This window comes from Streptomyces sp. NPDC057424 (assembly GCF_042803315.1).
Classification (GTDB): domain Bacteria; phylum Actinomycetota; class Actinomycetes; order Streptomycetales; family Streptomycetaceae; genus Streptomyces.
On sequence record NZ_JBHVCP010000024.1, the window covers coordinates 1 to 55,669 of the forward strand.

Sequence of the window (55,669 nt, forward strand, 5' to 3'; positions counted from 1 at the left end):
TAGGAGCTGTCCCGCCCCCTGGGGGCCGCTCGCGAAAGACCGGTGGTGCTGCCCGCCGAACGGGGCCGCCCTTTCCGGTGTCCGGTGCTCGCTCAGACGCCGCCTCGCCGTCCCGGCGGCAGCGCGGCCGGGACGTAGTGCATCCCCGTGCTGTGCGAGCCGATGGTCCCGACACGCTGCCACTGGGGCTGCTGCCCGGCGGCATGGCGGGCGCTCTGGGCGCCCGCGCTGTAGGCACTGTACGAGCTGCCGTACGCCCCTCCGTACGAGGCGGAACCGTGCGGGGTGTTCCCGAAGGCGGTGAAGCCCAGCTTCTCCTCGCCGCTGCGGTCGCCGGGCAGTGCGCGGAAGGACCTGACGTACTCGGCGTAGAGCGCGTCGTAGATCGGCGTGGCCGATGGGCCGCCCTGGGCGTCCTGAGCCGATCGCGCGGACGGGATCGGCGAGAAGGACTGGCGGCGGGGAACGTCGTATGCGTGCACGTATGTCCAAACGACCCCGCGGGTCAAGGGATGCGGCCCGGGTACGGCTTTCGCAGGTGTACGGCGCGCGCGGGTGACGCGCGGCTCAGGTGCCGGCCAGCGGCAGCGCCGAGGCGACCAGCTTTCCGTTCGCCGCCGCCTTGTCCAGCGCGTCGCGCAGCAGGTCCTCGCGCGGCTGGCGGCCGATCGAGCCGACGGGTGCGGCGAACATCAGCACCTGCTGGTGCTTGTTGGCGGCCGCGCGCCAGCTCTCGGTCACCTGGAGCGGCTGGTGCGCCTGCCACCAGGCCACCGGCTGGCCGCCGTTGCTGCCCGGCTGGAGCACCGCGTGCAGCTGGCCCACGGCGAGCAGCACCGACCAGCCGTGCAGCACCGGCGGTACGGCGGACAGCTCCGTCAGCGGCATGAAGCCCTGCTCGATGAGGAGCGGCAGGAAGTCGTCGCCGCCGCCGGTCGTGCCGGGCCGGGCGATGGGGCCGGTCGGCTCCACCACCAGGGCCGGGTGCAGCTCCCCGCCGATCAGGACGAGCCCGCTGGTGACGCCGAGCACGGCCTGCTCGGGCACCACCTTGTCGGGCTCCAGGTCGACGGTGTCGCCGGTGATGGACTTCACGGCACCCCGCAGCTGCTCCTCGGTGACCTGCACGACCTGCGAGGGCAGACAGCCGGCGTGGGCGAAGGCGAGGACGGCGGTCTCGTCACCGATGAACAGGACGGTGCTGGTGCGTTCCTGCTCGGAGTCGCCCGGAGTGCGGCAGGACGTGCAGTCGTAACTGCCCGGGGCGGTCTCTCCGGCGAGCAGGCGGTCGGCTTCTTCGTCGCCGATCTCGGCGCGTACCTCGTCGCTGACGTCGAGCATGCGCGGCACGGGTGACTCCCTCGGGGATGCGGTGCGTGGCAAAGCCGGGTGGCTCCCGGCCCGTGGTCCGGGTAGGTCCCGGCTCATGAAGATGACAACGGGTGATCTGTGGCGGGAGTCACGCCCCAGGGCGAACGGAATCGAACCATCCAGCGCACAGGGTCACGCTCAGCGCGGAATCGCGCACTCACCGTCAACTCGCCGATGAATAAAGGGCGTTGAAGGGGTGAAGTGGGTCACAGATCGCTGACGGGGTAGGTCGACAAATCCGGAAATCCGCGAATGAAGTGGGTGTCCGGAAATTGCCGTTACCCGGGGTATCGGCGAACTGGCCTGCCCGGACGGGCAACTGGTTGATGCCGGCCCGTCGGCCTCCTTAGATTCCTCCGCCGTGTGCAACGAGCACCGCTCGGGTACGTCCGCCGGCCGCCGGGTTCCCAGGAACCGGGCGCGGCACCACTCCGGTGGACGGGGCGAGCGCGGCCTCGCGCCCCATGGCGCGGGAGTGGCGTTCCGCCTTGGGGGATCCCGGGTGTTTCGAGAGGGACCTACATGTCCGAATGTGCCGATACCACTCGCCCCAACGCCCGGAAGAACCAGGTTCGTACGACGGCGGTCCTCGCCGGGGCGGCACTGCTCGCGCCCCTCGGACTGCTGGCCGCGACCGGAAACGCCGCGGCGGCCGACAGCGGAGTGTGGGACCGCATCGCCCAGTGCGAGAGCGGCGGCAACTGGCACATCAACACCGGCAACGGCTACTACGGCGGACTCCAGTTCGCCGCCTCCACCTGGAACGCCTACGGCGGCACGGCCTACGCGCCCACCGCCGACCGGGCGACCAGGTCCCAGCAGATCGCCGTCGCCACCAAGGTCCAGCGCGCCCAGGGCTGGGGCGCCTGGCCGACCTGCTCGGCACGCGCCGGGGCGAGCGGCGGCGCACCCGCCGCCGGCTCGGTCACCTCCACCGAGCCGGCCCCGGCGAAGCCGTCGAAGGCGCCTGTGCGTTCCACGGAACACGCCGACCGAGACGCCTCCCGCGGTGACTACACCGTCAGCCCGGGCGACACGCTGAGCGGCGTCGCCGCCCGATACGGGACCACCTGGCAGCGCCTCTACGCCGCCAACAAGGCCGCCATCGGTGCGGATCCCGACGTGATCGTGCCCGGCCTGCGCCTCGAGTTCTGAGCCGCTGCTCCCCCTCGCCGGGACACGGCCCCCGTCCGGCCGACCGGCCGGACGGGGACCCGGCGTCGGGGGTCAGCCGGAGAGCTCGCCCGCCTCTCCGGCGAACACGACGGCCCCGCGGCGCAGTTCGTAGACGAGCACGGGCCTGCGCCGCAGGGCGGGCGGCAGCCGCTGCTCGGCGACCACCACGCACGCGTCGAGCGCGCCCAGCAGCTCGTACGTCCGGGCCGCGACCGCCCGCGACATGCCCTGGGCGGGCTCGTCGGCGAGCACCACGCGCGCGTGTGCGAGCAGGGCCCGGGACAGGGCGAGCATGCGCTGCTCCCCGCCGGAGAGGGTGCCGGCCCGCCGCTCCAGGAGGGGCCGCAGCTGCGGGTAGGCGTCGAGGGCCACGGCGTGGTCGCGCGCGGCGAGTTCCAGGTTCTCGCGCACGGTGAGCGAGCCGAACACGGCCTGCCGCTCGGGCACCAGGCACATCCCGCGCCGGGCGCGTTCGTAGGCGGGTACGCGGGTCACATCGGCGCCGTCCCACACCACCGCGCCGCCCGACAGGGGCACGGTGCCGGCCAGGGCCCGCAGGGCGGTGGTGCGACCGGAGCCGTTGCGGCCCAGCAGCACGGTGAGGCCCGGGCCCGGGGCGGCGAGGGTGATGCCGTGCAGGGCCTCCAGGGGGCCGTAGCGCACGTGTGCGTGGCGCAGGGAGACGGTCGTCACGGGCCGGCCCCCGGCTCCAGGGCGTCGAGCACGCTCCCGGGCGGGCCGGAGGCGACGATCCGGCCCGCGGTCATCACCTGCACGACATCGGCGAGACCGGCCACCAGGTCCAGATCGTGCTCGACGACGAGGAGGGCCGTGCCGTCGGCGGCCAGCGCCTTCAGGACCCGGGCCAGGGCGGTCACCTCGGCGGTGTCGAGACCGGCGGCGGGCTCGTCGAGGAGGAGGACGCGAGGGCCGCCCGCGAGGACCCGGGCCAGTTCGACCCTGCGCAGCGTCCCGGTGGGCAGGCCGGCGGCGGGCAGGGCACGCACGGGTCCGTCGAGCCCGAGCAGCCTGAGGGCGCGCTCCACCGCGGCCGGGTCGGTCACCCGGCCCTGTTCGGCGCCCACCCGGACGTTCTCGGCCACGGTCAGCGAGGGGAAGACGGCCAGTTGCTGGAAGGTCCGGGCGACCCCGAGCCGGGCGCGGGCGTGGGCGGGCAGCGTGGTGATGTCCCGCCCGCCGAGCCGCACGGTCCCGCGCGCGGGCCGCAGTGTCCCGGCCAGACAGTGGAAAAGGGTGCTCTTCCCGGCCCCGTTGGGCCCGACGACCGCGGTGATCCGGCCGGGGGAGAGGTCCAGGTCCGCACCGTCGAGGGCGGTGAAGCCGCCGTAACGGGCGTGGAGGTGGCGGGCGGTGAGGAGGGGAGCGGCGGGGGCCGCGGCGGTCGGGCCCGGGGGCGGTGGGGCGAACCCGACGGACGCCGCCGCGCGCGGCCGGGGGCCCGAGAGGGGCTTGTGGGCCGCTTCGGGGGGCACCTCGGGCCGGGCGGCCGTAGTGGGTTCGGGAGGTGTCCCCTCGGGCCGTGCGGCCGACGGGAGGCCGCCGTCGATCCGCAGGCGGGAGGCGGCCCGGCCCCACGGGCCGCGTCGCGTACGGCTCTCGCCGCTCGGGGGCTCGCGCCGACCGGCCGCTCCCGTGCCCGGCCCTCTGCGTGTCACGCGCGTCGCCCCGGCCGGCACCGGCACCCTCCGCGCCGTCTGCGGCTCCGCCGGACGCAACCTCGTGCGGGCCCGCGCGCCCACCACCGTCAGGGCCGGGGTGCGGCGCGGCCGCAGGCGCTCCGCCGCTGTGCGCAGGGCCTCGTACGGGCCGCCGGGGAAGCGGCCCACCAGGACCGCCAGTACGCCGATGAGGGCCGCCGCGACGCCGCCGCGGGTGCCCGCGTCCAGCCCGACCAGGAGGGCCGCGGCGGCGAGAGCGCCGAGCGTGCTGTCGGCGCCCAGCACCACCACGGCCGCGAACCAGAGCAGGCCGCGTACGGGATCGTAGGCGGCGGCGTCGAAGGCGCGCAGGCCCATGCCGAGCATGCCGCCGCCCAGCGCGGCCAGCGCGGCGCCCGCCACGAAGGCCAGCAGCTTCAGGGACGGCACCGGCACGCCCGCCGCCTGCGCGCCCCGCTCGTGATCCCGCAGGGCGGCGAGGGCCCGGCCCGTCCGCCCCCGGCGCAGCGCGTGCGCCGCCAGCAGCGCGACCGCCAGCAGGAGCAGCTCCAGGACGTAGTAGGCCCGGTCCCCGTCGAAGCCCGCAGGGCGGCCCAGCGACAGACCCGCGGTGGCGTACGGCTGGGCGAAGACGAAGCGGCTCACCCCCACGCCGACCGCGAACGTCGCCAGTGCCAGCGCCAGGCCCCGGCGGCCGATCGCCGGCCAGCCCGTCAGCAGCCCGAGGGGCGCCACCAGGACCACGGCCACCGCGAGGGCCGCCAGTTCCGGCAGACGGGGCAGACCGGGGAGGCGGCCCGCCGCCAGCAGCGCCGTGAACAGGGCGCCCAGGCCCGCGTACGCCGCCTGCCCCAGCGAGATCTGGCCGCCGCGTCCGGTGACCACCACCAGGGACAGCAGGATCACGGCCAGCGCGGGCACCTGGACCGCGGTGTGCAGGTCCCGGCCGGCGAGGCCCAGCGGCAGCAGGAACAGCACGAGCACCACGATCCAGGCGCCCGGCGGGGTCGGCACGCGCGCGGTGGCCGTGCGCGGCAGCGCGTCGCCCTCCCCGACGCCGGGCAGGACCAGTGCCGCGACGAGCAGCGCGACGACGAACAGGTTCGTGCCCGCCGCCTGGAGCAGCGGCTCGGCCCAGCCCGACGGGTGCAGCCGCGTCAGCTGGCTCTGCGCCACCCCGATGCCCAGCGCCACCGCCACCGCCACCGGCAGGCTCCGCATCCGCGCGGCCACCGCGACCGCCACGACCTCCACCACGAGCAGTGACAGACCGTACGGGTCGAGGCGCACGTACGGCGCCAGCAGCACACCCGTCAGACCCGCCGTGAACGATCCGAACGCCCAGCCCGTGGCCGCGACCCGGTCCGCGTCGATTCCGCCCAGCACGGCGAGGCGCCGGTCGTCGACCACGGCCCGCAGCTCCCGCCCGAACCGCGTCCAGCGCACCACCGCGCCGACCCCGGCGGCCAGTACCAGCACCACCGAGAGCTGCCCCCAGGGCTCGTCCGGTACCAGCACCGGCGCGTCGTCCCGCGCCCCCTGCCCCCACAACAGCGCCGCCCCGCCCACCAGCAGCACGAACACCCCGATGGACGCGACCAGCGTCTGCGCCGGGTCGCCGCCCAGCACCGCCAGGGGCCGGAAGACGAACCGCTCCAGAACGACCCCCAGTCCCGGAGCCAGCACCAGCAGCGTCACCGTCGCCCCGAGCCACAGCGGCCAGCCCCACTCGACCACGCATTGCCGCAGCACGTACGCGCACACCATCGCGATCGCCCCGTGCGCGAAGTTCAGCACTCCCGTGGCGCGGTACGTCACGATCAGGCCGATCCCGGTCAGCGCCGCCGCGCTGCCGACCGAGAGCCCGGCGAGGGTGAGGTCGTACGTCAGCGAGGACATCAGCCGGCTTCTTCGGCCGGCTCGCAGATGGGGCAGGGGTCCAGCTCACCGCTCGCCACCAGCCTGGCGTCGACCGGGACCGCCTCCGCCTTCCCCGCGACCAGCGGGCAGTCCGCGCGGTGCCACAGCGTGCCGCCCGGCACCATCAGCAGGTCGCCGCTGACCGCGAGCGGCGCGAGCGCGGCCCGGCCGGTCTCCTCGGCCTCGGCCGGCTCCGCCGCCACCAGCAGGCCGTACAGCTCCTCCACGCGCGCGGCGGCGACCGAACCCCGGCCCAGGGCCAGCAGCACCGCCCCGGCGACGATCAGCGCGGCGCCGGGAATGCTGCAGGAGGCGAGGTAGGGCAGCTGCCGTTCGGCGTAGCGCTCGCCGGAGACTCCGTACCAGCCGACGACGCACAGCACCGCGCCGGCGGCCAGGGCCGCCCAGCCGGCCCACAGGACGGGATGCACGGTCCGCAGTCGGCTGGTCCGCATCGCTGCCTCCCACACGTCGGATTCGGCTGTGCGCGCGTCCGGCTGCCTGTTCAAGTCCGCCGATCGCTTGCACTATGCCCTGTGGAAGCTGACCCTGAAAGCACCGGGCGCACATGGCCCGGACCGACACCCGGTGGTGAGCCAGATGGTTCTCGGCAGCGACCTCAGGCGGGGGAACGCGACGGGGGATTCACGAGCCGCGGGACGGGGCACGGCGATCGCGGCCGCCCTGGTCCTGGCCCTCGCCCCGGCCCTGGCGGCCTGCAGCGACGACAGCGGCGGCGGCAGCGAGTCCACCCCTCCCACTCCGACCGCGGAGCGCACCACGAGCGCGCCGGCCACCGCACCGGCCGACCGGTCCGCCGCGGAGGCGGAGATCAGGCAGAACTGGCAGAAGTTCTTCGACCCGAAGACCTCGGCCGAGGACAAGCAGGCCGTCCTGGAGAACGGCGACCGGATGGGCCCGGTCCTGGAGGCCTTCAGCGGGGACGAGCGCGGCGGACAGGTGCAGGCGAAGGTCACCAAGGTCGAGTTCACCTCGGCCACCGGGGCGGACGTGACCTACACGCTCACCCTGAAGGGCGCCACCGCCCTGCCCGACGCCTCCGGAAGCGCCGTCGAGCAGGACGGCACCTGGAAGGTGTCCGCCAAGACGCTGTGCGCGCTGGTGCAACTGAGCGGCAATGCGTCGCCCGTCCCGGGCTGCTGAGGCCGTAGCCGCGGTGCTGCTGCTCGTCCTGAGCGCGGCCTGCGGAAGCCGGCTCCCGGAGAGCGACTTCGAGCACGGCGACCGCACCTCCGCACCCCGCGACGCCGCGCCCCTGCGGGTCGGCATCATCACCAGCGCCACCAGCCCGGTCGGCGGCAGCGCCTTCACCGGCCCGCGCGACGGCGCCCGGGCCTTCTTCGACCGGCTCAACGCACGCGGGGGCATCGACGGGCGCCGGGTCGAGGTGCGCAGCTGCGACGACGGCGGCAGCGGCGTCGGCAACAACGAGTGCGTGCACAAGCTCGTCGAGGAGGACGAGGTCGTCGCCCTGGTCGCCACCACCGCCCTCGACTACGCGGGCGCCTCCCGCGTCTCCCGCGCACGCGTGCCCGACATCGGCGGCCAGCCCATCGGCACCGCCTACGACACCTACCCCCACCTCTACGGCATCTACGGCAGCCTCGCGCCCCGCGACGGCACCCCCGGCTGGGACGGCATGCTGTACGGCGGTACCGAGGTCTACCGCTACTTCAAACGCGAGCACGGCGCCCGCACCGCCGCCGTCGTCTCCTACAACCAGTCCGCCTCGGCCGCCTACGCCCGGCTCATCGAGCGCGGCCTGCGCGCCGAGGGCTACAAGGTCGTCACCGAACAGGTCGACTTCGCCCTGCCCAACTTCCGGGCCGTCGCCGCCGACCTCAAGCAGCAGGGCGCGGACCTGGTCTTCGACGCCATCGACGGGCACGGCAACGCCCGGCTCTGCCAGGCCATGGACGAGGCCGGCGCCGACGTCACCGCGAAGGTGACCAACGTGCAGAACTGGTCCTCCACCGTCGCCGAGGCCTACAAGGACGCCCCGCGCTGCCGCAACGCCCTGTGGGCGACCGGCGCCAGCCGCAACTTCGACGACACCGGCCACCCGGCGGTACGGGACTTCCGCGAGGCGACCAAGGACCTGAAGGCGCACTCCCAGTGGCAGCTGGAGGGGTGGGCGGCCGCGCGCTGGTTCACCGACGCCGCCCGCTCCTGCGCGAAGACGGCCATCACGCGCGCGTGCATCGACGCCTTCATGGACCGCAGCCAGGGCTACACGGCCGGGGGGCTGCTGCTCCCCGTCCGGTTCGAACGCCTGCGTGAGCCGCCGAAGAGCAGCACGAACTGCCTGTCGGTGGCCCGCTGGCAGGACGGGAAGGGCTGGGTCGGCCAGGGGGACATGAACCGCACCTGCTTCACCGTCCCGCAACTGGCGTACGCGCCTTGAGGACAGTGGCTGTCCGCAAGGCCTGGCAGACTCGCCCCATGTTGGAGACCTCGGCCCGCCTGCTGCGTCTGCTGTCCCTGCTCCAGGCCCACCGCGAATGGTCCGGCGCCGACCTGGCCGGCCGGCTCGGCGTCAGCGCCCGCACCCTGCGCCGGGACGTCGACCGGCTGCGCGAACTCGGCTATCCCGTCAACGCCAGCCCCGGCACCGGCGGCGGCTACCAGCTGGGCGCCGGCGCCGAACTGCCGCCGCTGCTCCTGGACGACGACGAGGCCGTCGCCGTGGCGGTCGGACTGCGCACGGCCGCCGGCCAGGGCATCGACGGCATCGGCGAGACCTCGGTCCGGGCCCTCGCCAAGCTGGAGCAGGTGCTGCCGAACCGGCTGCGCCGCCGCGTGAGCGCCCTGAACGCCGTCACCGTGCCGATGCTGCGCAGCACGCTGCCCTCCTCGGTCGACCCCGCCGTCCTCACCGAACTCGCCCACCTGTGCCGGGACGCCGAACTGCTGCGCTTCGAATACCGCGGCCACGACGGCACCCCCACCCGCCGCACCGTCGAACCGCACCGCCTGGTGTGCACCGAGCGCCGCTGGTACCTGGTCGCCTGGGACCTCGACCGGGAGGACTGGCGCACGTTCCGCGTGGACCGGGTCACCCCCAGGCCGCCGCACGGCCCGCGCTTCACCCCGCGCAAGCCCCCTTCCGAAGACCTCGCCGCCTACGTCTCCCAGGGCGTGTCCACACGCGCGTACGCCACCCATGCCGTCGTCCGGCTCCTGGTGCCCCTGGAGGAGGCGGCCGAACGCATCTCGCCCTCCGCCGGGGTGCTGGAGGCCGAGAGCCCGGACAGCTGCCTGCTGCGCTGCGGCGCCGGCAGCCTCGACGTGATGGTCATCCACGTGGTGATGCTGGGCTTCGAGTTCGAGGTGCTGGAGCCCGACGGGCTGACCGAGGCGATCAGGAGGACTCGGGACCGGCTTGATGGCGCTCTGGCTCGGACTGCGCAGTCACCGCCGCGTACTGAGGATGGTGCAGGTCGAACGCCGGCGACTCGGAGCGGATCCGGGGCAGCGTCGTGAAGTTGTGCCTCGGCGGCGGGCACGAGGTCGCCCACTCCAGGGAACGGCCGTAGCCCCAGGGATCGTCGACCTCGACCTTCTCGCCGTACTTGGCGGTCTTCCACACGTTGTAGAGGAACGGCAGCGTCGACATGCCGAGCAGGAACGCGCCGATCGTCGACACGGTGTTGAGCGCGGTGAACCCGTCAGCGGCGAGGTAGTCCGCGTACCGGCGGGGCATCCCCTCGGCACCCAGCCAGTGCTGGACCAGGAACGTGGTGTGAAAGCCGACGAACAGCGTCCAGAACTGGATCTTGCCGAGCCGTTCGTCCAGCATCTTCCCGGTGAACTTCGGCCACCAGAAGAAGAAGCCCGCGAAGATCGCGAAGACGACGGTGCCGAAGACCACGTAGTGGAAGTGCGCGACCACGAAGTACGAGTCCGTCACGTGGAAGTCCAGCGGCGGCGACGCCAGGATCACCCCGGTCAGCCCACCGAACAGGAACGTCACCAGGAAGCCCGCCGCCCACAGCATCGGCGTCTCGAAGGACAGCGAGCCCTTGAGCATGGTGCCGGCCCAGTTGAAGAACTTCACGCCCGTCGGCACCGCGATCAGGAAGCTCATGAACGAGAAGAACGGCAGCAGCACCGCGCCCGTGGCGAACATGTGGTGCGCCCACACGACCATCGACAGGCCGGTGATCGCCATCGTCGCGCCGACCAGCGTCAGGTAGCCGAACAGCGGCTTGCGGCTGAAGACCGGGATGATCTCCGTGATGATGCCGAAGAACGGCAGCGCGATGATGTACACCTCGGGGTGGCCGAAGAACCAGAACAGGTGCTGCCACAGGATCGCGCCGCCGTTGGCCGCGTCGAAGACCTGCGAGCCGAACCGCCGGTCCGCCTCCAGCACCAGCAGCGCCGCCGCGAGCACCGGGAACGCCATCAGGATCAGGATCGACGTGAACAGCGTGTTCCACACGAAGATCGGCATCCGGAACATGGTCATGCCCGGGGCGCGCATCCCGATGATCGTGGTGATGAAGTTGACCGCGCCGAGGATCGTGCCGAAGCCCGCCAGCGCGAGCCCCATGATCCACAGATCGGCTCCGATACCCGGCGAGCGCTCCGCGCTGTTGAGCGGGGCGTAGGCGAACCAGCCGAAGTCGGCCGGCCCCGAGGGCACCAGCAGCGAGCCGAGCACGATCAGCCCGCCGAAGAGGAACAGCCAGTACGAGAACATGTTCAGCCGCGGGAAGGCGACGTCGGGCGCCCCGATCTGCAACGGCATCAGCTCGTTGGCGAAGCCCGCGAAGGTCGGCGTCGCGAACAGCAGCAGCATGATCGTGCCGTGCAGCGTGAACGCCTGGTTGAACTGCTCGTTGTCGATGATCTGCAGACCGGGGCGGGCCAGTTCGGCGCGCATCAGCAGCGCCATCACGCCGGCGGCCAGGAAGAACAGGAACGACGTGATGAGGTAGAGATGGCCGATCTGCTTGTGGTCCGTCGTCGTCAGCCAGCCGACCACCGCCCGTCCGTGCCGCGTCCGCGGCTCGGACGGCGCCACCGTCTGTACGGTCTGCGTCCCCATCGCTCGCTCGCCCCTTCGCTCATCGCGTGCCGGGCCCGCCGCAGCCCGCGCCTCACGTACCCGCGAGCTCACGCCATGGTGCTCGCGCCACCGCGCGCTCCGACAGGGGGCATACCGGCCGCTCTGCGCCGAAGCCATGCATTTCCTGTACCGCGCCGACTCCGCCGGAGCGGTGCGGCACCGGAAAGGAATGGAGTCCCGCAGGCACTTGTCCCGGCACTTTCCGCCGGGCCTTTCCATGAGCTCAGGTGACACGCGGGAATTGCGATCGAATACCTGCGGAAGGCGTACGGAACCGCTCATCCGTGTGACGGACAGCTCCCGAAACGCCTGTCGTGAGCTTGTGACAGAAGCGTGACCGGAGGCGGACCGTGACCGGGGCCGCGGGTCCGGACTTCCGCGGTCGGCGGGCAGCACATAGCGTGGCGGCATGGCACCGACTCCGACACCTTCCGCGGAACCCGACGACAGCCCGGACACCTATGTCGGCCTGGAGGCCGGCCGGGCCGAACGCCTCGCGCGTGAGCGCGGCTGGCCGACGGTGCGCTCGCTGCCGCCGGGGGCGATCATCACGATGGAGTACCGCGTGGGCCGGCTGAACTTCGAGGTCAAGGGCGGCCGGGTGGCGCGGGCCTGGAAGGGCTGAGACCCCGCGAAGGCCCCGGTCCCGCTCCGGGCCGGGGCCTTCGCGATGCCGGGCGGGGTGCGCACCGGCCCGTGGTCAGCCGCCCGTCAGGGGCCGTGCCGACGGGGTCGAGCCCCGTGGGTGGCGTTCCGGGTGCGGCGGGCGGCGGCTGCCGGCCGGGGTGATCGGCGAGCGCTCCGAGCGGGAGGTGTGGGGGCCCGGCGCCAGATAGACCGGTGCCCGGGACGGGCAGGCCGCGACGTCGTCCCGGTCGGCGGGCAGTGGCGTGACCACGGCGGGCGGCGCGCCGGCCGGGACGGCCGGGGTGTGGGGCCGGCGGACCCGCAACCGGTCGCGCACGTCGAAGATCGTGGCCTCGGCACGAGCGATGAGCGGCTCGAACCACGGCAGGCCGAGCAGGATCAGCAGTCCCGCGGCCCAGCCGAGCAGTACATCGCTCAGCCAGTGCGTACCGAGGTAGACCGTGGCCAGCCCGACGCCGAGCGAGGTCACCGCGGACACGGCGGACAGCCAGCGCTGCGCTCTCGCCGAGGAGGCCAGGTAGGCCAGGATTCCCCAGGTCACCACGGCATTGGCGGTGTGACCGCTCGGAAATATATCGCCGCCGAGCCACATCTCGTTCGAGCCGATCGAGGTCGCGTAGTGTGGCCCCAGGCGGCCCATGCCGTACTTGGCGGCGCCGACCGTGATGTTCAGCAGCAGCAGCGAGACGCCGAGCGCGAGCATCGGCCGCAGGGTGTGCTGCCGCCAGGAGCGCCAGCCCAGCCAGGCCGCGACCATCACGGCGGTCGGGCCGCGCTGGCCGAGGACCACGTAGTAGTCGACGAACCAGTGGATCTCCGACCACTGCTGGTACGGGCGGAAGAACATGACCTGCCAGTCGAGCCGGACCAGCCAGGACGTGATCACCACGGCCCACACGATCGCGCCGTAGAAGGCCAGGGTCGCCGCGAAGAGCACAATGCGGTGCCTGCTCATCTTCGGCACATCGATGTGGGCCGGTCGTTCCGGCTCACGGTCCAGCCGGGCGAACACCCGGTCCAGACGGGTGAGCTTCGGTTCGGTACGCACCCAATCGACGTTACAGCGAGTGAGCTCAGATCCCGGGCGAATCAACGGCTTTGTGATGACGATGTGATGTGGGATTCCTCTCAGGAGGAGGTTTATTTCCAGTGAATCTGCATTCTTCGGCCGCTGCGGCCTTCAATTCCTTTGATCATTCCGGTAGAGGGTTTTATTGCGCTTTTGAATTCGTTCACCGGGGCATGGCGCGGAATTCCCCCGGCGCTCACAGCGGGTCAGGGCGGACCGGAGCCGTTCAGCCAGAACGCCCCGTACACCGCAGAGGCCACCGCCAGGGATCCGAGAACCGCCGCTGACCTGCGGATACGCGCCCTGGTCAGGGCCAGGGCGAGGGGCAGCAGCAGCGGGAAGGCGGGCAGCAGCAGACGCGGCTTCGAGCCGAAGTAGCTCGACGCGCACAGGGCGAGCGCGGTCACGACCCCGGTGTAGACCAGCAGCGGCAGCGGCTGGCGCTGACGTGCTCCGGCCACGTACAGCCAGACGACTGACGCGACCCCGAGGATCAGCCCCACACCGACCGGAGCCGACGGGAACGACGTGAACTTTTCGGCGATGAACCGGGCGAAGGCGTAGCCGCCGTCGAAGCCGTTGCGCCATCCGGCCTGGACGTCCAGATAGCCCAGCGGGCCCTTGCCGGTGCGGTGCCCGACCCAGAGCACGTAGCCGGCGGTGCCGAGAGGGGCCAGGAGCATGCCGAGGACGCGCCGGGCCCGGGGCCCCGGGGCGATCGGGGTATCCGGCTCCCGTACGAAGGAGGCCACCGCCGCGACCCACACCGCCGCCACCACGGCCAGCCCCACCGGACGGGTCAGGCCCGCGAACAGGGCCAGCGCGCCCGCCGTCACCCACCGGCCGGTCAGCACCGCGTACAGCGACCACGCCGCGAGCGCCGTGAACAGTGACTCGCTGTACGCCATCGACTGCACGATGCCGACCGGCAGGACGGCCCACAGCAGCACCGCGCACACCCCGGCCCGGCGGTCGTACACATGGTCCGCCACCGCGAAGATCCCCCAGGCCGCGGCGAACGAGGCGAACAGACTGACGAGGAACCCGCCGTCCGCGTACGACAGCGGCGACCCCGCCGCCACCAGCCGCTCCAGCCAGGGCAGCAGCGGGAAGAACGCCAGGTTCGAGTGCACGTCCCCGTTCGACAGCCGCACCTCGTAGCCGTAGCCGAGCTCGGCCACCCTGACGTACCAGAGCGCGTCCCAGCGGGCGGTCAGCAGCGTGTACGCGCTCTTGTCCCGCGCCGCGCTCCACAGGAACAGGGCGAGCAGGCCGAGCGCGCGGACGACCGCGTACCCGGCGAGCGCCGGGGCGGCCCGGCGCAGCGCCCCGGCGCGGGGCGGGGCCGCGCGCGTCTCAAGATCAGTCACGCGCCCGATTATCGACCCGGACCGGAACCGCATGGCCGGCCGGAGCGTGGACAACCCAGGGGGAAGTGGCGTACACCACATCCTTCCGCCGCAGGTGTGAGAGGCCCGCCACTGGTCTCCGGCGGGGACTCGCGTACGCTGACGTGTCACTCGCTTGTCGTTTGCGCGGGCCGGAGACCTCCGCTCCTCTCCGGCCGAGTCGCGGGGGCGTCCCCCACCCCGTGAGCCCGCCGATCGCGAGGGAACATCTGGGAGGTACGTACATGTCCGGGACGACCACGGCCGCCGCTGTGCTGCGCCGTCGGGCGGCCGGGGCCGGTGCCAACCGCTGGGTGGTTCTCGTCGTCCTCTGCGTCAGCCTGCTGCTGGTCGCCGTCGACGCCACCGTGCTGCACGTGGCGGTCCCCGCCGTCACCGAGGACCTGAGGCCCGGCGGGATAGAGCTGCTCTGGATCGTCGACGTCTACCCACTGGTCTGCGCCTCACTGCTGATCCTGTTCGGCACGCTGGGCGACCGCATCGGCCGCCGGAGAGTCCTGCTTCTCGGGTACACGCTGTTCGGCGTCGCCTCCGGTCTCGCGGCCCTGGCCGACAGCGCGCAGGTACTGATCCTGGCGCGGGCGCTGCTCGGCGTGGGCGGCGCCATGATCATGCCCGCGACCCTGTCGATCCTGCGGCAGGTCTTCCCGGACCGGCGGGAGCGGGCGCTCGCCATCGGTGTCTGGAGCGCCGTGGCCGCGGTGGGCGCGGCGGTCGGCCCGCTGCTGGGCGGCTTCCTGCTGGAGCACTTCTGGTGGGGCTCGGTGTTCCTCGTCAACATTCCGTTGATGCTGGTCAGCCTCCCGGTGGGTCGGCTGCTGCTGCCCGAGTCGAAGGGTGACGGCAAGGGCCCCTGGGACGTGGTCGGTGCGCTGATGGCGGCGGCCGGGCTGTTCGGTGTCGTGCTGGGCGTGAAGCGGCTCGGCGGCGGGGAGTCGGTGGGCAGCCTGCTCACCGTGCTGCCGCTGGTGGTGGGCGCCGCGCTGCTGGCCGGCTTCGTACGACGGCAGCGGCGGCGGACGTATCCGCTGGTCGACCTCAGGATGTTCGCGCGGCCGGCGTTCAGCACGTCCGTCGGGTGCATCGTGCTGGCGATGCTCGCGCTGGTGGGTCTGGAGCTGATCGCGGCGCAGTACCTGCAGCTGGTGCTCGGGCTGTCGCCGTTGGAGACCGGTCTGCGGCTGCTGCCGCTGACGTTCGCGGCGATGGCGGCCGGGCTGGCCGGGGCGCGGATGCTGCGGCGGTTCGGGCCGCGGCGGATGGTGTGCGCCGGGTTCTGCCTCACGGCGGTCGCGGTGGTGCTGCTCACGGCGCTGGGCCGGACGGACGACTGTGCGCTGATGCTGAGCGGTTTCGTGCTGCTCGGCTTCGGGCTGGAGACGACGCTTTTCGGGGCGTACGAGTCGATGCTGAGCGAGGCGCCGCAGGAGCAGGCCGGTGGGGCGGCGGCGATCGGGGAGACGTCGTACCAGCTCGGGGCGGGGATCGGGATCGCGCTGCTCGGCACGGTGATGAACGCGGCGTACGCGCCCGGGCTGTCGGGCGTGCCCGGGGTTCCGGCGTCGGCGTCCTCCTCGGCGGAGCATTCGCTGGGGGAGGCGTACGAGGTCGCCGCGCAGCTGGGCGGGTCCGCCGGTGCCGCTCTGCGGCATGCCGCCCGGGATGCGTTTGTGCACGGGCTGCATGTGACGTTGCTGGTGAGTGCGGGGTTGTTGCTGCTCGGGGCGGTCATGGCGTTGCGGTTGCCGCGGGTCATGCAGTGCGAGCCGGGGCCGGTGGAGTTGCCCGCCCCCAGGGACGCGGCGGAGTCCCGCGTCTCGGTGTGACACCCTTTCGCCCCCACGCGCGGCCCGTAGCTGCCGGAGGAGGGGTGTGAGGGTCTCGGATCAGGAGGTCGCAGGGCCAGGGCTCGTGGAGTCCGGCGTGGTGGCGGCCAGGGGACGTTGCGGCTGCTCGGGCCGACCGGGTTAGGGTGCCGGCCATGGCTTTGGATCAAGACGGCGTGATGCTGCCGCGGCTGCGGCCGGCGGACGTTGCGCGGCGGGGCGTGACCTTCGGCCTGCTGGGTGTGGTGCCGCTCGTGGTGGCGGCTCTGAGCATCACCGGCCACAGCGACCGACAAGAGTTCCTGGCCGTCGTCGGTGTTCTTGCCGGCCTCTTCGGTGCGATCCTGCTGGTGGTCGGCGCCGGCTTCTGGTGGGCCAGTGCGGGGGACGTCCGACGAGTGCGGGACTGGCGCACCATCACGGGACAGGCCGCCTCAGTGACCCTCGTGGGTCCGGCGTTCCTGCGCTCCGGGCTGTTTCTGCTCGTCCTCGGAGCCGCCGCTCTCGGGCTGTGCCAACTCGTGGCCGATGCACCTTACGGCAGCTGGCTGCACGGCTAGAACTTGCCCTCGACCGGCCAGCCGGCATGAACGGTGCAGGACGAGAACACTGCCTCTGTACGGGTGGTGCGGGGTGGGTCGAAGCCGTAGCGTCTGGCTAGCGATGCTAGTTAAAGAGTTTCGGAGGGTGTCGATCATGTCCGGTTCGTCCAAGCTGCCTCCCTTCGATCCCGCCGATCCCCTCGGCCTGGACGACCTGCTGGAGCCTGAGGACCTCGGGATCCGGGACACCGTGCGAGCCTGGGCCGCGGACCGGGTGCTGCCCCATGTCGCCGAGTGGTACGAGAAGGGGGAGCTGCCGGGCATCCGGGAGCTGGCCAAGGAGCTCGGCGGCCTCGGCGCCCTCGGGATGTCCCTGGACGGGTACGGCTGCGCCGGCGCGTCCGCCGTGCAGTACGGGCTCGCCTGCCTGGAACTGGAGGCCGCCGACTCCGGCATCCGCTCCCTCGTCTCCGTCCAGGGCTCTCTCGCCATGTACGCGATCCACCGCTTCGGCAGCGAGGAGCAGAAGCGGCACTGGCTGCCGCGTATGGCCTCCGGCGAGGTGATCGGCTGCTTCGGGCTCACCGAGCCCGACCACGGCTCCGACCCGGCTTCCATGCGGACGTACGCCAAGCGCGACGGCTCCGACTGGATCCTCAACGGCCGCAAGATGTGGATCACCAACGGGTCGGTCGCCGGCGTCGCCGTCGTCTGGGCGCAGACCGACGACGGGATCCGCGGGTTCGCCGTGCCCACCGGCAGCCCTGGGTTCTCCGCGCCGGAGATCAAGCACAAGTGGTCCCTCAGGGCCTCGGTCACCAGCGAGCTCGTGCTCGACGACGTCAGGCTGCCCGCCGACGCCGTCCTCCCGGAGGTCACCGGCCTGCGCGGACCTCTCAGCTGTCTGTCCCACGCCCGGTACGGAATCGTCTGGGGCGCCATGGGCGCGGCCCGCAGCAGTTTCGAGGCCGCCGTCGAGTACGCGAAGTCGCGGGAGCAGTTCGGGCGGCCCATCGGCGGCTTCCAGCTCACCCAGGCCAAACTCGCCGACATGGCGGTCGAACTGCACAAGGGGATTCTGCTCGCCCATCATCTGGGGCGGCGTATGGACGCCGGCCGCCTGCGTCCCGAGCAGGTCAGCTTCGGCAAGCTCAACAACGTCCGGGAGGCGATCGAGATCTGCCGCACGGCCCGGACCGTTCTCGGCGCCAACGGGATCTCGCTCGAATATCCCGTGATGCGGCACGCGACCAACCTCGAGTCGGTGCTCACCTATGAGGGCACCGTCGAGATGCACCAGCTCGTGCTGGGCAAGGCGCTCACCGGACTCGATGCCTTCCGGTAGGCCGGTCCGGTAACCCCGCGCGGGGGCAGGGCCGGTGAGCGGCCCTGCCTCAGCTCTGGTTGAAGAAGCCGTCCGTGCGGTGCGCGGCCGGGTCGCCGTTGACGATCTCCGTGTTGGCGGGGGTCAGCAGGAACACGCGGGTCGACACTCTCTCGATCGAACCGCGCAGGCCGAAGATCAGCCCGGCCGCGAAGTCGACCACGCGCTTGGCGTCGGAGGCCTCCATGGCCGTGAGGTTCATGATGACCGGCACGCCCTCGCGGAACAGCTCGCCGATGGCGCGCGCGTCCCGGAAGCTGTCCGGGGTCACCGTGCCGATGCGGCGGCCCTTCTCCTCGGCGACATCCGAGGCCACCTTGACGCGCGGATCGGTGACCCAGGCCTCCCCGGGCTCGTTTCCGTCGGAGTAGTCGTCGTCGTAGTAACGCTCGTCTTCGTTGTCGTCGACGAGGCCAAGCCAGGCACTTGCCTTGCGTACCGATCCCATGGACGCCTCCTCTCACAGCGGTCTTTCTGCTTTCCGCATCCCTATGGTCGTCCATGATGCGGATGGCGCGCCAAGTGGATAGACGCCGCACGGGGGGTTTGTGACGGTACTGGTGCACAGCGAATCCGTCGAGAGTCCGTGTGTCCCAAGGGGCGTTTCCCAAACGGCTGCTGACTGTGAGTGAAATATGATTCTTCTCGGCGTACGGGTGACGGCCGGGGCGTACGGGTGAATGCGCGGGCCGATACGATGCCGCAGCTCGGCGTCGTCACGAACCTCGGGGGGAGCGTTGTGTTCGGAATCGTCAGGCCTTGCAGGCACCGGCTCGGGGAGAGGCTCACACGTCAGTGGACGGCGCATTTGTGCGGGCTCTGCCTCGCGCTGCGCGGCGACCACGGGCAGTTCGCGCGGATAGTGACGAACTATGACGGACTGCTCATATCGATTTTGACAGAGGCTCAGACGGGGAGTGACGGTGCCGGGCGGCGAACGGCCGGACCGTGCCCGCTGCGCGGTATGCGCACCGCGTCCGTCGCGCACGGCGAGGGAGCCCGGCTGGCGGCGGCCGTGTCCCTGGTGCTGGCCTCGGCGAAGGTGCGCGACCACGTCACCGACGGTGACGGGCTGTTGGCCCGCAGCCCGGTGGCGCGTGCCGCGCGCCGGGTCGCCGCGAGCTGGGACACGGCCGGCGCCCGGACCGGCACCGCTGTGGGATTCGACACCGCCCTCCTCGTCGACGCCGTGGACCGGCAGGCCGGGATCGAGGCGATGGCCGGACCCGGGACGCCGCTCCTGATGATCACCGAGCCGACCGAGACCGCGACCGCCGCGGCCTTCGCGCACACGGCTGTCCTCGCCGGCCGGCCGGACAACGCCGCCCCGCTCGCCGAGGCCGGACGGCTCTTCGGGCGCCTCGCGCACCTGCTCGACGCCGTGGAGGACCAGCACGCTGACGCCGCGTCAGGCGCCTGGAACCCGATCGCCGCGACCGGCACCTCCCTGGTGGAGGCCCGGCGGCTCGCCGACGACGCGGTGCACGGCGTGCGGCTGGCGTTGCGGGACGCCGAGTTCGCCGACGCGCAGCTCGTGCACCTGCTGCTTGTGCACGAACTGCGGCGCTCGGTGGACCGGGCGTTCGCGACGGTGCCGGTGTGCGCATCCCATCAGGGCGGCGGGCCCCACGGACAGCGGGGACGCCATGGACAGCAGTCGCCGGGGCCCTACGGCTCCCCGCAGCACCCGTATGTGGGCGGCAGCGGAGATCCGTACGCCGGTGGGGGAGGGGTGTACGGCGGAGACGGGTTCGGTGGCGGCGGTTTCGGCGGGGGCGGTTTCGGCGGGGGCGCGCCGGTGCCGCAGCCGCCCCGCCGGCGTGGGTTCTGGGCCGGCTGCGGGATGTTCTGGCTGCTGTGCTGCACCTGCAAGCTGTGCTGCGCCAAGGAGTACGAGGGGCCGTGGTCCCGTAAGAAGCGCGAGGGCGCGTGCCGGGACTGCGACTGCGACGGGTGCGACTGCTGCTGCCCCTGCGACGGCTGACCCGCCCCGTGTGACAGGGCCGCCCGAACGGCGACGGATCGGTCCGGGGACTGGCAGCGGCACCCTCCCCCGGCGCCTGAACGGCCTGGGGTACCCACGGGCTCGAGGACGATCCGGACGGTCGACTTCCGGACATCCCCGGGTCCTCGTGGGCCGACGGGGCGGCCCGGGTGGCGCACGGCGAGCGCGGCCGGCCGTGCCGGCCGGGAGCCGAGTCCTCAAGTGACATCTCAGGACGGCGGCTCGCTGTGGGCCGTGTTCGCCGACCACTTCGTCAGCCCCTTCCCACCGCCGGGGAGCACGCTGGACGCCGAGCCCGCGGCGGGGGAGCGCACCCTGAAGTGACGTGCGGGGCCGGGGGCCCGTAAGCCGGCCACGGGGCGGCTTCGTGACGAACTCTCAAAAGTTGAAGTCCGAAAGGCACTCTTGCGCCGACCGGCCGTTCGGCCGAATACTCCCCCTCAGCGCTTGTCAGGGGCACGGCGTGTTCGGAATTCGGACAGCCGGTCCCAGGCTGCGCCTCACGGGCCCGAAACCCCACGAGGGCCCCCTACTTCCTTTGTGGAGGAACGAAAAGTGAGGATCAAGCGCACCACCCCCCGCAGTGGCATTTCGAGACGGACCCGGCTGATCGCCGTTTCCACCGGCCTCGTTGCCGCCGCAGCGATCGCGATCCCCAGCGCGAACGCCTCCGAGACCCCCACCACCTTCAGCAGCGCCGAGCTCAAGAGCGCAAGCGGCTCGTTGCTGAAGGCCGACATCCCGGGCACCGCCTGGGCCGTCGACAGCAAGACCAACCGCGTGCTTCTGACCGTGGACAGCACGGTCACGCAGGCCGAGATAGCGAAGATCAAGCAGCAGGCCGGCGGCAACGCCGACGCGCTCACGATCAAGCGCGTCCCTGGCACGTTCAACAAGCTCATCCAGGGCGGCGACGCCATCTATGCGAGTAGCTGGCGCTGCTCCCTCGGCTTCAACGTCCGCGCCAGCAACGGCACCCAGTACTTCCTGACCGCCGGTCACTGCACCGACGGCGCGGGTACCTGGTACTCCAACTCCGGCCGCTCCACGGTCATCGGCTCGACCGCCGGCTCCAGCTTCCCGGGCAACGACTACGGCATCGTCCGGTACTCGGGGTCCGTCAGCCGGCCCGGCACCGCCAACGGCGTGGACATCACGCGCGCGGCCACCCCGAGCGTGGGCACCACCGTCATCCGCGACGGCTCCACGACCGGTACGCACAGCGGCCGTGTCACCGCCCTCAACGCCACCGTCAACTACGGCGGCGGTGACATCGTCTCCGGCCTGATCCAGACCACCGTCTGTGCCGAGCCCGGTGACTCCGGCGGTTCGCTGTACGGCAGCAACGGTGTCGCCTACGGCCTGACATCCGGCGGCAGCGGCAACTGCTCCTCCGGCGGCACGACGTTCTTCCAGCCCGTCACGGAGGCCCTGAGCGCCTACGGCGTCAGCGTCTACTAGGCCCCCGGCGGCAGTTCGCGGCACTTCACGGCCCCCGCACGCACCGCGTGCGGGGGCTTCGCGCTGTGCGCGGACGCCCCTCCGGGCCGGCTGTCGGACGGGCGAGATTCAGCCACGCGTGGACCCCGCAGAGTACCCGCATATTACTCGCGCGTAATGTTTGCAGTGTGAACGCGGGGGAGTTGGGTCCGATTTGATCGTGGACGGTCAAAATGAGGGGGCGTGTGAAGCGCTGTCTACGCGCGTCTCGAACTCACCCTTGTGTGCTCCCTGTTGTCCTCGGAATAGTGGCGCTCGTCAACGAAGCCTTCCGGCTCGTGAGGTCCCCACAACCTCTCGTGCCGACCCCCCACAGGAGGACAGAAGTTGAAGCACCGACGCATACCCAAGCGGCGTGCAGCCGTGGCAGGTGCGGGCATCGCCGCGCTGGTAGCCGCGGGAGTGACGTTCCAGACCGCGAACGCCAGTGAGACCCCTGCGGCGTCCGCCCCCCGGACCCTGTCGGTCTCGGCGGCCGGAAAGCTCGCCTCGACGCTGGCCGAGGACCTGGGCGGCGACGCGGCCGGGACGTACTACGACACCAAGACCAAGAGCCTCGTGGTGAACGTGCTCGACGAGGCCGCCGCGCAGGCCGTCGAGAAGGCCGGCGCCAAGGCGAGAGTCGTGGCGAACTCCCTCGCCGAGCTCAAGAGCGCCCGCAGCACGCTGAAGCGGGACGCGACGATCCCGGGCACCGCCTGGGTGACCGACCCGACGACGAACAAGGTCGTCGTGACCGCCGACCGCACGGTGTCCAAGGCCGAGTGGTCGACGCTGACGAAGGTCGTGGACGGGCTCGGGGCGAAGGCCGAACTCAAGCGGTCGAAGGGGGAGTACAAGCCCTTCATCGCCGGTGGCGACGCGATCACCGGTGGCAGCGGGCGCTGCTCGCTGGGCTTCAACGTGGTCAAGGGCGGCGAGCCGTTCTTCCTGACCGCCGGTCACTGCACCGAGGGCATCTCCACGTGGTCGGACTCCAGCGGCAAGGAGCTCGGCACCAACGCGGACTCCAGCTTCCCGGGCGACGACTACGGTCTGGTCAAGTACACCGCAGAGGTTGCCCACCCGAGTGAGGTGAACCTCTACAACGGCTCCACCCAGAAGATCTCGGGCGCCGCGGACGCGACCGTCGGCATGGCGGTCACCCGGAGCGGGTCGACCACGCAGGTGCACGAGGGCAAGGTCACGGGGCTGGACGCCACCGTGAACTACGGCAGCGGCGACATCGTGAACGGGCTGATCCAGACCGACGTGTGCGCGGAGCCGGGTGACAGCGGCGGGTCGCTGTTCTCGGGTGACAAGGCGGTCGGGCTCACGTCCGGTGGCAGCGGCGACTGCACCTCCGGCGGGGAGACGTTCTTCCAGCCGGTGACCGAGGCGCTGTCGGCGACCGGGACGCAGATCGGCTGACATGTGAGTGTGTGAAGTCCCGCCCCTTGTGCGAGGGGCGGGACTTTCGCGTCTGCCTCCGGTGGTGGGGCCGGTGCCTGCGCCCGACGCCGGGTCACGGCCCCTGCTCGCCGTGCGCGGGTACGGGGCGGCTGTGATCACGGCGTCTGTGTCGTGTTCGCGCGTCTGCGGAGCGCGGCTGCCGCCATGGTGATCGCGGTTCCTGCCACTGCCCATGCCGCCAGGACCAGGAGGGGGCCGGTCATCGCGTTGTTGTCGAAGTAGGCGATGGAGCGCGTCGACCAGGTGCCGGCGCCCGGGGGCAGGGCCGGGCCGATCGCCTTCCAGAAGGGCGGGAGGAGGGGTGGGGGCAGGGCGCCGCCGGCGCTGGGGTTGCCGAGGATGACCACCAGCAGGATGACCAGGCCGATGCCGATCGTGCCGAAGACGCCCTGGAGGGCGAGGGTGGCCGCGCCCACGGCGAAGATGATCAGGGTACCCAGGCCCCAGAGAGCCGCCGTGCTGCCCGGCAGGGCGTCCAGGATCGGGCCGGTGATGAGGGCTCCGCCGAGACCGCCGGTGAGGGCGACCAGGGCCATGACCGCCAGGCGGATCGCGGCGCGGGTGGGGTTGGAGGGTTTCGCCCCGGCGCTGATGGCCAGGGCGGCGGCGCCCAGGTAGCCGCCCACGCACCAGCCGATCACCAGGTAGAAGGACGAGAGTCCGTTGGGGTCGTGGGGCGCGGACGGGACCACGTCGATCGTCCGGATGGTGCGCCGCTCGGACTTCTCCAGGGTCGTGACGAGGTTCGTCAGTGTGGTGGAGAGGACCCTGCCGCCCCCGGAGGCGACCAGGAGGGTGTCGGTGCTGCCCCGGGGGTCGATGATCAGGGCCGCGTCGATGTCGCGGTGGGTGATCTTGGTCCGGGCCGTGGCCTCGTCGGGCAGGGCGCGGGGGTCGAGGGGGGAGCCGGGAAGACGTTCCAGCCGGGTGACCGCCTGGTCGGCCGCGGCCTGTGGGGCGACCACGCCGAAGGGCACGTCCTTGGGCTCGGGGTCGTGCAGTGCTCCCACGTACGAGGCGATGAACAGCAGCTGGAGCGCGATCACGCCGACGATGAGCAGGGTGGCCCGCGGGGTGACGGCGTCTCTCACCTCGGCGAGGAACGGGCTGTGCGGCATGCCTCCACGGTCGGGGGACGGAGGGTGTTTCCGCAGGTGGGGCGGGGCCGAACGGATGTCGCACATACATTCGAAGATGGAGGTATGGTGGGGGTGGGGTAGCTGGGAACAGATGTTCGAGAGCTGGTGTGGCTCACGAGTGCGGGAGGTGCGTGTGCCGGGGTTCACGCATCTGCACACCGCCTCCGGATTCTCGTTGCGCTATGGAGCCTCGCACCCGGAGCGGCTGGCCGAGCGTGCCTCCGAGCGGGGCATGGACGCCCTGGCGCTGACCGACCGCGACACCCTCGCCGGCGCGGTCCGGTTCTCGAAGGCCTGCGGGAAGGCGGGGGTCCGTCCGCTGTTCGGGGTCGATCTGGCGGTGACGGGCGCGGAGCCCGGGACCGGAACCGAGCGGCAGGGGCGGCGGCGCCGGACCCCGGTGCGGGGTGGTGCCTTTGTCGATGAGTCGGCTCCCCGTGTGGTCTTTCTCGCCCGGGACGGTGCCCGGGGATGGGGGGAGCTGTGCCGGCTCGTCTCGGCTGCCCATGAGGGGGAGGGGACACCCCTGCTGCCCTGGGAGCGCAATCACGCCCAGGGGCTGACCGTGCTGCTCGGGCCCGGATCGGACGTCGGGCGTGCCCTGGCCGCGGGGCGGCCCGACCGCGCGGCGCGGCTGCTCGTGCCCTGGCGCGACGTCTACGGCGACGACCTGCGGCTGGAGGCCGTCTGGCACGGCCGGGAAGGCACCGGGCCCGGCTCGCTGCGGCTGGCCGCCCGTACCGTCGGGTTCGCCGCCGAGCAGCGGATCCGGCCCGTGCTCACCAACGCGGTGCGGTACGCCGACCCGGGTCTTGGGCCGGTCGCCGACGTTCTGGACGCCGCCCGGCGGCTGGTGCCCATCGACCCGGCCAAAGGGCTGGACTCCGGTGCGGCCTGGCTCAAGGGGGCCGGGGACATGGCCGGTGTGGCGGAGCGGGTCGTGGCGGCCGCGGGGTTCCGGCGGGAGACCGCTCACCGGCTGGTGGAGCAGACGGAGGCCACGGCCGCCGAGTGCCTGGTCGACCCCGAGGACGATCTCGGGATCGGCACCGTCCACTTCCCCGAGCCGCACCTGGTCGGCGCCGGGCGCCGCACCGCCCAGCGGACGCTGGCCTCGCGGGCGGCGGCCGGGATGGTGCTGCGCGGATACGACCGGCGGCGGGAGTACTGGGAGCGGATGCACCACGAGCTGGACATCATCGCCCACCACGGATTCGCCTCCTACTTCCTGACCGTCTCCCAGGTGGTGGAGGACGTACGGACGATGGGCGTCCGGGTCGCCGCCCGGGGGTCCGGGGCCGGGTCGCTCGTCAACCACCTGCTCGGTATCGCGCACGCCGATCCGATCGAGCACCGGCTGCTGATGGAGCGGTTCCTGTCGAAGGAGCGGGTCGTGCTGCCCGACATCGACATCGACGTGGAGTCCGCGCGGCGGCTGGAGGTCTACCGCGCGATCATCGACCGGTTCGGCACCGAGCGGGTCGCGACGGTCGCGATGCCGGAGACGTATCGCGTGCGGCATGCGATCCGGGATGTGGGGGCGGCCCTGTCCATGGACCCGGCCGAGATCGACCGCATCGCCAAGTCCTTTCCCCATATTCGGGCGCGGGACGCCCGCGCCGCGCTGGAGGAGCTGCCCGAGCTGCGGGCCCTGGCGGGGGAGAAGGAGAAGTACGGGAGGCTGTGGGAGCTGGTCGAGGCACTGGACGCCCTGCCGCGCGGGATGGCCATGCACCCGTGCGGGGTGCTGCTGTCCGATGCCTCCCTGCCGGCGCGTACGCCGGTCATGCCGACCAGCGGCGAGGGCTTTCCGATGTCGCAGTTCGACAAGGACGACGTCGAGGACCTCGGGCTGCTCAAGCTGGACGTGCTGGGCGTGCGGATGCAGTCGGCCATGGCGCACGCGGTGGCGGAAGTGGAGCGGGCGACGGGGGGCGGGGTCGATCTGGACGGGCTGCCGCCGGGGGATCCGGAGACGTACCGGCTGATCCAGTCCACCGAGACCCTCGGGTGCTTCCAGATCGAGTCGCCCGGACAGCGGGACCTGGTCGGGCGGCTCCAGCCGGCCACCTTCCACGATCTCGTCGTCGACATCTCGCTGTTCCGGCCCGGGCCGGTCGCCGCCGACATGGTGCGGCCGTTCATCGAGGCACGGCACGGACGGGCGCCGATCCGGTATCCGCACCCGGATCTGGAGGAGCCGCTGAAGGAGACCTACGGGGTCGTCGTCTTCCACGAGCAGATCATCGACATCGTCGACATCATGACCGGCTGCGGGCGCGGCGAGGCCGACCGGGTGCGGCGCGGGCTGTCGGATCCGGAGTCGCAGGAGCGCATCAAGGTGTGGTTCGCGCAGCACGCGGCGGCGAACGGCTATGACGCGGAAACGGTTCAGCGGACCTGGGAGATCGTCGAGGCCTTCGGGTCGTACGGCTTCTGCAAGGCACACGCGGTCGCCTTCGCCGTGCCGACGTACCAGTCGGCGTGGCTGAAAACGCATCACCCGGCCGCCTTCTACGCGGGGCTGCTCACGCACGACCCCGGGATGTACCCGAAGCGGCTGCTGCTGGCGGACGCGCGGCGGCGGGGGGTGCCCGTGCTGCCGTTGGACGTGAACGTGTCAGGGGTCGCACATCGTATCGAACTGGTGTCCGGTAAGTGGGGGCTGCGGTTGGCCCTCTCCGATGTGCACGGCATCAGCGCGGCCGAGGCGGCGCGGATCGCCGAGGGGCAGCCGTACGCCTCGCTGGTCGATTTCTGGGAGCGGGGCCGGCCCAGCCGTCCGCTGGCCCAGCGGCTCGCGCAGGTGGGAGCGCTGGACGCGTTCGGCGCCAACCGCCGGGATCTGCAACTGCATCTGACCGAGCTGCACCGGGGCGCCCGGGGCGGAGGCGGTGGCCAGTTGCCGTTGGCCAGAGGGCGGAAGACCGCACCGGCCGGACTGCCCGACCTCACCTCCTCGGAGCGGCTCAGCGCCGAGCTGGGCGTCCTGTCCATGGACGCCTCACGCAACCTGATGGACGATCACCGGCAGTTCCTCGACGAACTGGGCGTGGTGCCGGCGAGGCGCCTGCGCGAGGCCCGGCACGGGGAGACGGTGCTGGTCGCGGGCGCCAAGGCGGCCACCCAGACGCCGCCGATCCGGTCCGGCAAGCGCGTCATCTTCTCCACCCTGGACGACGGCACGGGCCTGGTCGACCTCGCCTTCTTCGACGACTCCCACGACGCCTGCGCCCATACCGTCTTCCACTCCTGGCTGCTGCTGGTGCGCGGGGTGGTGCAGCGCCGCGGCCCGCGCAGCCTCAGCGTGGTGGGCGCCGCCGCCTGGAATCTCGCTGACCTGCTGGAAGTGCGCCGGGAGGAGGGGCTGGAAGGGGTCGCGGCCCGGCTGGCCCGCCCCGGGCCCGGCGACTCCGGCGACGGCGGCCCCGGCGATGAGGGTTCCGGCGACGAGGACTCCGGCGGCGACGGTTCCGGCGGCGACGGTGAGGGGGCCGCGCGGCGGCGGCTCGCCGGGTCGGACGGCGTGCCCGCGCCGACGGGTTCCGCGGCCGGGGACCCGATGGAGCAGCGGAAGATCCGCATGCCCACGGGGTACGAGATGCACCCCTGGGCCGATCTGCGCCCGGCGGGCGAAGGGCCCGCGAACACAAGGAAGTTGTGGCACCAGAGTCCGGGGAGTGCGGGATGACCATCCTCTGCGTACGTTTCCAGCTGCCTCCGACGAACGAGGCGGATCTGCCTCAGCTGCTCGGGATGCTCGAGGAGTTCACCCCCGTCGTCCAGGCCCTGCCACCGGACGGGGCGCTGGCCGATCTGCGCGGCGCCGAGCGGTACTTCCGGCGGGACGCCGTCGAACTGGCCTCGGTGATCCGGGTGCGGTCGCTCGCGCTCCACGGCGTCGACTGTGTGATCGGGGCCGGGCCCGGGCCGATGCTGGCCCGGATGGCGCTGCGCGACGCCGTGCCCGGGGTGACGTGTGCGGTGCCCGGCGAACCGGGCGCCATCGCGGAGTTCCTCGCGGGCAAGCCCGTCGCCGCGCTGCCCGGTGTGGGCAGCGCGACCGCCCGCACGCTGGGCGACTACGGCCTCGACACCCTCGGCCGGGTCGCCGCGGCGCCGCTGTCCACGCTGCAGCGGCTGATCGGCGCGAAGGCCGGCCGCGAACTGCGCGAGAAGGCGAACGGCGTCGACCGCGGCCGGGTCGTACCGAACACCGTCTCCCGGTCCCTCGCGACGGAACGCCCTTTCGGGCGCGACGAGCTGGACCCGGACCGGCACCGCCGGGCGCTGCTGTCGGCCGCCGAGGACATCGGCGCCCGGCTGCGCGCCCTGGAGAAGGTCTGCCGCACGCTCACCCTCACCGTGCGCTACGCCGACCGGTCCGCCACCACCCGTAGCCGCACCCTGACCGAGCCGACCGCACACTCCCCGGCGCTGACCAGGACCGCGTACGGCATGTACGAGGCACTCGGCCTGCAACGCGCCCGGGTCCGCGCGATCGCCCTGCGCGCCGAAGGGCTCGACCCCGCAGACCAGGCCTCCCATCAGCTGACCTTCGACCCGGTGGACGAGAAGGTCCGCCGTATCGAGGAGGTCGCGGACCGCGCGCGGGCGAAGTTCGGGCCGCGGGCGGTGATGCCCGGGGGGCTAGGGGGGTGGGCGGCGTAGAGCCTTCCGTGTGACGTCAGTTGGCCCACGGCGGCACGATGCGGGTGCCGTCCGCCAGTCGTGCCTCCAGGCCGATCGAGGTGGTGACCCAGGAGTACGCGGTCCGGTCGGTCGGGTTCTCGACGGTCAGGGTGGCGCCGGCGTTGACGATCACCGTGTCGCCCGCGGTGATCCGCTCGGTGCGGCCGTCGAGGGTGATCAGCAGCTCGCCGTCGAGCAGATGGAAGATCTCCTCCCGGCTGACCGTGTGCGCGGGTGCCTTGAGGCCGGCCGGGATCTCGCCGCGCCAGGCGCACAGCTCCTTGCTGCCGCTGCTAGGGGTGGCGTACGAGACGAAACGGGCGCCGTGGATCTCGTGGGTGACCGCTTCGGACGAGCGGACGATGGGCATGAGACCTCCAAGTAGTCAAGCTGCTTGACTATATAGTCAAGCAGCTTGACCATCGCGTCAAGGGTGTTTCAATGCAGGGGTGCAGAACTCCGAGGCCATGGCCCTGTCCGCCGCCCTGCTCGCCGTCGCCGGCGGGCTCACGCAACGCATCCACGAGGGCGTGATCGCTCGCGGCTTCGAGGGGCTGCGGCCCGCGCACGGGTTCGCCTTCGCCCGGCTCGCCCCGGACGGCGCGACGGTCACCGACCTCGCCGTCCATCTCGGGGTGACCAAGCAGGCCGCGAGCCAGCTCGTCGACGAGATGGTGCGCAAGGGGTATGCCGAGCGGCGGCCGCATCCCGGGGACGCGCGGGCGCGGCTGGTCGTGCTGACCGGGCGGGGCCGGGACTGTACGCGGGCGGCTGAGGAAGCGGCCGCGGAAGCCGTGCGGGAGTGGGGGGACCTGCTGGGGGAGCGGGAAGTGCGGGCGCTGGGGGAGCGGTTGCTGCGGATCGCTCCGCACGGGCCCGTTCGGCCTGCCTGGTGAGGGGGCGTCAGCCGGGACCCCCTGCGTCGGTTATCGCTGCAAGTTTTTACTGACGCGTAACTTCCCAGTTTGACTACTCGCTCGTAACTTGACGAGTGAACAGCATCCTCGTGATCCGGATCACAGGGCCTCGTGCCGTCGCACCTCCCTTGAGCCGCAAGGAGATCACCCGATGCTGCCCTGGAAACGAGTGCTCAGACCCCTGGCCGCGCTGCTGCTGACCGCCGCGGCCGTCACCGTCCCCGCTACCACCGCCCAGGCCGCCGGCGCCCCGAGCTCCGGCTGGAACAACTACTCCTGCAGGCCCTCCGCCGCCCACCCCCGCCCCGTCGTCCTCGTCCACGGCACCCTCGGGAACTCCGTCGACAACTGGCTGGGCCTCGCCCCCTACCTGAAGGTCCGCGGCTACTGCGTCTTCTCCCTCGACTACGGGCAGTTGGAAGGCGTCCCCTTCTTCCACGGCCTCGGCCCCGTCGAGAAGTCCGCGGCACAGCTGAAGGGCTTCGTGGACAAGGTGCTCGCGGCCACCGGAGCCGCCGAGACCGACGTCGTCGGACACTCGCAGGGCGGCATGATGCCCCGCTACTACCTGAAGTTCCTCGGCGGAGCCGCCAGGGTGAACGCCCTGGTCGGCATCGCGCCCAGCAACCACGGCACCGACCTGAACGGCCTGACCCGCCTGCTGCCGTACTTCCCGGGCGCGGCGGACCTGCTGTCGAAGAACACGCCCGCCCTCGCCGACCAGGTCACCGGCTCCGCCTTCCTCGCCAAGCTCAACGCCGGCGGCGACACCGTGCCCGGAGTGCGCTACACCGTCATCGCCACCCGGTACGACGAGGTGGTCACCCCATGGCGCAGCCAGTACCTGACCGGGCCGAACGTGCGCAACGTCCTGCTCCAGGACCTCTGCCCCCTCGACCTGTCCGAGCACGTGGCCGTCGGACTGCTGGACCGGGTCGTCTTCCACGAGGTGGCCAACGCCCTTGATCCGGGGCGTGCCAGGCCCACCACCTGCGCGTCGGTCTTCGAATGACACGTGTCATTCGTTGACACGTGTCAGGGAAGCGTTTCGGGGCCTGCCCGGCCTGAGCCGCCGGACAGGCCCCGGGTCGTGGGGCGGTGGAGGGTCAGCGGCCGTGTCGGCTGCCGCTCACCGTCCGGCGCCGGGCTGACAGGAACAGGGCCGACGAGCCGAGCGCCAGCGTGGCCGCGCCGCCGATCGCGAGGTACGTGGTGCTGCTGTCGCCACCGGTCTCGGCGAGGTTCCCGGTGGCACCGGCCGCCTCGGGCTCGTTGGGCGCGGGCGAGGCGGCCTTCGGCCGGTCCGGCGTGCTCTCCCGCGGGGCCGCGGCCGGCTCCGCCGAGGTGCTGGGGTCGTTGTCGCCGTGCCCGTGGTGCTCGACCGTCGACTTGTCGTTGCCGTCCTCGATCTGCTTCTCGCTGGGAGCGGAGGCGGACGGGGCCGGGGCGGCGCCGCCCGCCGGGCTGCCACCGCCGCCGAAGCTGACGTCCGAGCAGGAGTAGAACGCCTCGGGGCTGTCCGACCGCTGCCAGACCGCGTACAGCAGGTGCTTGCCGGAGCGCTGGGGCAGCTTGCCGGAGAAGGTGTAGAAACCGCCGGTGGCGGCCGGGTCGGTGGACGTCGCGACCGGGTTCGCGAGATCCAGGTCCTTCCAGGCGAGCGGCTTGGCCGGGTCGTAGCCGGGCTTGGTGATGTACACCTTGAAGGTGCCCTTGTGCGGGGCCGTCACGCGGTACTTGAAGGTGTGCGAGCCGCTGCTCACGCCGGTCGCCGGCCAGTCGGCACGGGCCAGGTCGAGGCCCTTGAACTCCTCGCTGTTCGCGCTGCACAGCTTGCCGTCCGGGATGAGCTGCTGGTGCCGACCGCCCGCGTCGCCGATGCGGATGCCGTTCCAGTCGTAGAGGGCCTGGGTGCCGCCCGCCGCGACCGCCGCCTTGCACGCGGCCGACTTCGGGCTCTCGGGGCCCTCGGCGTAGCACTGCGAGACCCGGCTGACCGGGTCGCCCATCGAACCGTGCGCGGCGGCCGGTGCGGCGGTCAGCGCGGTCAGGGCGAGCGGGAGGCTGCCGAGGGCGGCGACGGTGACTGCCTTGCGGCGTGCGGGCATGGGGGAACTCCTCGAAACGGTTCATGGGACAGGTCCGGGCCCGGGTGGGCCGGATCCCGTGGGGTGGTCCGAAGCTAGCCCCTGAGAACCGTGAAATCGCCTGCTGAGGGCGGGTGGAGGAGATCCTTATGGCCCGCTTAAGGGAGTGTTCGGACTGGCATCAGGTAGGTACCGTCGCGGCATGGCAGACGAGGAGATCCGGCCGGCCGGTGCCGCCGACGTACCGGTCGTCAAGGACGTGATCGACGCGGCCTTCCGCCCCTACGTCGAGCGCATCGGGCGGGTGCCGCAGCCCATGGAGGAGGACCACGCGGCGAACGTGGCCGCGGGCAAGGTGTTCGTGACGGGAGAGCCCGTGACCGGGCTCGTCGTGGTCGAGGCGTTCGAGGACCATCTCTTCCTCGACATCATCGCCGTCCACCCCACCGCGCACGGCGGGGGAGTGGGGCGGCGGCTGCTCCGGTTCGTGGACGCACACGCGCGTGCGCTCGGCCTGCCCGAGGTCAGGCTCTGCACGAACGCGCTGATGTGGGAGAACCAGCAGATCTATCCGGGATACGGCTACGAACCGGTGGAACGCCGTGTGGAGGGGCCCTACGACCGCGTGCACTACCGCAAGCGGCTGCTCTGACACCCGCGGGCGGCCGCTCCGGCGCGTCTCATGACGGCACCGGCCGTTCAGGCCTCCGGCCACCAGGTGCGTGCGATGTCCTTGCGCACCTCGGGGCGCCCCGCGGGGCACTCCTCGGCCTCTTCGCGGACCCGGCGGACATCCGTCTTCTTCAGGGGCTTCTGCACGGTCACACGGCGCATGGCTGCCTCCTTGAGGGGCTACCGGGTTCCGCGTTCTCACGGAGGTAGACCTTTCGGGGGAGAGTTACTCATCGCTCCTGGTCTGTCAGTGGCGGCAGTCACGATTCGAGTGTCAGTGGCGGGTGTCACTCTTGGGCCCATGACGAACGTGGACTGGGACGCAGAGGCCGCCTCCTTCGACGAGGAGCCTGACCACGGCCTGCACGACCCCGAGGTGCGCCGCGCCTGGGCCGGGCGGCTGCGCGGCTGGGTGCCCGGACGTGCGGGAGACGTCCTCGATCTCGGCTGCGGCACCGGCAGCCTGTCACTCCTCGCCTCCGAACAGGGGCACCGCGTGACGGGCGTGGACCTCTCCCCGGCGATGGTGACGCTCGCCAGGGAGAAACTGGCCGGGCGTGACGCGGTGTTCCTCGTCGGTGACGCCGCGGCACCGCCGGTCGGGGAGCAGCGCTTCGACGCCGTGCTCGTCCGGCATCTCCTGTGGGCCCTGCCCGACCCCGGCCGCGCCCTGAGGCACTGGTGCGGGCTGCTGCGGCCGGGTGGGCGGCTCGTGCTCGTCGAGGGCGTGTGGGGGAGCGTCGAGCCGGCCGGCATATCCGCCGGGCGGCTCACCGGCCTGCTCGCCCCGATCGCCGGGCGGGTGCGCGTGGAGCGGCTCTCGGGCGACCCGCTGCTGTGGGGCAGGGCGGTGACGGACGAGCGGTACGCGGTGGTCGCGCAGCCCGGGGTGTCAGGCCAGGAGCGCGGTGAAGCCGTCGCCGCGGGCCAGTGACTCCAGCTCGTCGAGCGCGGCCAGCGCGGCGGACGCCGCCTGCGGGTCCGACTCGCCGAGGCCGCTCTCGGCGAACTCGTCCTCGTCCAGGCGCCGTACGTCCGTGCCGTCCGCGGAGCGCCACAGGTCCAGGTCGAGATCCTCCACGACCAGCTCCGGACCGGAGCGCCGCGCGGGCCGGGTGACGTCGCAGTACCAGCCCTTCAGCGCGCCCGTGGCGGAGCGGACCTCCTTCACCGCGTACCAGCGGTCGCGCCAGTAGTACTCGGTGAAGACGTCCCCGGGCTCGAAGCGGACGAAGCCGAAGTCGCGGGCGCCGGAGTCCGCCCACGGGGCGCGGACCGCGACGCGCGTGCCGTCGTCCGTCAGCAGCTCTCCGGTGTAACGGATCTTCGTACGGCCCGCCTTGACGAGCACGACCTCCAGCTGCGGGGGCAGGTCAGCCGAGTTCGCGGACATAACGCACTTCCTTCGCGCAGATCTCGTAGCCGAACCACTTGTTGATGGCGATCATCGGCTCGTTGCCGGTGTCGTTGCCGGTGAACGCCTCCGTGTATCCCGCGGCGCGGGCGCGATGCAGGGAGTCGTTCTTGGCGAGCTTCGCCAGGCCCCGGCCGCGGAACGCGCGGGCGGTGCCGGTCATGGCGGTGCCGTAGCGGGAGTCGCCGTCGGTGTACGCCACGCTGAAGGCGGCGGGGCGGCCCTCGACGACCGCGATCGTGGTCAGGTCGCGGTCTAGGAGTGGGTGCCTCCAGGTCTCGTCGATCCACGCGTCGTAGTCCGTGAACTCCACGTCGACGTCGCTCGGTTCGTCCGACGTGGTCTCCGCGTCCAGTTCGAACAGGGGGCGGGGGTCGTCCGCGAAGTCGGAGGCCGTGCGCAGCTCGACGCCCGCCGGGAGGTCCTGACGGGACGGCAGGGTGCCGGCCGCCAGGTCCAGGCGAAGGAACCAGGCGGAACGGCTGGCCCGGAAGCCGCGCCGCTCGGCGAAGGCGTGGTTGTCCGGCTCGTCCAGAACCCAGGTGAACAGCTTTGTGACACCCAGGCGTCCCAGGCGCTCCTCGGCGGTGCGCAGCAGGAGCGAACCGGCACCGCGGCCCCTGTGGCCGGGCCGTACGTAGATGTTGGCGGACCCCTGGCCGGGCTCCGGGCTGTCGTGGGCCACGCTGACCTGGGCCGTGCCGATGATCTCGCCGTCCTCCTCGGCGACGAGCTGCCCGAAGCGGGCGTCCGGGTGGGCGTGCGTCAGGGTGTGCACCACCGACTCGGGCGTGGAGAGCATGTACGGAAGGGCGAGGCGGCGGGTGGTGGAGAAGCCCTCGGCGTCGGCTCGGATGTCGGGGCGCAGGTCGCGCACGATCACGGTCATGGAGGCGCACGCTACGCGTGGCCCCGTCCCGAGTGCCTCTCATTTTCCGCCGGGTGCGCGACAATCGGACTGTGACCTTGAAGATCGACATTGACGAGAGCGCTCCGCCCTACGAGCAGGTGCGGGCCCGGATCTCCGAGCAGGCGCGGTCGGGTGCGCTGCCGGTGGGCTACCGGCTGCCGACCGTGCGGGGGCTGGCCGAGTCGCTGGGACTCGCCGCGAACACCGTCGCCAAGGCGTACCGGGCGCTGGAGGCGGACGGGGTGATCGAGACGCGGGGCCGCAACGGCACGTTCGTCGCCGCCGCAGGCTCGGCGGCGGACCGCGAGCTGGCCTCGGCCGCACAGGCCTACGCGGAGCGGGCCAGGAGACTCGGGCTGGGCGAGGACGCCGCGCTCTCCGCGGTCCGGGACGCCCTGAGGGCGGTCTACGGAGAGTAGGGCGTCCTAACCGGACTGCTGCGCCAGCCGCTCGGGCGTCCGTGTGATGTCCAGTCCCGCCGACCTCCCCGCCCGTGCGAACGCCCTCGCGTCCTCCACCGCCGCGCCGCCCGGGTCGTTGTTGAAGTACGCGTAGACGTCCTCGCCGCCGGGCCAGGTCGTGGCGATGCGGTCGAGCCAGGTGGCGAGGGAGCGGCGGCCGTAGCGGGGCCAGGGCCGGGCGCGGCCCTGGTGGAAGCGGACGTAGCCCCAGTCGGCGGTGCGCCACAGGGGCGTCGCCGGGCGGGCCAGGACGTCGGCCCAGCACAGGGCGGCGCGCCGGGACTCCAGGACGCGGCGGACCTCCGGGCTCCACCAGGAGTCGTGGCGCGGCTCGACCGCGACCCGGGTCGAGGCCGGGAAGCAGACGAGGCAGGCGTCCAGCAGGCCCGGGTCGGCGCGCAGGGTGGGCGGGAGCTGGAGCAGGACCGGGCCGAGCCGGTCGCCGAGGCCCGCCGCGTGGCTCATCAGGCGGTGCACCGGCTCCTCGGGGTCCTTGAGCCGCTTGATGTGGGTCAGATAGCGGCTCGCCTTGACCGCGACGACGAAGTCCCCGGGCACCCGCCCCCGCCAGCCCTCGAAGGTCTCCCGGGCCGGCAGCCGGTAGAACGCGTTGTTGATCTCGACGGTGGCGAAGTGCCGCGCGTACTCCTCCAGCCAGAGCCGCATCGGCAGCCCGGACGGGTACAGGACGTCCCGCCAGTCCTTGTACTGCCACCCGGACGTGCCGACGAACAGGGTCATACACCCATCAGAACACCGGCGAGCGTGGAGCTCCTACAGATACAGCCCCGCGTCGACGCCCCCGCGCGGCTCCGGCAGGGCCGTGGGGGACGTGCCCCGGCGCAGCGCGTAGAGCTCCGCCAGCGTCGCGCCCTCGCGGCCCACGCCGTCCTCGTGGCCCAGCCAGTTCACCGCCTCGGAACGGGTCAGCGGACCGACCTCGATCCGGGCGAGGCAGCGGCCGGGCCGGACCACGGCGGGGTGCAGGCGCTCCAGGTCCTCGTTGGTCGTGACGCCGACCAGGACGTTGCGGCCCTGGCCGAGCAGTCCGTCCGTCAGGTTCAGCAGCCTCGACAGCGCCTGGCCCGCCGTGTGCTTGGCCTCACCGCGGATCAGCTCGTCGCAGTCCTCCAGGAGCAGCAGCCGCCAGCGGCCCTTGCCCGTCGCGTCCTCCTCGCCGATGGCGATGTCCATGAGATACCCGACGTCGGAGAAGAGCCGCTCGGGGTCCAGGACGCAGTCCACCTGGCACCAGTCGCGCCAGGAACGGGCCAGCGTCCGCAGCGCCGACGTCTTGCCGGTGCCCGGCGGGCCGTGCAGCAGCAGCAGGCGGCCCGCGATGTCCTCGGGGGTCGTCTTCATCAGGCGGTCCATGGCGTCCGCCACCGGCGCGGTGTAGTTGGGCCGGACCTCGTCCCAGGTGCCCGCCGCGATCTGGCGGGTGGTGCGGTGCGGGCCGCGGCGCGGGGAGACGTACCAGAAGCCCATCGTGACGTTCTCCGGCTGCGGTTCGGGCTCGTCCGCCGCGCCGTCCGTGGCCTGGTCGAGGACCTTCTTCGCGAGTTCCTCGCTGGTGGCCGTCACCGTGACGTCGGCGCCCCGGTTCCAGCGGGAGACCAGCAGCGTCCAGCCGTCGCCCTCGGCGAGGGTCGCGCTGCGGTCGTCGTCCCTGGCGACGCGCAGCACCCGGGCGCCGGCCGGCATCAGCGTCGCCCCGGACCGCACGCGGTCGATGTTCACCGCGTGGGAGTACGGCTGCTCGCCCGTCGCGAAGCGGCCGAGGAACAGCGCGTCGACGACGTCGGACGGGGAGTCGGAGTCGTCGACGTTGAGCCGGATCGGCAGTGCCTCGTGCGGGTTTCCAGACATGCCGCCATGATCCGGCACGGGGAGGCCGCGTGCACCCGGTTTCCCGGTGCACGCGGCATGTTGCCCCTGCGCAGGTCAGCCCCCGGAGCGGGCGACCAGCCCGCGCGCCCGCCGGGCCCTGCGCACCAGGGCGTACCCCCGGGTGAGGGCACGGTCCCCGGCGAACGTACGGGCGATCGCGCGGCCCTCGATCACCCGCTCGAACTCCTCGATACCCGTGCTGCGGCGCACCGTCACCCGCCGCAGCGCGTACGGCCCCTGCGCGCGACGCGCGAGGCCGTTGCCGACGGCAAGGGCCTGGGCGTAACCCGTCTCGCGCACCGCCTGCCGGACCCGGCGGCTGGAGTAGCCGTAGGGGTAGGCGAACGAGGCCGGTACGGTACCCAGTTGGTCCGAGATGATCTCCTTGCAGTGGATCAGCTCGAACCGCAGCGTGGCCTCGGAGACCTGGTCGAGCTGCGGGTGGCTGTGGCTGTGCCCGCCGATCTCGACACCCCCCGCCGCGAGTTCGCGGACCTGGTCCCAGTCCAGCATGGTGTCCAGGCCGCCCCCGGTGTCGTACGGCCCCCTGAGCCACCCGGTCGAGACGAACAGGGTGGCCAGGAAGCCGTGCTTGGCGAGCGCGGGGAGGGCGTGCCGGTGCACGCCCTCGTAGCCGTCGTCGAAGGTGATGAGGACCGGCCGCTCCGGCAGCGCGCGGCCGGAGCGCCAGTACGCGGCAAGTCCGGCCGTGGTGACGGGCCTCAGGCCCCGGTCGGCGAGCACCGCCATCTGCTCGGCGAACGCCTCCGGGGTGACCGACAGGGCCCGGGTCGCGTCGTTCGGGTCGGTCGCGACCGCGTGGTACATGAGGATCGGCACGCGGGCGTCGCTCACGGACTCGCCCCTTCCCTGGCCGCTTCCTCGGCCGGTACGCGCGACGGTCCCGCACCCGGGGCCGCCGCCTTCACCTCGGGCACCGAGAACGCGGTTCCGCCGCGGCGCGCCCGGATGCTGCCGACGACGTAACCGCCCGCCGCCGTCAGCACCCCGGCCACGATCGCGCCGGCCCGTCCCGCACCGCCCGGCCGGGCCAGCAGGGCGTCCCGCAGTCCCCGGGCCACCCCGGCCGGCAGGACCCGGGTGGCGTACCGGCGTTCGGACTCCAGGCCCTTCTCCGCGCCGACGCTCCGGGCGACCAGGGCCTTGGACAGGCCCTCCGCGTAGGTGCGCGTGCGGAAATAGCGGAAGTGCTCGCGGACCTCGGGCACCCGGTGGTGGATCACCGCCCGGTCGTCGATCAGTAGCACCGCGTCGGGCCGGGCGCGGCTGAGGCGGATGCACAGTTCCGTCTCCTCGCAGCCCAGCGGGCGTTTGTCGCCGTCCCGGCCGATGCCGGTGGCGAAGCCGCCCGCCGCGTCGAAGGCGCTGCGGCGGAACGAGGCGTTGCCGCCGAGCACGTTGCGCACCCGGGCCCGGCCGCGCGGCAGGCCCCGGTACGTGCAGCCCACCACCCAGTCGAACTCCTCCGGGAACCAGTCCGGCCGCCGCCCCGACGCCCACACCGGCACCGTACGCCCGCCGACCGCCATCACCCGGGGGTCGCCGTACGCCTCCGCGAAGTGCCGCAGCCAGTCGCGCTCGGCCACGGCGTCGTCGTCGAGGAAGGCCACGATCTCGCCGCGCGCGGCGGCGATGCCGGTGTTGCGGCCCGCGGACAGACCGCGGGGGCCCGCGTTGGCGAGCACCCGCACCACAGCGCCGTCGGAGGACTCCTTGTACTCCTTGGCGAGCCGCTCCCGGAGCGTCTCGTTGTGATCGACGACCAGCAGCGTCTCCAGGGCCGGCCACGACTGCGCGCGGACCGAGGAGACCGCGGCGAGGATGTCCTCCCAGCGGTCCTCGGTGTACGCGCAGATCACGACGGAGATGCCGGGACCGCTCAAGACACCTCTCCCCGCATCGCGTCCAGCATCGGCGACCGGGGTGAACGGCGGCGCAGGGCACGGCGGTTGGAGCGCTCCTGCAGGATCACCTTCAGGACGCGCAGTCCGTCCCGCACGGCCCGCAGATTGCTGGTGCCGTGAATGCGCAGGTACTCGTGGCTCGGGATCTCCTGCACCTTGAGCCCGGCCTTGACGACCCGGATGTTCATCAGCGTCTCGACCTCGAAGCCGGTGCAGTCGAGGTCGATCTTGTCGAGGCAGTGGCGCCAGAACGCGTTGTAGCCGTAGCAGAGGTCGGTGTAGCGGGCGCCGAACTTGCGGTTGACGACCGTGCACAGCGCCCAGTTGCCGAGCTTGCGTATGAAGGTCATGTCGTCGGTGCCGCCGCCGTTGGCGAAGCGGGAGCCCTTGGCGAAGTCCGCGCCGGAGACCAGGGCGGAGACGTACGACAGGATCTCCCCGCCGTCCGCCGAGCCGTCCGCGTCGACCATCACGATGATGTCGCCGGTGCAGGCCTGGAACCCGGTGATCAGGGCGTCGCCCTTGCCCTTGCCGCGCTGCTCGACGACCTTCACCTCGGGCCACAGCTCGCGGGCCACCTCGACGGTGTTGTCGGTGGAGTTGCCGTCGACCAGGACCACTTCGTGGACCCAGCCGGGCAGGGACTTGAAGACGTACGGAAGGTTCTCCGCCTCGTTCATCGCCGGGATGACCACGCTCACCGGCGGCGCTATCGCCAGGTGCGAGGAGACGGGCCGGTACTTTCCGGCGGTCGGCGGATACGGGTCCGTCGCGGCCGGCTGCAGAACTGAGCTCATGAGTCTGGTCCCTCTCGTCCGGTGGACCGCCCCCCCAGGGCAGTCCGGATCCAGTCCGGTTCGAAAGGGGGGTTCTCACCCGTGGCACGCCGAGTTGGAGCTTCGGGCACGCCGGGTGAGCTGGCAAAGCTGGCCGGCCGCGAAAATGGCAGCCGACCGCGCGGCACGGCCCGGAGACAGTTGCGATCACCGGGCACGGCACCCCCCTACCGCGCCCCGCGCCGGTTCGTCGCGGTCCTTGAGCCCTCCCCTGGAGCCGCGTACTGACGGACCGATGCGGGTGAGATGTATGACGGTATTGACGATTGAACCCGTATGGCAAGACCTGGAACGGCCTCTCACGTTTTTGTTGGTTTGGTCGTTGTTGCAGGTGTCTTGTGCGACGCAAGTTGCCCGTTCCCTTCGCATAAACATGCGTTCCCCGGAGGCGATCAGGGCCTTCGGGGAACGCGTGTTCAGATGCTGGATCGTGCAGTGACCGGCGCCCGCACCAGTCGCCGTCGACCGCGTCGTAGCCGTGTGAGGCACGGCCGCTGATCTGCTGGTGGGTGATGCGCACACCGGTGTCGATCACATAGACCGTCACACCGCTGCCCGCACTGTCCGGGTGGGTGTAGGTGCCGGAGAGCGGGAGCACGGCCTGGTCGATGCGGTCCAGGCCCCAGGGGGCGCTGGTCTGAGTGGCGGCGAGCGTGAGACGAGCCCCTTGCCCGCGGCCGAGGACGCCTTCAGGTCGACGCTCTTCTTGAGCGTGACGAGGTAGCTGTCCTTGACCGCCGTCGGGGAGTCCGCGGCCGGCACCCGGCCCTCGGCGGGAGCGGCCTGGGCGGGGAGGGGGGTGAGCCCGCCCACGAGGGCGGCGGTCGCCAGCGAGGTGAGTGCGGCCAACCCGAGTCTCTTGCTGCGCAGTGATGCCGTTACGAGGGAGTCCTCCTGGGCGCGCGCCTGGGTGGGGCGCGCGTCATGTGGGGGATGTACGCGCAACAAGGGGAGGTGGGTGCGTAACACGACCCCCTGTGAACGAGCCGTGTGCATTCACCGGGAGGCCGAAAAGACTTGGCATGGACACTTCCTGTCAACACGCGTAGCTGCTACGACGGTTATGGCAGAGATCCTGCTAAAGGGAGGTTCCATGAGACGTTCCCGATTTGTCGTCCTCGTGAGCTCGCTCCTCCTCGCCGTCGGCACCGCCCTCACCGGGGCTGCGACGGCGCAGGCGTCCTCACTCGCCGCAACTGGCGGCTACGTGGCGCTCGGTGACTCCTACTCCTCCGGAGTCGGAGCCGGCAGCTACATCAGTTCCAGCGGCAACTGCAAGCGCAGCACCAAGGCCTACCCCTACCTCTGGGCCGCCGCCCACTCACCCTCGACCTTCGACTTCACGGCCTGCTCGGGCGCCCGAACGGGTGATGTTCTGGCGAGTCAGCTCGCCCCGCTCAGCGCCTCCACCGCCCTCGTCTCGATCAGCGTCGGCGGCAACGACGCCGGATTCGCCGACGTCATGACGACCTGTGTGACCCAGTCCGACAGCGCCTGCGTCTCCCGCATCAACTCCGCCCGGGCGTACGTCGACTCCACGCTGCCCGGCAAGCTCGACGGCGTGTACTCGGCCATCCGCTCCAAGGCCGCCACCGCCCGGGTCGTCGTCCTCGGCTACCCCCGCTTCTACAAGCTCGGCGCCACCTGCCTCGGCATGTCCGAGACCAAGCGCAAGGCCATCAACGACGCCTCCGACCACCTCAACACCGCCATCGCCAAGCGCGCCGCCGACCACGGCTTCGCCTTCGGCGACGTACGCACCACCTTCACCGGCCACGAGATCTGCTCCGGCGACTCCTGGCTGCACAGCGTCAACTGGCTCAACATCGGTGAGTCGTACCACCCGAAGGCACCCGGCCAGTCGGGCGGCTACCTGCCGGTGCTCAACAACAACGACTGACCGCTCAGCCGGAGTCCGAGTCCGTTTCGGAGCCCGAGCCGGAAGGAGAGGGGGAGGCCCCGCCCGTCGGGGTCTCCGTCTCACACGTCACCGAGAACGGCACCGACTCGGACGTCGTCCGCACCGGCTCCCGCACCTCGACGCTGATCTCGTTCTCGAACGTCCCGGTCTCCGCCTCGGTCGTCACCCGCACCGTGTCCTGCTTCGCACGGCCGCCGCCCGCCGGGTACGACAGCGTCTTCCAGCCCCCGTCGAGCACTTGGCCGTCCTGCGTCACCCAGCGGTAGCTCACCTCGGCCGGCAGCCGCCCCACGGTGAGTGTCGCCGTGAACTCGGGCGCCTGGGCGTTCGGCGGCGGACAGGTGCCCGAGTAGTCCGTGCGCCGGCCCTGAAGGGCGATACGCACCGACTGCGGCGGCGGCGGACTGCTCTCCTTCGTCTCGCTCGGGGTCGGTGACGGGCTGGACTTCTCGGTCCCGGTGTTCTGCGGCGGGCTCTTGGTCGCGGTGGGCGTACCGTTCCCGGCGCCCTGGTCGTTGTCGCCGGAACCGTCCCCGTCGTTCAGCAGCGCGTACGTCAGCCCGCCCACGGCGAGCGCCAGCGCGATCACGCCCGCGACCAGCACCTGACCGGCCCTGCGATCCCCGTCCCGGCCGGTCGCCGTCGTGGTGGCGGTCGACCCGGACGCCGCCGGCCGGCCCGGGAACGGCATCGGGGGCGTGGGAGCGGGCTCGGGGTGGCCCGCGACCGTCGGCGGGAACGCAACCGCCCGCGTGTCCGCGCGCGGCGATCCCCCCGCGGCGACGACCCGCAGATCCTGCTCGGCCCGTTCGGGCGGCAGCCGCTGCTCCGGATCCTTGCGCAGCAGCCCCTCGATCACCGGGGCGAGCGGACCCGCCCGGTACGGCGGCGGCAGCTCCTCGTCGACGATCGCCCGCAGCGTGCTCAGCGGGGTGTCGTGACGGAAGGGGGAGTGGCCCTCGACCGCCGCGTACAGCAGCACCCCGAGCGACCACAGGTCGGACTCCGGGCCCGGCGTACGGCCCAGCGCCCGCTCCGGGGCGAGGAACTCCGGCGAGCCGATGACCTCCCCGGTCATGGTCAGCGCCGAGCTGCCCTCGACCATGGCGATGCCGAAGTCGGTGAGCACGATCCGGCCGTCGTTCGAGATCAGCACGTTGGCCGGCTTCACGTCGCGGTGCAGCACCCCGGCCTCGTGCGCGGACCGCAGCGCGGCCAGCACCTCGGCGCCGATGTGCGCGGCGCGCTGCGGTGCCATCGGGCCCTCGGCGTCCAGGACCTCGGCCAGGGAGAGGCCGCGGACCAGTTCCATGACGATCCACGGCCGGCCGTCGTCCGTCGCCACGTCGTACACCGTCACCACGTTGCGGTTGGCGACCCGGGCCGCCGCCCAAGCCTCCCGCTCCAGCCGCGCGTACATCCGCTGCACGTCGTCGCCCGCCAGGCCGGACGGGGCGCGCACCTCCTTGACGGCGACCTCGCGGTGCAGCACCTCGTCGCGGGCGCGCCACACCGTCCCCATGCCGCCCTCGCCGAGCGGTGCCAGGAGCCGGTAGCGGCCCGCGATCACACGCTCATGGCCCGGTTCTTCGAACACGGCGCCCCCATTCGCAGCCGGGCGAAATCTCCATGGGGTGTGTTTTCCCCATGAGGTCGGTTTTCCTCACGACGTCCGCTTTTCTCCTGACGTCCGATGCCTCACGAACGTAGCTCAGCCGAGTGCGGATGCCGCCCCCTTGAACACCAGTCCGGCACCGAGAACCACCACGGCGAAGGCCGAGCCGAGGGGAGCGGTCCGGCGCACCAGGGCCGCCATGGGGCCCGCCGTCCAGCGGGGGCGCCGGTCCAGGAGCCGGGTCATGCCGCTGCCCGCCTTGACGACGGCGTACCCGGCGGCCGTGAGGGTGAGCGCCAGCCCGACGCCGTACGCGACGACGAGCAGCAGGCCGAACCAGGCCTGCCCGAGGGCCGCGGCGCCGACCAGCACCACCACGGCGGACGGGCTGGGCACGAGCCCGCCCGCGAAGCCCATGAGGATCGTGCCGCGGAGGGTGGGAGCGACGGGGTGGCTGTGGGTGAAACCGCCGTGGGTGTGCTCGATCGTGTGGGGGTGGGAGGGGGAGTGGGGGTGATCGTGCGGGTGGTCGTGGTCGTGGTCGTGGTCGTGATGGTGGTCGTGCGCGTGGTCGTGGTCGTGGTCGTGCGCGTGGTCGTGGTGGTGACCGTCGTGGCCGTGGTGGTGGTCGTCGTGGTCGTGGGTGTGGGCCCCGTGGCCGTGATGACGGCCGTGCGGGTGGGTGTGCGCGCGGTGGCGCAGGGCGCGGCGGACCAGGCTCGCGCCCGCCAGGGTCACCAGGAGGCCGCTGGCGACACCGAGCCAGGCGATCACCGAGGGCGCCGCCGCCGAACCGGCCGTGACCAGCAGGCCCAGGGCGACCACGCCCAGGGTGTGCGTGACGGTCACCGAGGCGGCCATGGGCAGGACGTCCTTCATCCGGGCCTGGCCACCCCGGGCCGCCGCCGTCGCGGCCATGATCGTCTTGCCGTGCCCGGGGGCGAGCGCGTGCATCGCACCCAGGACGACGGCGATGAGGAGAGCCAGCGCGGCGAAGCCGGCGGAGAGGTCCTGCCGGGCCACCAGGTCGTCCAACGCGCGCGTCCAGCGGTCCGCGCCGCGCGGGAGCACGGAGGCCGCGGGGGCGTCCGACTCCCCCTCGGCCAGGGCGGCACCACCGGGGCGCACCCGCAGGGCGGCCGACGCGGTGTCGGCCGGGGAGGAGAGCAACTCCTCGGGGTAGCTGGTCAGTTCGTCCGATATCGACTTCTCCGGCACGTCCGACGCGGCGAGCGTCATACGGTCGCCGCGCGCGGTGATCTCCCGCCAGCCCGGGCCGCCGGAGGCACCCGCCCCGCGAAAGCCGAGAGCCACGGTCTGCTCGCCCGACGGGAGCGGAGCGGTCAGTTCGCACTCCACGCGAAGGGTGTCGAGTCCCGCCTGCCCGGGCCGCACGCGCGCCTGGCTGCGCTCGGCGGTGAGGGCGACCCCGCGTCCGTCGACGGTCGCCCTGCTGTCCGCGGCGGCCGTGGCGCAGCGCTCGCGGGCCCACATGTCGATGCCCAGCCGCTCGATGTCCGGACCCGCCTGGGTCGCCGGGATCTCGGCGAGGTCCTCGACATGGTGGACCCGGAGCTCACCGGGGGCGGCGACCAGGCCGTCGTAGCGGTTGACGGTGAAGTTGCCCAGCGGGTGGGCGCTCGCCGTGGCGGCGGGCAGCAGGGTGAGCGCGCAGGCGGCCGTGAGGACGGCGGCGCCGGACGCGAACAGCCGGCGCAGGGTCACCGGTTGCCCTCCAGGTCCTTGAGTGCGGTGCGGGCCTCGCGCGCGCCGAGGGGCGAGAAGCCGGGGTTCAGGTCCAGCGCGGCCTTCAGATGTGCGCGGGCCTCGTCCTGGTCGCCGGTGGCGCGTTCGATGACGCCGCGGTGGTAGAGGAAGGCGGCGTTCTGGTAGCCGGTGGCGGTGGCCCGGCGGGCGTACGGCAGGGCTTCCTCGTCGCGGCCGTTGACGTGCAGGGCCCAGGCGAGGGCGTCGGCGGTGTGCACGCTCTCGCGGCGGTCCCACTCGGCGCGGGCGGCGCGCAGGGCTTCCTTCTTGTCGCCGTGGTCGGCTGCGGCCATGGCCGAGTCGAGGTCGGCGTTCACGCCGCCCGCGCGGGCGAGGGCCGTCCAGGCGTCGACGAGGGCGTACTGGTCGCCGGCCTTCGCCCGGTCGCCGTCGGCGCCGCGGTCCTCGTACAGCTCGCCGAGGGCGACGAGCGGGCCGGGCAGCGGGAACCGGGCCACGACCTGCTCCAGCCCCGTCACGGCGGCGGCCCTGTCACCGCTCGCGGCCTGGGCGCGGGCACGGCCCTCCAGGGCGGGCAGGTACGTGTCGTCGGCGGCGAGGGCACGGGCGTAGTGGCCCAGGGCGCTCTTGTAGTCGCCCTGATTCCAGGCGAGTTGCCCGAGGGCGGTGGCGACGTACGCGACGTCGGCGGGGGCGTTCGCGGAACCCAGGGCGCGTTCCAGCACCTCACGCGCCGTGCGGACGTCGCCGCGCAGTTCGCGCACGTACGCGTACCGCGTGAAGACGGGCACGCCCGGGCGTCTGTCGTCGGCGGTCTCCGCGGCCTTCGCCGCGTCGTCGTACCGGCCGAGTTCGACGAGGGCGTCGACACGGGTGCACAGGGCGCGTTCGTTGTAGGGGTTCTGCTTCAGGGCCCGGCCGGCGTAGGTGAGGGCGCCGGGGAAGTCGTGCCGGGCGGCGGCGAGGGCGGCCTGTCCGGCCAGGGCCTGGTCGTTGCCGGGCTCCAGGCCGAGGGACCGCTTCAGGGCGCGCTCGGCCTGCGGATACCGGGAGGGGTCGCCCTTCGTGCGGGCCTGCTCGACGTAGGCGACCCCGAGGGTGGCCCAGCCGCCGAAGTCCCTCGGCTGGGCGCGAAGATGCTTCTGCAGGGACGCGATCCCCGCGTCGAGGTCCCCCCGGGCGAGATCACCGGGCGACAACGCCCCGGCCGCCGACACGGAGCCGACGCCGGGCCCGCGGTCCTGCACGCCCCCGACCGCGACGGCCCCACCGGTCACCGCGACCGCCAGCAGCACGGCACACCCGGCCAGATGCAGGGCCCGCCACCGCCGTCCCCCGTCGGCGGCCCGCCGCATCGCGGCGACCCGCTGACCGGCACCCGGGCCGTCGTCGTCGGAGCAGGCGCCGGACGTGCCGCCGTCACCGGTGCCGTCGCGGTCCTCGGCGAGCGCCGAGAGGCCGGGCCGGTTCCCACCACGGGACTCCTCCCGGTCCTCTCCCTCGCCGGTTCCGGTGCGGGAGGTGCCGGTCCGGGGCCCGTCGTCTGTCCGGGGCCCGTCCCCGCCCGCCTCCGTGGGGGCGGTGTCCGTAGGCGAGTCGGCTTCGCCGACAGCCGAACCACCGAGCCGCTCCTCGGGCTCCGGGTCCGTCGACGGCGCTCGGTCGTCGTCGCGCCTCTCCGGCGTGCTGTCGGTCGTACGCGGAGGCATGACCTCTCCTCGTTCGGATGTGCTGGTGCGGGACTCGGCGGCGCGGCCCGCGCCGTGGGGGACGGGGAAACGGGCCGCGCCAGTCGGTGGGAGCGGAGCGGGTCAGTACGCCCGGTTCCGCATGCGGCGCCACCACATCAGGGCCGCGCCGATCAGGACGATGCCGCCCGCCCCCGCCCCTGCGGACGCGGCGATCAGGCGCATGTCGTCCGAGCCCTGCGCACCGGCCGGCTGGAGCGCGTCGCCCAGCTGGCTGCGGACGTCGTTGCCGCCGTCCACGCCCTTGGCGAGCGGGCCGCGCGAGCCCTCGGTCGGGTTGGCCAGGTAGGGGAAGGACTTGCCGAACTTCTTGTCGTTCTTGTCGACCGCGTCGCCGAGGTCGTTCTTCGCGCCCAGCAGCTCACCCTCGACGACCTGGAGCGACGCGTCGATCACGTCGTCGGTGAGGCGACGGCCGTTCGGGAAGCCCGCGTTGTCACCGTCCAGGACGCCCAGCCGCTTGGGCTTGGCGGCCGGTTTGATGGACGTGTTGAGCCGCAGCTGCTCCGACGGCGTCACGTGCGGCGGCTGGTTGAGGTCCTTGACGCCCTTGAGGAAGACGTCGACCAGGTCGTTGCGCGGCTCGGCGGGCGCCGGGATCTTGTAGATCGCCTCGATGAGCTTGGGCAGCTCCGGGTTGGTGACGTTCTCCAGGAACTGGGCGTCGTCCCGCGGCGCGGACGCGTTGAACGTGTCCTTGTCCTTCAGCGGGTTGACGACCTCGTTCACCAGCGGGTTGCCGAGGCGCGAGACCTGCCTGAAGTGGCCCTGGGCGTTCTTGCGCTGCGTCGTGGACCAGATGCCGACGATCGGCTGGTCGTGCGACTCGGTGAGGAAGCTGCTGGGCACCTGCAGGGCGATCGAGTTGACGTTGTAGCCCTTGAGCGTGTCGTTGCCGACCTCGGAGAGGTTCCCGCCGTACAGCAGGTCGAAGACGCGCAGGTCCAGGAAGAACGGGTCGTCGGCCTGCCCGGCGAACGTCTGGGCGCCCCCGGCGAGCTTGTGCACCGCCTGCTCGCGCAGGGTGTCGTAGTCCGGCATCGACGCCTTGCCGACGTTCGACGGCGCCACCGGCACGTCGTCGGCGACCTTGGTCTTCGACACCGCCTTCAGGTCGCGCAGCTTGATCAGCTCGAGGTCGTACGTCTGCGTGATGTTGAGGTCGGGGTCGTCGAGGCTCTCGACCGGACCCGTGTTGTACAGGAACGTCTTGTCGTTCTTCGTGTGCGTCTTGAACGTGTACCGGAAGAGCAGGTCCTCCTTCGCGTCACCGTCGCTGTCGATGCGCAGGTCGTACTGCGCGTCCTCGGCGAACGTGAAGAAGTTCGGCCCGCCGGCCGGTTCCTCGAACGGGATCCAGTTCGCGATGATGGTCGTCGTGTCCGGCTTGTCCGGGCTGACGAACGCGTACACGTCGGTGTTGTCGTACTGCGGTGTCCCCGAGATCAGCGGGGCCTCGCGGTGGCTGGAGGCGGAGGCCTCCTCGGGTTCCAGCGCGGTCACACCGGCGGCTGCGAGCCCGCCGGCGGCCAGCGCGCCACAGATCACGGTCGCGATGCTCGTGCGTCCCGCACCGGTCCTGGAGATAGGTGTCATGCCGTCCGTCCTCCGTGCCAACTTGCCTGACACACGCCATTCGGAGCGGTCGGCGAAGCGGATTGGTCGAATCTCAAACGTTCTTACGGCGGGCGGGGAAAGTTGTTTCATCGTGAGGCGACCCGCGTTTTCGGCGCGCTGATCCGTAACCCCTTCCGGAGGTGTGTGCGTTGCGAATGCCTCGTGCGAGGGGACAGGCCAGGTGCGGCCTCGGAGAGGGGGACCGAGTGGAGGCGGACGAGCTGCTGCTGCTCGTGGCAGGGGGGAACCAGCAGGCCTTTGAGGAGTTGTACGGACTGGTGTCCGGCCCCGTGTTCGGTCTCGTACGGCGTGTGGTGCGCGACCCCGCCCAGTCGGAGGAGGTGGCTCAGGAAGTGTTGCTCGAACTGTGGCGGTCCGCGGCGAAGTTCGACCCGGGCCGGGGCAGCGCGATGTCGTGGATCCTCACCCTCGCCCACCGTCGCGCCGTCGACCGGGTGCGCAGCGCGCGGGCGGCCGGCGAGCGCGAGCAGCGCGAGGCGCTCCGCGCGAACCAGACCGCCTTCGACCAGGTCACCGAGGAGGTCGAGGCCGGCCTCGAACGAGAATGGGTGCGGCGCTGCCTGGACCGGCTCACGGTCCTGCAGCGCCAGTCGGTCACCCTCGCCTACTACGAGGGCTACACGTACCGTGAGGTGGCCGAGCAGCTGTCCCTGCCACTGGGCACCGTCAAGACCCGGATGCGGGACGGGCTGACCCGTATGCGCGAGTGCCTGGGAGGTGTGGCATGAGCCTCTTCCGCCGCGAGGATCTGCACTCGCTCGCCGCGCCCTACGCGCTCGACGCCCTGGAGCCGCCGGAGCGGGTCCGCTTCGAGAAACATCTGAGGGACTGCGACCGCTGCGCCGCCGAGGTGCGCGCCCTGGGCGAGGACGCCGTCCGGCTGGCCTGGTCCACGGCGGCCCCGCCCCCGGCCGCGATGCGCGACCGGGTCATGCTCGCCGTACGGACGACTCCGCAGGACCCGCCACCGCAGGGTGCGGCGCGCGAGCCGGCCCGGGCGCGTGCCACGCAGTTGCCGCCGCACGTGTGGGGCGCCCAGCCGCCGCCCCGGCAGCGGCAACGGCGCCGGATCCCGCTGTTCGTGCCCTTCGCCACGGTCACCGCAGCCGCGGCCCTCGTCGTCGCGTCGCTGTTCGCCGTGCAGGCGGACCGGGCCCAGGACCAGCTGGCGGCCGAGCAAGATCGGTCACGTGAGATCGCCCACGTTCTGGCAGCTCCGGACGCCCGTGCGGGCCGTGGCCGGGACGAGCGGGGCCGCACCATCGGAGTGGTCGCCTCCGCCACGGAGGGGAGTGCGGTGGTCACCCTCGGCGGATACGGCGCCCCGTCGGGCGGCCGCGTGCACCAGTTGTGGCTCATGCGCCCGGCCGCGCAACCACGCTCCCTCGGGCTCTTCGAGGGCGACACGCCCCTGGTCGCGACGGGTCTGGGCGCCTCGGCGACGTCACTGGCCGTGACCGTCGAACCCGCCGGGGGATCGCCGCAGCCCACTACCCAGCCGATCGTCCAACTCGCCCTGAAATCTGTTGGATTCGGAGAGTAATCGGAGATACATCGTCAACCCCCTTATGGGGAAGGTGAATCCTGTGACCGCGATACACGAGTGCCCGGACGGGGCGATAGGGTTAACCTGCCCGGGCCGGGTGGACTCGTACGGGTGGGGAGTGACATGGATCAGATAACAGTGCGCAGCAGGGCCAGGGTCCCTGCGATCACCTGCGGGAGCGGCGCGACCAGTTCGCGCCTCGACCGCCACCTCTCGGTGCTGGGCGGCCCCGCCGTCCCCCAGCGGGAGACGGTCGAGGCGACCTCGCTGATGCGGGAACTGACCGCGCGTCAGCCGCACGACCGCAGTGGCAGGGGTGCGCGCGTGCGTCGCGTCTCGCTCTTCGCGCCGCTGCGCCGGCTGCGCCGCTCGCTCTTCGGCAGCAGGTAGGGGCCCGCGCTCGGGCGGTCGACACCGCCCCTGGCGACAGCGCTGCGACACCCGTCGTCCGTCATCCCCGCGGCACGCAGCGGCGCCAGGTGTGTTCCCGAGCGCGGCACGCCCCCTGTCGGTGCCTCATCCCCGCCCGGCAGTGACCGGGGGCGACGTCCGCGGCTGCGGCCGCCCGTTCACCGCTCCGCGTGCGCGTACTGGCGCACGGCCAGCGGCACGAACACCCCGAGCAGCACGGCGCACCACAGGAACGACCCCGCGACGGGGTGGGCCACCGGCCAGGCCGCCTCGTCGGGCACCGGCGCGATGGGGGCCCCTCCCTGCTCGAGCGAAGCCGAGAGCCCGGCGGAGAAGAGGTCCCGCAGGGCCGTCGCCACCGCGCTGATCGGATTCCACTCGGCGACCGTCCGCAGCCAGTCCGGCAGCCCGCTCGTCGGGATGTAGGCGCTGGACAGCAGCGGCAGCAGGAACGTCGCACCGCCCAGCTGACCGGCCGCCTCCTCGTTACGGGTGAGCAGGCCGAGGTAGATCCCGGCCCACGTGCACGCGAAGCGGAACAGCATCAGCAGCGCGAACGCTCCCGCCGCTTCGAGCGGGCTGCCCTCGACCCGCCAGCCCACGGCGAGGCCCACCAGCAGGAACGGCACGGTCCCGGCGGCCGTGGCCACCACGTCCGCCGCCGCCTGCCCCAGCGGTACGGCCGCCCGGCTCATCGGCAGCGTACGGAACCGGTTCGTCACGCCCCGGTGCGTGTCCTGGGCCGCCTGGAACATGCCGGTCATGATCCCGCCCGCGGCGGTCGCCGCCAGCAGGCCCGGCACGAGGAACGACCGGTACGCCTCGCCCGGCACCGCCAGCGCGCTGCCGAAGACATAGCCGAAGAACAGCAGCATGCTGATCGGCATCGTCTGGGTGAGGATCAGCAGTCCCGGGTTGTTCCGCAGCCGCAGCAGCTGGCGGCCCAGCATCGCGGTCCCGTCGTACGCCGGCATGCTCACGCGGCACGCTCCTTCACGTCGGTCGTCTCGGTCGTGGTCTCCGTCAGACGCAGGAACACGTCGTCGAGGGTCGGCGGGCGCAGGCTCACGTCGAGCAGTGCCACGCCCGCCGTGTCCAGGGCGCGCACCAGCAGCGGGATCGTGAGTGCCGGGTCCCTGCTGACCGCGCCCACGGCATTGCGTTCGTGGTCGAACGACGGCTGCGCGCCCGTCAGCCGGTCGAGCACGCCCGCGGCCTTCGCGAGCACGTCCGCGTCCGGTACGACGACCTCGGCGTGTGCCCCGATCAGGGACTTGAGCTGCGCCGGGGTCCCGGTGTGCGCGACCCGGCCGCGGTCCACCAGGGCGATGTCGTCGGCCAGTCGGTCGGCCTCCTCCAGGTACTGCGTGGTGAGCAGCACGGTCGTGCCCTCGGCGGCCAGGTCGCGCACCACGTTCCAGATGAGGGTGCGGCTGACCGGGTCGAGGCCGGTCGTCGGCTCGTCCAGGAACAGCACGTCGGGACGGCGGATCAGGCTCGCCGCGAGGTCCAGGCGGCGGCGCATGCCGCCGGAGTAGGTGGACGCGGGGCGGTCGGCGGCCTCGGTCAGGCTGAAGCGGTCGAGGAGTTCCGCGGTCCGGCCGGCCGGGCCGCGCACCCGGTGCAGCCGGCCGAACAACCGGAGGTTCTGGCGTCCGGTGAGGTCCCCGTCGATCGAGATGTCCTGCCCGGTGACACCGATCCGGCTGCGGACGGCCGCGGCCTCGCGGACCAGGTCGTGCCCCGCGACCCTGGCGGATCCCGCGTCCGGCCGCAGCAGCGTCGTCAGCAGCCGTACGGCCGTCGTCTTGCCCGCCCCGTTGAGCCCCAGGATCCCGCAGACCGTCCCCTCGGCGACCGCGAGGTCCAGCCCGCGCAGGGCGCGGACGTCCCCGAACCGCTTCTCCAGACCTTCACTAAGTACAGCGTACGTAGAAGTCATGGCAGGACCATAGCGCACTACGTACGCTGTACGTAACTAGGATGGTGACCGAGGTGATGACCGATGGCGGGCCGAGCGGCCGTACCCGAAGTGATCTGGGCGCGCCCCGAGCGCACCGGCCGTGGGCCCAAACCGGCGTTCACCCGCGCCGACATCGCGGCGGCGGCGGTGCGGATCGCCGACGCGGAGGGGCTGGACGGCGTCACCATGCGGCACGTCGCCGCGGAGCTGGGCTGCGGCACGATGTCGCTGTACAACTACGTCCCCCGCAAGGAGGACCTGTACGAGCTGATGATCGACGCCATCGGTGCCGAGCACGAGCTGTTCGAACCCACGGGTGACTGGCGCGCCGACATGCTCCGCAACGCGGAGGAGACGCGCGCCATCATGTACCGCCACACCTGGGTGCCGCGCCTGATGCCGGGCGTGTTCGGCTTCAGCCCCCGCACCCTGCGCTACCTGGAGCACTGCCTGGCCTGCCTCGAACCGCTCGACGTGCCGGCCGGCACGAAGACGGAGCTGATCGCGCTGCTCAACGGCGTCGTGACGACATACGCCGGGAACGAGATCGCGACCGCCGAACGCACCCGCTCCATGCCGTGGTCGGCGGAGGAGGAGAACGCGGTCCGCATGGCCTATCTGGGCAGCCGGATCGCCACCGGCGCGTATCCGCGGCTGGCTGCGGCCTTCATGGAACAGAGCGGGCCGGTCGATCTGGAGGCGGTCTTCCGGCGGGCGCTCGAACGCGTCCTGGACGCCTTCGACCCCGGCCTTCGCTAGTGCCGCGACAGGCAACGTTCGCCCCGTCGTGACGCCCGGCACGCTCCCCCAAGCTCTTCGAGCAGGGGGGACCCCCACTCGCCGCACCGGCCGAAAGCCCGAGTACAACCAGTCCGAGGACTTCCGGCCGGCACGCCGAGAGCACGCACCGGACGCCGCTCCTTGACGGGCAAACGTTGCCTGCCGCGGCACCAGAGAGCGCGACACCGCACGGCACTAGAGGAGCGCCAGTTGCCCCTCGGGGCCCTCCTCGGGCCCCTCCAGCACCGACGCGGGCCGGCGGGCCGCGCCCGGCACCGGGAGGACGCCCGCCTCACGCAGCTCCGCCGACGTGACCGGGTCGGGCGGTTCCGGCTCTTCCAGGGGGCGCAGTTCGGCCAGGAGCGCGAGGACGGTGATCAGCTCCAGCAGCTCCGACGTCCAGGCCTGGGGCCACGTGGCGGGACGGATCGCCGCCAGCGTGCCCGGCTCGGGGACGGCGACGCGGGTCTCGAACCACTGCTGAAGGACACGGACTCCACCCATCTCGAAGTCCCAGGCCTCCGGCGGCACCGGCGAGATGCGGCCCTCGTCCAGGAACAGGGCTTCCTCGTCCCGGTCGTAGTGCAGCGTCACGGGCCGGGAGGGCAGCGGAGCGCGGACGTAGGGGCGGCGGCCGCCGGGGAGCTTGGGGCGTTCGCCGTCGCGGCGCATCAGCCACAGCATCCGGTGGCCCAGCTCGAGGCCCCGCTCCCACTCGCCGGCGTCCCCGGTGAGCGGGACGGTGAGGTCCGGGCGGGCCGTGGCCGTGATCCAGGCGAGTACGTCCAGCGGCGCCGGGTCGCTGCCCAGACGGGTGCCGAGGTGCTCCAGCAGGCCCGGGGCCAGGTTCGGCTCGCGGCCGCCCGGGCGGCGGAACAGCGGACGTACGCGGCCGGGGCGGAGGAGCGGGAGCAGTGAGGTGACGAGCAGGGGCGGGGTGGCCTCGGGCGCCTCCACCACGAAGACCTGCCGTTCGTCCGCCACCCGCCACAACTCCGGGCGCGCCGCGTCGATCAGCCGCTGGTCGGGGATCAGCCACTGCTCGTCATAGGGCGCGAGCAGGACGCGCTCCGGCTCCGGGCAGGGCCCCGAGGCGCGTGTCAGCTTCTCCGTGCCGCTGCCGCTCCGGCCGGGCAGCTGACCGACCGCTGTGTGCAACGTACGCGAGCGGGTCGGCTCGAACAGGGCCTCGCGGTCGGGCCCCTCGGCCTTCACCAAGGCGTCCCAGCGTGCCTTCAGGGACGCCGCGTCGGGCGCCGCCGGCCAGCCCCGGCCGAGCCGCGGCGGTGCGACGGACCACGGCATGAGGTCCGCCAGCGGCGGAGCGTCGTCGTGCGTCACGCTCGGCATCGTACGACCTGCCGGTGACACGCGGGTCAGGTGGCGTCCAGGGTCACCGTGAAGGAGAACCGGTCCCCCCGGTAGTGGATGACGGCCACGTCCAGGGGCCGCCCCCCGGCGTCGTACGTCACGCCCGTGTAGTGCAGGATCGGGCTCAGCAGGGGCACATGGAGCAGCCTCGAGGTCTCCGGGTCGGCGAGCCGCGCCTCCACCGTGTCCGTGATGCGGCTGATGTCCGCCCCCACCACGTCCCGCAGCACCTTGGTCATGGGCCATCGGACGAGGTCGTCCAGGTCGATCCGCGCGGCCAGTTCGGGGCGCACGTAGTTACGGGCGTGGTTCGTCGGCTCACCGGTCTTCTCGTCGCTCCGCAGCCGGTGATACGTCGAGACCTCCCGCACGTCCGGGAAGAACTCGGCGAGTTCGCCCGGCACGGGCCCGCTGCCGTGTTCCAGCAGCTCGGTCGTCATGCCGGACTGCTGGGCCACGATCGTGTCGACCGAGCCGAGCAGGCGCACCGGGGAGCCCCGGCGCGCGTGCGGCTCGATGAAGGTGCCCCGCCTGCGGTGGCGCGTGATCAGTCCCTCGTCCTCCAGCTCCTTGAGTGCCTGCCGCATCGTCAGCACGCTCACGCCGTAGTGCCCGGCCAGCTGCTCCTCGGTGGGCAGGCGGAGCGGGTCCTGGGGCGAGCGGCCGAGGATCGAGGCGCGCAGCGACTGCGACACCTGGTACCAGAGCGGCAGCTTGCGGTTCAGGACGATGGAGTCCGGGGCGAAGGAGGTCACGGGCCATCCGTACCGCTAGGAAATGATCAGTGCAAGGGGGCTTCTGACGGATCTCCGTAGAAGAAGGAGCGGCGTTCGGTGCGTGCTCTCGGCGTGCCGGGCGTCGCGACGCCGCGGAGTTCCGTCAGAGGCCCCCCTAGGGGCGGAAGTGCCGCTCCAGGCCCTGCCAGACGT

General features: G+C 72.3%; 52 protein-coding genes and 2 pseudogenes (1 of these 54 cut by a window edge). 24 read left to right on the forward strand and 30 right to left on the reverse strand.

The window, feature by feature from the left end:
* Positions 1-92 precede the first annotated feature (92 nt).
* Together ACFU3E_RS20140 and ACFU3E_RS20145 are read right to left on the reverse strand one after the other, a co-directional pair.
* Entirely contained in the window at positions 93-482 is a 390-nt protein-coding gene (locus ACFU3E_RS20140) for a hypothetical protein (protein WP_384159687.1), read from the reverse strand.
* Between the two features lie 85 nt (positions 483-567).
* Complete coding sequence (locus tag ACFU3E_RS20145; RefSeq protein ID WP_384159689.1) at positions 568-1,350, reverse strand: hypothetical protein; 783 nt, start codon at positions 1,348-1,350, stop codon at positions 568-570.
* A 543-nt stretch (positions 1,351-1,893) separates the two neighbouring features.
* Between ACFU3E_RS20145 and ACFU3E_RS20150 the strand changes: the two genes are divergently transcribed.
* Positions 1,894-2,526 carry a transglycosylase family protein gene (locus ACFU3E_RS20150; RefSeq protein WP_384159692.1) on the forward strand — a complete coding sequence of 211 codons (633 nt, stop codon included), beginning with the start codon at positions 1,894-1,896 and terminating at the stop codon, positions 2,524-2,526.
* A 72-nt stretch (positions 2,527-2,598) separates the two neighbouring features.
* Here ACFU3E_RS20150 and ACFU3E_RS20155 read toward each other — a convergent pair whose 3' ends face one another.
* The 3 genes from ACFU3E_RS20155 to ACFU3E_RS20165 are packed head-to-tail and all read right to left on the reverse strand — an operon-like array spanning position 2,599 to position 6,601.
* On the reverse strand, positions 2,599-3,240 hold the full coding sequence (locus ACFU3E_RS20155) for an ATP-binding cassette domain-containing protein (RefSeq protein ID WP_384159695.1): 642 nt from the start codon (positions 3,238-3,240) through the stop codon (positions 2,599-2,601).
* Entirely contained in the window at positions 3,237-6,125 is a 2,889-nt protein-coding gene (locus ACFU3E_RS20160; protein WP_384159698.1) for an ATP-binding cassette domain-containing protein, read from the reverse strand. The genes ACFU3E_RS20155 and ACFU3E_RS20160 overlap by 4 nt, the downstream gene beginning before the upstream one ends.
* Positions 6,125-6,601, reverse strand: a complete 477-nt coding sequence (locus ACFU3E_RS20165; RefSeq protein WP_384159701.1) for a hypothetical protein — start codon at positions 6,599-6,601, stop codon at positions 6,125-6,127. Before ACFU3E_RS20165 ends, ACFU3E_RS20160 begins: the two co-directional genes overlap by 1 nt.
* Positions 6,602-6,746: 145 nt before the next feature.
* Here ACFU3E_RS20165 and ACFU3E_RS20170 point away from each other — a divergent pair, with 145 nt between their 5' ends.
* From ACFU3E_RS20170 to ACFU3E_RS20180, 3 genes are read left to right on the forward strand one after another with little or no spacing between them, the layout of a single operon-like run.
* Positions 6,747-7,310 (forward strand): hypothetical protein, encoded by a 564-nt coding sequence (locus tag ACFU3E_RS20170; RefSeq protein ID WP_384159704.1) that lies wholly within the window; start codon positions 6,747-6,749, stop codon positions 7,308-7,310.
* The gene (locus ACFU3E_RS20175; protein ID WP_384159707.1) at positions 7,285-8,571 is read left to right on the forward strand and encodes an ABC transporter substrate-binding protein; all 1,287 of its coding nucleotides are present in this window, start codon (positions 7,285-7,287) and stop codon (positions 8,569-8,571) included. Before ACFU3E_RS20170 ends, ACFU3E_RS20175 begins: the two co-directional genes overlap by 26 nt.
* Positions 8,572-8,609: 38 nt before the next feature.
* On the forward strand, positions 8,610-9,650 hold the full coding sequence (locus tag ACFU3E_RS20180; protein ID WP_384159710.1) for a helix-turn-helix transcriptional regulator: 1,041 nt from the start codon (positions 8,610-8,612) through the stop codon (positions 9,648-9,650).
* On the opposite strand, the pseudogene ctaD reads toward ACFU3E_RS20180, so the two are convergent.
* Positions 9,535-11,220: pseudogene (gene ctaD, locus ACFU3E_RS20185) on the reverse strand (cytochrome c oxidase subunit I); the annotation flags it as partial. The gene ACFU3E_RS20180 and the pseudogene ctaD overlap by 116 nt on opposite strands.
* Positions 11,221-11,650: 430 nt before the next feature.
* Here ctaD and ACFU3E_RS20190 point away from each other — a divergent pair.
* Positions 11,651-11,866, forward strand: coding sequence for an I78 family peptidase inhibitor (locus ACFU3E_RS20190; protein ID WP_161367710.1), 216 nt, complete (start codon positions 11,651-11,653; stop codon positions 11,864-11,866).
* A gap of 75 nt (positions 11,867-11,941) precedes the next feature.
* Here the strand turns inward: ACFU3E_RS20190 and ACFU3E_RS20195 are convergent, their stop codons facing one another.
* Together ACFU3E_RS20195 and ACFU3E_RS20200 are read right to left on the reverse strand one after the other, a co-directional pair.
* Positions 11,942-12,937, reverse strand: coding sequence for a phosphatase PAP2 family protein (locus ACFU3E_RS20195; protein ID WP_384159713.1), 996 nt, complete (start codon positions 12,935-12,937; stop codon positions 11,942-11,944).
* A gap of 227 nt (positions 12,938-13,164) precedes the next feature.
* Positions 13,165-14,328 carry a mannosyltransferase family protein gene (locus ACFU3E_RS20200; RefSeq protein ID WP_384159716.1) on the reverse strand — a complete coding sequence of 388 codons (1,164 nt, stop codon included), beginning with the start codon at positions 14,326-14,328 and terminating at the stop codon, positions 13,165-13,167.
* Between the two features lie 263 nt (positions 14,329-14,591).
* Here ACFU3E_RS20200 and ACFU3E_RS20205 point away from each other — a divergent pair, with 263 nt between their 5' ends.
* From ACFU3E_RS20205 to ACFU3E_RS20215, 3 genes are all read left to right on the forward strand, one after another.
* Positions 14,592-16,193: an MFS transporter gene (locus tag ACFU3E_RS20205; RefSeq protein ID WP_384159719.1), complete on the forward strand. Its 1,602-nt coding sequence runs from the start codon at positions 14,592-14,594 to the stop codon at positions 16,191-16,193.
* A gap of 155 nt (positions 16,194-16,348) precedes the next feature.
* On the forward strand, positions 16,349-16,753 hold the full coding sequence (locus ACFU3E_RS20210; protein WP_384159722.1) for a DUF6336 family protein: 405 nt from the start codon (positions 16,349-16,351) through the stop codon (positions 16,751-16,753).
* Positions 16,754-16,889: 136 nt separating this feature from the next.
* On the forward strand, positions 16,890-18,080 hold the full coding sequence (locus ACFU3E_RS20215) for an acyl-CoA dehydrogenase family protein (RefSeq protein ID WP_384159725.1): 1,191 nt from the start codon (positions 16,890-16,892) through the stop codon (positions 18,078-18,080).
* Positions 18,081-18,129: 49 nt separating this feature from the next.
* Here ACFU3E_RS20215 and ACFU3E_RS20220 read toward each other — a convergent pair whose 3' ends face one another.
* Positions 18,130-18,567 carry a cell division protein SepF gene (locus tag ACFU3E_RS20220; RefSeq protein ID WP_384159728.1) on the reverse strand — a complete coding sequence of 146 codons (438 nt, stop codon included), beginning with the start codon at positions 18,565-18,567 and terminating at the stop codon, positions 18,130-18,132.
* Between the two features lie 291 nt (positions 18,568-18,858).
* On the opposite strand from ACFU3E_RS20220, the gene ACFU3E_RS20225 reads away from it, so the two are divergent.
* From ACFU3E_RS20225 to ACFU3E_RS20240, 4 genes are all read left to right on the forward strand, one after another.
* Entirely contained in the window at positions 18,859-20,103 is a 1,245-nt protein-coding gene (locus ACFU3E_RS20225) for a DUF5685 family protein (protein ID WP_384159731.1), read from the forward strand.
* Between the two features lie 222 nt (positions 20,104-20,325).
* Positions 20,326-20,448, forward strand: coding sequence for a hypothetical protein (locus ACFU3E_RS20230; RefSeq protein ID WP_384159734.1), 123 nt, complete (start codon positions 20,326-20,328; stop codon positions 20,446-20,448).
* A gap of 231 nt (positions 20,449-20,679) precedes the next feature.
* Entirely contained in the window at positions 20,680-21,585 is a 906-nt protein-coding gene (locus ACFU3E_RS20235; RefSeq protein ID WP_384159737.1) for a S1 family peptidase, read from the forward strand.
* A gap of 366 nt (positions 21,586-21,951) precedes the next feature.
* Positions 21,952-23,034 (forward strand): S1 family peptidase, encoded by a 1,083-nt coding sequence (locus ACFU3E_RS20240; RefSeq protein ID WP_384159740.1) that lies wholly within the window; start codon positions 21,952-21,954, stop codon positions 23,032-23,034.
* Between the two features lie 137 nt (positions 23,035-23,171).
* Here the strand turns inward: ACFU3E_RS20240 and ACFU3E_RS20245 are convergent, their stop codons facing one another.
* On the reverse strand, positions 23,172-24,194 hold the full coding sequence (locus ACFU3E_RS20245; protein WP_384159743.1) for a DUF3533 domain-containing protein: 1,023 nt from the start codon (positions 24,192-24,194) through the stop codon (positions 23,172-23,174).
* Between the two features lie 154 nt (positions 24,195-24,348).
* Between ACFU3E_RS20245 and ACFU3E_RS20250 the strand changes: the two genes are divergently transcribed.
* Together ACFU3E_RS20250 and ACFU3E_RS20255 are read left to right on the forward strand one after the other, a co-directional pair.
* Positions 24,349-27,906: a DNA polymerase III subunit alpha gene (locus tag ACFU3E_RS20250; protein ID WP_384159746.1), complete on the forward strand. Its 3,558-nt coding sequence runs from the start codon at positions 24,349-24,351 to the stop codon at positions 27,904-27,906.
* Positions 27,903-28,886, forward strand: a complete 984-nt coding sequence (locus ACFU3E_RS20255) for a hypothetical protein (protein ID WP_384159749.1) — start codon at positions 27,903-27,905, stop codon at positions 28,884-28,886. The genes ACFU3E_RS20250 and ACFU3E_RS20255 overlap by 4 nt, the downstream gene beginning before the upstream one ends.
* Positions 28,887-28,902: 16 nt before the next feature.
* Here the strand turns inward: ACFU3E_RS20255 and ACFU3E_RS20260 are convergent, their stop codons facing one another.
* Positions 28,903-29,277: a cupin domain-containing protein gene (locus ACFU3E_RS20260; RefSeq protein ID WP_384159752.1), complete on the reverse strand. Its 375-nt coding sequence runs from the start codon at positions 29,275-29,277 to the stop codon at positions 28,903-28,905.
* Positions 29,278-29,356: 79 nt separating this feature from the next.
* Between ACFU3E_RS20260 and ACFU3E_RS20265 the strand changes: the two genes are divergently transcribed.
* The gene (locus ACFU3E_RS20265; RefSeq protein WP_384159755.1) at positions 29,357-29,803 is read left to right on the forward strand and encodes a MarR family winged helix-turn-helix transcriptional regulator; all 447 of its coding nucleotides are present in this window, start codon (positions 29,357-29,359) and stop codon (positions 29,801-29,803) included.
* A 172-nt stretch (positions 29,804-29,975) separates the two neighbouring features.
* Positions 29,976-30,836, forward strand: a complete 861-nt coding sequence (locus tag ACFU3E_RS20270) for an esterase/lipase family protein (RefSeq protein WP_384159758.1) — start codon at positions 29,976-29,978, stop codon at positions 30,834-30,836.
* Positions 30,837-30,930: 94 nt separating this feature from the next.
* Here ACFU3E_RS20270 and ACFU3E_RS20275 read toward each other — a convergent pair whose 3' ends face one another.
* The gene (locus tag ACFU3E_RS20275) at positions 30,931-31,932 is read right to left on the reverse strand and encodes a lytic polysaccharide monooxygenase (RefSeq protein ID WP_384159761.1); all 1,002 of its coding nucleotides are present in this window, start codon (positions 31,930-31,932) and stop codon (positions 30,931-30,933) included.
* A gap of 181 nt (positions 31,933-32,113) precedes the next feature.
* Here ACFU3E_RS20275 and ACFU3E_RS20280 point away from each other — a divergent pair, with 181 nt between their 5' ends.
* On the forward strand, positions 32,114-32,563 hold the full coding sequence (locus ACFU3E_RS20280) for a GNAT family N-acetyltransferase (RefSeq protein ID WP_384159764.1): 450 nt from the start codon (positions 32,114-32,116) through the stop codon (positions 32,561-32,563).
* A gap of 47 nt (positions 32,564-32,610) precedes the next feature.
* On the opposite strand, the gene ACFU3E_RS20285 is transcribed toward ACFU3E_RS20280, so the two are convergent.
* A complete protein-coding gene (locus ACFU3E_RS20285; protein WP_384159767.1) occupies positions 32,611-32,745 on the reverse strand; it encodes a hypothetical protein in 135 nt (44 codons plus the stop codon).
* A gap of 139 nt (positions 32,746-32,884) precedes the next feature.
* Here ACFU3E_RS20285 and ACFU3E_RS20290 point away from each other — a divergent pair, with 139 nt between their 5' ends.
* A complete protein-coding gene (locus ACFU3E_RS20290; protein WP_384159770.1) occupies positions 32,885-33,517 on the forward strand; it encodes a class I SAM-dependent methyltransferase in 633 nt (210 codons plus the stop codon).
* On the opposite strand, the gene ACFU3E_RS20295 is transcribed toward ACFU3E_RS20290, so the two are convergent.
* Positions 33,476-33,976 (reverse strand): DUF402 domain-containing protein, encoded by a 501-nt coding sequence (locus ACFU3E_RS20295; protein WP_384159773.1) that lies wholly within the window; start codon positions 33,974-33,976, stop codon positions 33,476-33,478. The genes ACFU3E_RS20290 and ACFU3E_RS20295 overlap by 42 nt on opposite strands.
* Complete coding sequence (locus ACFU3E_RS20300; RefSeq protein WP_384159776.1) at positions 33,957-34,886, reverse strand: GNAT family N-acetyltransferase; 930 nt, start codon at positions 34,884-34,886, stop codon at positions 33,957-33,959. Before ACFU3E_RS20300 ends, ACFU3E_RS20295 begins: the two co-directional genes overlap by 20 nt.
* Before the next feature lie 71 nt (positions 34,887-34,957).
* Here ACFU3E_RS20300 and ACFU3E_RS20305 point away from each other — a divergent pair, with 71 nt between their 5' ends.
* Positions 34,958-35,326 carry a GntR family transcriptional regulator gene (locus ACFU3E_RS20305; RefSeq protein WP_384159779.1) on the forward strand — a complete coding sequence of 123 codons (369 nt, stop codon included), beginning with the start codon at positions 34,958-34,960 and terminating at the stop codon, positions 35,324-35,326.
* 6 nt (positions 35,327-35,332) lie between these two features.
* Here the strand turns inward: ACFU3E_RS20305 and ACFU3E_RS20310 are convergent, their stop codons facing one another.
* The 6 genes and pseudogenes from ACFU3E_RS20310 to ACFU3E_RS20335 all read right to left on the reverse strand — a co-directional run.
* Positions 35,333-36,109 (reverse strand): DUF72 domain-containing protein, encoded by a 777-nt coding sequence (locus tag ACFU3E_RS20310; protein ID WP_384159782.1) that lies wholly within the window; start codon positions 36,107-36,109, stop codon positions 35,333-35,335.
* Positions 36,110-36,142: 33 nt separating this feature from the next.
* Positions 36,143-37,237: a DUF5925 domain-containing protein gene (locus tag ACFU3E_RS20315; protein ID WP_384159786.1), complete on the reverse strand. Its 1,095-nt coding sequence runs from the start codon at positions 37,235-37,237 to the stop codon at positions 36,143-36,145.
* A gap of 75 nt (positions 37,238-37,312) precedes the next feature.
* Entirely contained in the window at positions 37,313-38,113 is an 801-nt protein-coding gene (locus tag ACFU3E_RS20320) for a polysaccharide deacetylase family protein (RefSeq protein ID WP_384159789.1), read from the reverse strand.
* Entirely contained in the window at positions 38,110-39,162 is a 1,053-nt protein-coding gene (locus tag ACFU3E_RS20325) for a glycosyltransferase family 2 protein (protein WP_384159962.1), read from the reverse strand. Before ACFU3E_RS20325 ends, ACFU3E_RS20320 begins: the two co-directional genes overlap by 4 nt.
* Complete coding sequence (locus ACFU3E_RS20330) at positions 39,159-39,980, reverse strand: glycosyltransferase family 2 protein (protein WP_384159792.1); 822 nt, start codon at positions 39,978-39,980, stop codon at positions 39,159-39,161. The genes ACFU3E_RS20325 and ACFU3E_RS20330 overlap by 4 nt, the downstream gene beginning before the upstream one ends.
* Positions 39,981-40,473: 493 nt before the next feature.
* A pseudogene (locus tag ACFU3E_RS20335) lies at positions 40,474-40,889 on the reverse strand (S8 family peptidase); the annotation flags it as partial.
* Positions 40,890-41,112: 223 nt separating this feature from the next.
* On the opposite strand from ACFU3E_RS20335, the gene ACFU3E_RS20340 reads away from it, so the two are divergent.
* On the forward strand, positions 41,113-41,919 hold the full coding sequence (locus ACFU3E_RS20340; protein WP_384159795.1) for an SGNH/GDSL hydrolase family protein: 807 nt from the start codon (positions 41,113-41,115) through the stop codon (positions 41,917-41,919).
* Positions 41,920-41,923: 4 nt separating this feature from the next.
* Here the strand turns inward: ACFU3E_RS20340 and ACFU3E_RS20345 are convergent, their stop codons facing one another.
* The 4 genes from ACFU3E_RS20345 to ACFU3E_RS20360 form a co-directional block, all read right to left on the reverse strand.
* Positions 41,924-43,537, reverse strand: a complete 1,614-nt coding sequence (locus tag ACFU3E_RS20345; protein WP_384159798.1) for a serine/threonine-protein kinase — start codon at positions 43,535-43,537, stop codon at positions 41,924-41,926.
* Between the two features lie 114 nt (positions 43,538-43,651).
* Positions 43,652-45,280, reverse strand: a complete 1,629-nt coding sequence (locus ACFU3E_RS20350) for a nickel transporter (RefSeq protein WP_384159801.1) — start codon at positions 45,278-45,280, stop codon at positions 43,652-43,654.
* Positions 45,277-46,992, reverse strand: a complete 1,716-nt coding sequence (locus ACFU3E_RS20355; protein WP_384159804.1) for a tetratricopeptide repeat protein — start codon at positions 46,990-46,992, stop codon at positions 45,277-45,279. The genes ACFU3E_RS20350 and ACFU3E_RS20355 overlap by 4 nt, the downstream gene beginning before the upstream one ends.
* A 102-nt stretch (positions 46,993-47,094) precedes the next feature.
* Positions 47,095-48,627, reverse strand: a complete 1,533-nt coding sequence (locus ACFU3E_RS20360; protein WP_384159807.1) for a DUF4331 domain-containing protein — start codon at positions 48,625-48,627, stop codon at positions 47,095-47,097.
* A gap of 227 nt (positions 48,628-48,854) precedes the next feature.
* On the opposite strand from ACFU3E_RS20360, the gene ACFU3E_RS20365 reads away from it, so the two are divergent.
* From ACFU3E_RS20365 to ACFU3E_RS20375, 3 genes are all read left to right on the forward strand, one after another.
* Positions 48,855-49,397 carry a sigma-70 family RNA polymerase sigma factor gene (locus tag ACFU3E_RS20365; protein WP_384159810.1) on the forward strand — a complete coding sequence of 181 codons (543 nt, stop codon included), beginning with the start codon at positions 48,855-48,857 and terminating at the stop codon, positions 49,395-49,397.
* On the forward strand, positions 49,394-50,212 hold the full coding sequence (locus tag ACFU3E_RS20370; RefSeq protein ID WP_384159813.1) for an anti-sigma factor domain-containing protein: 819 nt from the start codon (positions 49,394-49,396) through the stop codon (positions 50,210-50,212). The genes ACFU3E_RS20365 and ACFU3E_RS20370 overlap by 4 nt, the downstream gene beginning before the upstream one ends.
* Positions 50,213-50,338: 126 nt before the next feature.
* Positions 50,339-50,605: a hypothetical protein gene (locus ACFU3E_RS20375; RefSeq protein ID WP_356660354.1), complete on the forward strand. Its 267-nt coding sequence runs from the start codon at positions 50,339-50,341 to the stop codon at positions 50,603-50,605.
* Between the two features lie 179 nt (positions 50,606-50,784).
* Here the strand turns inward: ACFU3E_RS20375 and ACFU3E_RS20380 are convergent, their stop codons facing one another.
* Complete coding sequence (locus ACFU3E_RS20380) at positions 50,785-51,606, reverse strand: ABC transporter permease (RefSeq protein WP_384159817.1); 822 nt, start codon at positions 51,604-51,606, stop codon at positions 50,785-50,787.
* On the reverse strand, positions 51,603-52,568 hold the full coding sequence (locus tag ACFU3E_RS20385) for an ATP-binding cassette domain-containing protein (RefSeq protein ID WP_384159820.1): 966 nt from the start codon (positions 52,566-52,568) through the stop codon (positions 51,603-51,605). Before ACFU3E_RS20385 ends, ACFU3E_RS20380 begins: the two co-directional genes overlap by 4 nt.
* Positions 52,569-52,631: 63 nt before the next feature.
* On the opposite strand from ACFU3E_RS20385, the gene ACFU3E_RS20390 reads away from it, so the two are divergent.
* Positions 52,632-53,348 (forward strand): TetR/AcrR family transcriptional regulator, encoded by a 717-nt coding sequence (locus tag ACFU3E_RS20390; RefSeq protein WP_384159823.1) that lies wholly within the window; start codon positions 52,632-52,634, stop codon positions 53,346-53,348.
* A gap of 216 nt (positions 53,349-53,564) precedes the next feature.
* Here the strand turns inward: ACFU3E_RS20390 and ACFU3E_RS20395 are convergent, their stop codons facing one another.
* From ACFU3E_RS20395 to hmgA, 3 genes are all read right to left on the reverse strand, one after another.
* Positions 53,565-54,719 carry a type ISP restriction/modification enzyme gene (locus ACFU3E_RS20395; RefSeq protein ID WP_384159826.1) on the reverse strand — a complete coding sequence of 385 codons (1,155 nt, stop codon included), beginning with the start codon at positions 54,717-54,719 and terminating at the stop codon, positions 53,565-53,567.
* A gap of 26 nt (positions 54,720-54,745) precedes the next feature.
* Positions 54,746-55,495, reverse strand: a complete 750-nt coding sequence (locus ACFU3E_RS20400; protein WP_384159829.1) for a GntR family transcriptional regulator — start codon at positions 55,493-55,495, stop codon at positions 54,746-54,748.
* A 136-nt stretch (positions 55,496-55,631) separates the two neighbouring features.
* Positions 55,632-55,669 carry the 3' end of a homogentisate 1,2-dioxygenase gene (hmgA, locus tag ACFU3E_RS20405; RefSeq protein WP_384159832.1) on the reverse strand. 1,309 nt of this gene lie beyond the right edge of the window, so only the last 38 of its 1,347 coding nucleotides appear in the window; its start codon lies off the right edge, out of view; its stop codon occupies positions 55,632-55,634.

Coding starts and splice junctions, on each gene's coding strand:
- ACFU3E_RS20150 (WP_384159692.1), top strand. CDS start 1,894: ATGTCCGAATGTGCCGATACCACTCGCCCCAACGCCCGGAAGAACCAG.
- ACFU3E_RS20160 (WP_384159698.1), bottom strand. CDS start 6,125: ATGTCCTCGCTGACGTACGACCTCACCCTCGCCGGGCTCTCGGTCGGC.
- ACFU3E_RS20165 (WP_384159701.1), bottom strand. CDS start 6,601: ATGCGGACCAGCCGACTGCGGACCGTGCATCCCGTCCTGTGGGCCGGC.
- ACFU3E_RS20170 (WP_384159704.1), top strand. CDS start 6,747: ATGGTTCTCGGCAGCGACCTCAGGCGGGGGAACGCGACGGGGGATTCA.
- ACFU3E_RS20175 (WP_384159707.1), top strand. CDS start 7,285: ATGCGTCGCCCGTCCCGGGCTGCTGAGGCCGTAGCCGCGGTGCTGCTG.
- ACFU3E_RS20180 (WP_384159710.1), top strand. CDS start 8,610: ATGTTGGAGACCTCGGCCCGCCTGCTGCGTCTGCTGTCCCTGCTCCAG.
- ACFU3E_RS20190 (WP_161367710.1), top strand. CDS start 11,651: ATGGCACCGACTCCGACACCTTCCGCGGAACCCGACGACAGCCCGGAC.
- ACFU3E_RS20205 (WP_384159719.1), top strand. CDS start 14,592: ATGTCCGGGACGACCACGGCCGCCGCTGTGCTGCGCCGTCGGGCGGCC.
- ACFU3E_RS20210 (WP_384159722.1), top strand. CDS start 16,349: ATGGCTTTGGATCAAGACGGCGTGATGCTGCCGCGGCTGCGGCCGGCG.
- ACFU3E_RS20215 (WP_384159725.1), top strand. CDS start 16,890: ATGTCCGGTTCGTCCAAGCTGCCTCCCTTCGATCCCGCCGATCCCCTC.
- ACFU3E_RS20220 (WP_384159728.1), bottom strand. CDS start 18,567: ATGGGATCGGTACGCAAGGCAAGTGCCTGGCTTGGCCTCGTCGACGAC.
- ACFU3E_RS20245 (WP_384159743.1), bottom strand. CDS start 24,194: ATGCCGCACAGCCCGTTCCTCGCCGAGGTGAGAGACGCCGTCACCCCG.
- ACFU3E_RS20255 (WP_384159749.1), top strand. CDS start 27,903: ATGACCATCCTCTGCGTACGTTTCCAGCTGCCTCCGACGAACGAGGCG.
- ACFU3E_RS20260 (WP_384159752.1), bottom strand. CDS start 29,277: ATGCCCATCGTCCGCTCGTCCGAAGCGGTCACCCACGAGATCCACGGC.
- ACFU3E_RS20270 (WP_384159758.1), top strand. CDS start 29,976: ATGCTGCCCTGGAAACGAGTGCTCAGACCCCTGGCCGCGCTGCTGCTG.
- ACFU3E_RS20275 (WP_384159761.1), bottom strand. CDS start 31,932: ATGCCCGCACGCCGCAAGGCAGTCACCGTCGCCGCCCTCGGCAGCCTC.
- ACFU3E_RS20280 (WP_384159764.1), top strand. CDS start 32,114: ATGGCAGACGAGGAGATCCGGCCGGCCGGTGCCGCCGACGTACCGGTC.
- ACFU3E_RS20285 (WP_384159767.1), bottom strand. CDS start 32,745: ATGCGCCGTGTGACCGTGCAGAAGCCCCTGAAGAAGACGGATGTCCGC.
- ACFU3E_RS20290 (WP_384159770.1), top strand. CDS start 32,885: ATGACGAACGTGGACTGGGACGCAGAGGCCGCCTCCTTCGACGAGGAG.
- ACFU3E_RS20295 (WP_384159773.1), bottom strand. CDS start 33,976: ATGTCCGCGAACTCGGCTGACCTGCCCCCGCAGCTGGAGGTCGTGCTC.
- ACFU3E_RS20300 (WP_384159776.1), bottom strand. CDS start 34,886: ATGACCGTGATCGTGCGCGACCTGCGCCCCGACATCCGAGCCGACGCC.
- ACFU3E_RS20310 (WP_384159782.1), bottom strand. CDS start 36,109: ATGACCCTGTTCGTCGGCACGTCCGGGTGGCAGTACAAGGACTGGCGG.
- ACFU3E_RS20315 (WP_384159786.1), bottom strand. CDS start 37,237: ATGTCTGGAAACCCGCACGAGGCACTGCCGATCCGGCTCAACGTCGAC.
- ACFU3E_RS20330 (WP_384159792.1), bottom strand. CDS start 39,980: ATGAGCTCAGTTCTGCAGCCGGCCGCGACGGACCCGTATCCGCCGACC.
- ACFU3E_RS20340 (WP_384159795.1), top strand. CDS start 41,113: ATGAGACGTTCCCGATTTGTCGTCCTCGTGAGCTCGCTCCTCCTCGCC.
- ACFU3E_RS20355 (WP_384159804.1), bottom strand. CDS start 46,992: ATGCCTCCGCGTACGACCGACAGCACGCCGGAGAGGCGCGACGACGAC.
- ACFU3E_RS20360 (WP_384159807.1), bottom strand. CDS start 48,627: ATGACACCTATCTCCAGGACCGGTGCGGGACGCACGAGCATCGCGACC.
- ACFU3E_RS20370 (WP_384159813.1), top strand. CDS start 49,394: ATGAGCCTCTTCCGCCGCGAGGATCTGCACTCGCTCGCCGCGCCCTAC.
- ACFU3E_RS20375 (WP_356660354.1), top strand. CDS start 50,339: ATGGATCAGATAACAGTGCGCAGCAGGGCCAGGGTCCCTGCGATCACC.
- ACFU3E_RS20385 (WP_384159820.1), bottom strand. CDS start 52,568: ATGACTTCTACGTACGCTGTACTTAGTGAAGGTCTGGAGAAGCGGTTC.
- ACFU3E_RS20390 (WP_384159823.1), top strand. CDS start 52,632: ATGGCGGGCCGAGCGGCCGTACCCGAAGTGATCTGGGCGCGCCCCGAG.
- ACFU3E_RS20395 (WP_384159826.1), bottom strand. CDS start 54,719: ATGCCGAGCGTGACGCACGACGACGCTCCGCCGCTGGCGGACCTCATG.